The sequence below is a fragment of the Kribbella sp. NPDC023855 genome, assembly GCF_040639475.1.
Taxonomy (GTDB): Bacteria; Actinomycetota; Actinomycetes; order Propionibacteriales; family Kribbellaceae; genus Kribbella.
In genome coordinates this window covers 1-55,917 of the sequence record NZ_JBFAAA010000019.1, presented here as the reverse complement: position 1 = coordinate 55,917, position 55,917 = coordinate 1, and the positions used below count along the sequence as shown (strand labels likewise).

Here is a 55,917-nt window from a genome sequence, read left to right as displayed (position 1 = left end):
TACTGGTGGCGCGGGATGAGGCGCGGCTCAACGAGGTCGCGACCGAGATCACCCGGCTGCACGGCGTCGCCTGTGAGGTGCTCGCGGCGGACCTGACCGTGCCGGAGCAGCTGGCGACCGTCGAGGAGCGGTTCCGGACCGGGCCGATCGAAGTACTGGTGAACAACGCCGGCTTCGGCGAGAAGAAGCCGTTCTGGGCCAACCCGATCGAGGTCGAGGAGAAGCAGTTCGACCTGTTGGTCCGGGTCGTCCTGCGGCTCACCCACGCGGCCGTGCTGCCGATGATCGAGCGGGGTTCCGGCGCGGTCGTCAACGTCTCGTCGGTGGCGGGCTTCCTGCAGCGCGGCAGCTACAGCGCGCACAAGTCCTGGGTGACGAACTTCTCGGCCGGTCTGGCGATCGAGCTGCATTCCAAGGGCGTCGCGGTGATGGCGCTCTGCCCCGGTTTCGTACACACCGAGTTCCACAGCCGGATGGGGATGGACAAGACGATCATCCCGTCCTTCCTGTGGCTGGACGCCACCGATCTGGTCGACGCCGCCTGGACCGACCTGATGCGCGGCAAGGCGATCTCGATCCCGTCGATGCGCTACAAACTCGTCGTCGCCGCGGCGCGCTACACTCCGCGGACCCTGATCGCCCGGCTGTCCACCGTCGGCCTGGACGGCCGCCGCCGCGCCTGACCCGGGAAATCCCCCGGCAACCAATCGGTTCTCGCTAGCGTCCACTGCAGCAGGACGTCACATCGCGAGAAGGTTGGCCCGAAATGACCGCACGGGGATGGAAGCACGCACACCTGGCCGCCGCTGGGATGGCGACGATGGGTCTGCTGTTAGTGGCTTGCGGCAACGACACGAAGCCGTCCGGCAACGGCGCCCCAGCCGGTACGCCGACAGTCGCGCCCACCACCGGCGTACCGAGCACTTCTGGCACGCCAAGCGCTTCTGGGCAACCGAGTGCTCCTGGGGAACCGACCGCGACGCTGACCGGCAAGCCCACGCCGGGCCCGAGCGCCACGCCCACTCCGACCCCAGCGCCAGGCAAGCCGGTCAAGCTGACCACCGCGATGCTGCTCACCGGCGCCGAACTCGCCAAGGCCGACCCGAAGCGCGGCTGGGTCTCCACCACCGGTTCCGCCAGTACGCCGATCTGCGGCCGCGGCTCGACCCGCGGCGACAACCCACTCGGCACCCTGAGCCGCAACTTCACCACCGACCTCGACGCCTCCGGCGGCCAATGGCTCACGCGGTACTCCGATGCGAAGGCCGCGCGGGCGGCGTACGACAAGATCATCAAGACGGTGAAGTCCTGCAAGGCCGCCGTCCCCGCGTCCACCCACGCCCGGAAGATCACCGAGAACCGCGCCCTGTCACTCGGCGACGCGACTCAGATCCTGCGTTGGTACGACTACCCGCTACCGACCGACCCCGGCAGCGAGGACGGCGGCTTCCCCTACGCCATCACCCTGAAAGGCAAGATCGTCAGCGTCCTAGCCTTCCGCGAAATGGGCCCCGGCATCAAACCCCCCAACTTCGAACGCATCACCCGCACCGCCGCCGCCCACCTCGGCTGACGGCCTCGACGGGAGGGCGACGCCTTAACCTGGCTGCATGCGGATCCAAGGATCCACCGCCCCGCAGTCAGGTGTCGCCCACCTGCTGAAGCATTTCCGCCTGCGCGCCGGCCTCACCCAGGAAGGGCTGGCCGCTCGCTCCGGCCTGAGCGTCGAGGGAATCCGCGCACTGGAAGGCGGGCGTCGCCGCTACCCCCGCGCAGCGACGATCGACCAGCTTGCGCTCGCGCTCGAACTGTCGCTGCGTGAACGACGTCAGTTGACCGAAGCAGCCGATCGCTCGCGTCTGGATTCAGCTTTCCCGCAGCAGTTGCCACCGGCTCCGAGCGACTTCACCGGGCGTGACCGGGAGCTGGACGACCTGGTGCGAGTCCTGCGGATGACCGACCCGCACGCGGACAGCCGTGCCGTGGTCATCTCCGCGGTCGGTGGCATGGGCGGCGTCGGCAAAACCGCCCTCGCCATCCAGGCCGGGCATCTGGTGGCTCCTGATTACCCGGATGGCCAGATCTACCTCAACCTGGGTGGCGGTGGCCAGGAGCCGGTCAGTACTGCGGACGCACTGGCCGCAGTACTGCGAAGTCTCGGTGTCCCGCCCGCGGAGGATCCTGGCGATGTCGAGCAGGCGGCCGGCAGATACCGTACGGCGCTCGCGCATCGGCGAGTTCTGTTGGTGCTGGACGACGCGGCCGGCGTGGACCAGGTGCTGCCGTTGATCCCCGGGACCCGCGGGTCGGCAGTCCTCATCACGAGTCGCAAGCAACTCACGGCGCTTCCCGGCGTACGGTATCTGGGCCTGCAGGTCCTGACCGAGGACGAGGCGTTGCACCTGCTCGGCGAGATCGCTGGGACGGACCGGCTGGCGGCCGAGCCGGAGGCTGCGGTGGAGTTGGTCCGGCGTTGTGGATTGCTGCCGTTGGCCGTACGGATCGCCGGCGCTCACCCGGCTGCCCAGACTGCCGGAGGGGTGGCCGCCTTGGTCGGCCTCCTGGCTGATGACGGCAGCAGGCTCGATGCGTTGAGCGGCGATGCCGGCAATGGAATCCGGGCGACCGTCACGTCGTCATTACGGATGCTGGCCGCGGCAGATCTTCCGGGGGACCGGAAGTGTGCGGAGGTGTTTCCACTGCTGACTTTGCTGGAGGGGGACCATTTCCCGCTCCGGGCCGCGGCGAAAGTGCTGGAACTACCGCTGGATGCGACCGAGGATCTGCTCGAGCGGCTGGTGGACGTCCATCTGCTGGAGACGCCCGTCCCCCAGCGGTATCGAATGCACGATCTCGTTCGTGATGTCGGGCGGGAGTCGGTGATTCCTGCCGCGCGTGCGGAGGCTTCGCAGCGGGAACTGCGTTGCTACCTGGGCGTCCTGTGGCGGCTCAGTGAGCTCCACGATCTCCGGTACCCGAAGGACGCCGAGGACTGGTCGGCCGGCGCCGAGGATCTCGGCGATCGCGAGGAGGTGGCGCGCTGGCTGGAGTCCGAGGTCGGCAACGTGCTCCGGCTCATCGGCAAGGCGGCGGCCGGAGGACGAGAGGACCGGCTGACCGCCGCGCGGATGGGGCTGGGGATGTTCCAGTTCGCGAAGGTGCGGTTGCGGTTCGCGGAGGCGCGCGATGCGCTGGCCTCCGTCGCCGGCATCCTCGATGAAGCGGACAGCGAACTCGAGGACTGGTTGTGGCTTTCGTTGGGACAGGTGTACACGGCGCTCGAGCAGCCACGGTCGGCGACCGAGTGTCTTCGTGTCGCCTTACCGCTGGCGCGCGCCCGGGGCGATCTCAAGCAGGTGGTGAGTTGCTTGATCGAGCTCGCCTATGCGTTGGTGAAAACCGGTGAACCGGCCGAAGCGAAGGCGGCGATCGACGAACTCCTGGTGCTGGCGCCGCAGGAGGACCGGGCCCGGATGGAGGCGGCGATCCAGGTAGTCGCCGGCGCGGCGGCAGGCGCGCTCGGTGATCTGGCCGGGCAGCGCGCGGCCTTCGATCGCGCAATCGCCATTCATCGTGAACGGGGCAGCAGCAGACCCGGAATGATCCATTGGGCGCAGATGGGGATGTCGCTGGTGGAAAGCGGCCAGTACGACGAGGGCTGGCCGATGCTGACCGAGGTACTCTGCCAGGCCCGTGCCGACGGCCTTCCGGTGATCGAGTTCGACCTGCTGACTGACCTCGGGAAAGGCTGGTCGCTCCGCGGTGATCACCAGCAGGCACTTGAGTACTTCGAACAGGCGCTGGAGATCGCGATCCGCTTTCCCGCGGAGAACCAGGAGGGCCGAACCCGGGATCGTCTCGGCCGGACCCTGCTTGCGCTCGGCCGGCCCGAGGAGGCCCGCATGCACTGGCAGCGAGCCGTCGTCCTGTACCAGCAGCTTGCTGACCCGGCCGCCGATGAGGTGCAGGAACTCCTCGATGCCCTCCCGTCGACGGACTAGCCCAGCTGGGTTGCGATTGTTGTGGCGATGGGGGTGGTGGGGCGGCCGATCAGGTTTGAGAGGGTGCCGGGGGTTCCGTTGAGGGTGCCGGTGCTGATTTGGGTGTCGACGTCGGCCAGGACGGTGGCGAAGGCCTCGGGGATGCCGGCGGCGGTCAGGCCGGCCAGGTTCTCGTCGTGGGACAGGGAGCGGTGCACTACGGGCTTGCTGGTCTGGCGGGTTACCTCGGCGGCGTACTCGCCGTAGGTCCAGGCCTCGTCACCGCTCAGCTCGTAAGCCTGGTTGAGGTGGCCTTCGGTCCGCAGTACTGCGGACGCCGCGGCCGCGAAGTCCTGGCGGCTGGCCGTGGCCAGTCGGCCGTCCGGGCTGACGCCGTTCACGATCACGCCGCTCTCGACGGCGGCGGGCAGGTCGAAAACGCCCATCTCGGAGTACCAGTTGTTGCGCAGGAGGGTGTACGGGAGGCCGGACTCGAGGATGAGCTTCTCGGTCGCCTTGTGGTCGGCGGCGAGCAACATCGTGTTGCCGGGGGCACCGAAGACGCTGGTGTAGGCGAGCTGGGCGACGCCGGCCTTCTTCGCCGCGTCGAGGACAGCCGCGTGCTGGCCGACCCGGCGGCCGAAGTCGGTACCGGAAACCAGGAGGACCCGGTCGCCGGCGCTGAAGACCTCGTCGAAGGTCGACGGCTCGTCGTAGTCCGCGATCGCGACCTTGACGCCCTGAGCCGCGAGGTCAGCGGCCTTTTCCTTGCTCCGGGCAACGGCTGTGATGCCGTCGGCGGGAACGCCCGCGGCCAGCAGGTCGGCGATGACGAGGCGGCCGAGCTGGCCGGTGGAGCCGGTGATGACGATGTTCATATCAAGTGCTTTCCGTAGAGTTTCGTGGGTGATGGCACTAACTCTAGGGTGGGTACTATCTTCTCAACAGTACCCACTTTGAGGTAAGGTACTGATCTTCAGGTAAGCGGAGGTGAACAGATGACCGAGGCGCTCATTCCGGACGTGGTCCGGTCCGACTGCCCAGAGCGGCGAATCCTCGAACACGTCACCAGCCGCTGGGGCACCCTGGTGCTGATCGTCCTGCTCGAGCGCTCGTACCGCTTCAGCGAGCTGCGCCGCCGGGTCGGTGGGGTCAGCGAAAAGATGCTCGCCCAAACCCTGCAAACCCTGGAACGCGACGGCTTCGTGGTCCGCGACGCCAAGCCCGTCATCCCACCCCGAGTCGACTACTCGCTCACCCCCCTCGGCGAGGAAGTAGCCACCCAGATCCGAACCCTGGCCTTCTGGGTAGAAGCCAAGGTCCCCACCGTCATGCAAGCCCGCGAAGCCTACGACGAGGCCCACTAGCCAGCTGGGTGACCTGGCGCGCCAGCGGACAGTGTTCGGCAGGGCACTTGAGCTGCTGTCGGAGCTTACGCCTCGCAGTGATGCCTATGGCCGGATGCTGATCGGTACTTCTCTTCGGGAAAGCGGTCAGTACGCGGCTTCGCTGGATGCCCTGACCGGTGCACTCGAACAGGCCCGCACCACGAAGGCCGAGGTGCTCGAGGCGTCGATACTCATCGAGATCGGATCGACCTGCCTTCCGATCGATGACCATGAGAGCGCAGCCGAGGTGTTGACCGAAGGCGTGGCCATTGCGGCCCGGTACCCGAAGGAGCAGCAGGAGGCGGTGGGGCGACAGTTGCTGGGGAGGGCGTTGGCCGGGCTGGGAATGGTTGCGGAGGCACGTGCGGAGTGGGCGAAGGCAATCGCACTGTATGACCGGGTGGCGGATCCGCGGGCCGGTGAGGTGCGGGGGTTGTTACGGGGTGAGGGGTAGGGCTGCTGCGGTTTTGCGGAAGGTCTCGATTGTTGCTTTTAGCAAGGGGTTTTGGGCTTGGCCGGTGCGGATGGCGGCGTAGACGCGGCGGGTGGGGGTGGGGGGTTTGAGCGGGCGGAGTACGGCGGTGCCGGGGTTGGGTAGGGCCAACTGGGGGACCAGGGAGACGCCGGCACCGGCTGCGGCCAGGGCTGCTACGGCTGTGTAGTCGTCGGAGTGGTGGGCGATGCGCGGGGCGAAGCCGGCCTGTTCGCAGGCCAGGAGGACGACGTCGCGGATGGGGTTGCCGGTCGACGTCATGATCCAGTCGTCGGTGGCGAGAGTGGTGAGGTCGATCTGCGCTGCGCTCGCCGCCGGGTGGTCGGCGGGGAGGATGGCGGCGAAAGGCTCGGCGTACAAGGGGATTCGGGTCAGGCGCTGGTCGTCGGGGCTGGGGGAGCCGCGGTGTTCTACGGCGATGGCCAGTTCGACTTCGCCGTCGAGGAGCTGGGTGATCGCCTGGTGGCCTTCGGCGTCTCGTACTGCGAGGCGGAGCCCGGGTGTGGTGGTCCGCAAGGCGGCGAGGGAAGGGGCGACGAGGAGACTGATGGCGGTGGCGAAGGCGGCTACCCGGATTTCGCCGGTGGCGCCTTCGGCGTGCAGGCGCATGGCTTCTTCGGCGCGTTCGACTTCGGTGAGGATGGCGTCGGTGTGGTCGAGCAGGAGGCGGCCGGCCGAGGTGATGGCGACTCGGCGGCCGCGGCGTTCCAGGAGCTCCTGGCCGACCTCGGATTCGAGCGCGGCGAGTTGCTGGGAGACGGCCGACGGGGTCAGGTGCAGGACCTCGGCGGCCGCCGTCACGGTGCCGTGGTCAGCAAGCGCCCGCAGGACCCGCAATCGGCGTACTTCGATCACGAGGCTCAGCTTTGCACAGTGTCGCCTGGTGCCGGCTCTGCTGCCAGCGGCGGAGGAGCGAGGGCCGCTCGGGAACCAGTGGGGCGTTGGCCATGCCGGAGCGGGATTCCTTGGCGACCTTGTCGACGATGATGACGGAGAACGGGTGCATGCTTCGAAGTTACGGAGCGCTCACTGATACGTCCAATGACAATCGAGTGCGCAGTTAATGCGCCTGGTGCATGATGTGGGCATGGATCTTCGCCTGCTGGAGTCGTTCGTCGTGGTCGCCGAGGAGCTGAACGTCGGGCGGGCGGCGTTGCGGCTGCACCTGACCCAGCCGTCGCTGAGCCGGCAGATCGCGTCGCTGGAGCGGGAGCTCGCGGTCGAGCTGTTCGCCCGGGTGAAGAAGCGCTTCGTGCTCACGGCGGCGGGGGAGAGTTTCCTGGCTGACAGCAGGACGCTGCTCAAGCAGGCCGACCTGGCGGTACGCGATGCTCAGCGGGTCCATCGCGGCGAGCTCGGGACGCTGCGGCTGCGATTCGTGCAGTCCGCGACCTTCGACGCGTTGCCGCGGCTGCTCGGCGCCTTCCGGGAGGCCCAGCCGGACGTCGTCCTCGATCTGGAGACGATGACCACGATCAACCAGACCAAAGCCTTGCTGGACGGGCGAATCGATGTCGGTCTCTTCCGGCCGCTGACGAAGCCGGTCGACGGCCTGGCGACCCGGGTGATCTCGCGGGATCCGCTGGTCGCCGCCTTGTCCGCGAAGCATCCCCTGGCCGGGCGCCGGCGGATCAGGCTGGCCGAGCTGGCCGGCGACGACTTCGTGCTCTACACCCGAGCGAGCGGGCCGTCAGTCCACGACGCGATCGTCGGGCACTGCCAGGACGCCGGGTTCACGCCGCGGATCGTGCAGGAGGGCGCCGACGTACAGACGATCGTGTCGCTGGTCGCGGCCGGGCTCGGGGTGTCGTTGCTGATCGCCCCGACGCCCCCGATCGATCCGGACGCCGTCGTCTATCGCAAGTTGTCCGACGACCTACCACTGTCAGAACTCTGCGTGGCCTGGTCGCCGGCCAACAACTCACCCGTACTACGCCGCTTCCTGCAACTCGTCTAAGCGGTGCTCACCCGAAGGTGTCGGGATCGCCACCGGTGCGGACGCCGGTCTCCAGATCGGCGATCGCGGCCATGTCGTCGTTGTCCAGCGCGAAGTCGAACACGGCGATGTTCTCCGCGATCCGGCTCGGCGTCTTCGACTTCGGCAGCACCACGTTGCCCAGCTGCAGGTGCCAGCGGATCGCCACCTGCGCGGGCGACTTCCCGTACTTCGCGCCGATCGCCTTCAGCGTCGGGTTGTCCACCAGCCCACCCGAGGCCAGCGGGCTCCACGCCTGCGTGACGATGTCGTTCTCCGCGTTGAACGCGCGCAGCTCGTCCTGCGGCAGCTCCGGGTGCAGCTCGATCTGGTTCACCGCCGGCCGCAGCTCGGTCTCCTCGAACAGTCGCCGCAGCGCCGGGATGTGGAAGTTGGAGACGCCGATCGCGCGCACCCGCTTGTCGGCGTACAGCTGCTCGAACGCCTTCCAGGTCTCGACGTACTTGTCCTTCTTCAGCGCCTGCCAGTGGATCAGGTAGAGGTCCACGGACTCCAGGCCCAGCCGGTCGAGGCTGGCGTCGAAGGCCTTCAGGGTCGAGTCGTAGCCCTGGTCGCTGTTCCACAGCTTGGTGGTGATGAACAGTTCGTCGCGGGGCAGGCCGGAGGCGGCGATGGCGCGGCCGACCCCTGCCTCGTTGCCGTAGATGGCGGCCGTGTCGACGTGCCGGTAGCCGGCCTCGAACGCCGCCTCGACGACACCGGTGACGATCTCGTCCTCGACCTGCCACACCCCCAGGCCCAGCTGTGGGATCTCGACGCCGTTGTCCAGAGTGATCATGGGGACTGTGCTCATCTGTCTATTCCACTGGGCCGAGGGCCTCAGGCCCAGTCATCTGATGTGTGACAACAACCTCATCAACTGGCCGTAACCACTTCATAGGTCTTCGCATCGGGCTCCAGGAAGCGCAGCAGCGCCTCACCTTCGCGCTCCAGCTCCGCCGCCGTCTTCTTGGTCGTCCGGCCGAACGGGGTGAGGGTGAGAGTTGCCACACCGCGCTTCTTCTCCGCTGTCCACAGTCCGGCGACCAGCCCGTCGACCAGGTACGTCGACTTCACCCGCAGATTCTTCGTGAAGACCGCCTGCCGGTGTTCGCCGGCGATGATCCGCTCACGTTTCGCGTGGGCGAGCAGCAGGTTGTCGAACTCCGGCAGGAACCGGACCGGCGCCTCGCTGTCCGCATCGGGCCGCGGCGCGCCCGGTACGTCGTACAGGTTCTTGCCGTGCTCGTCGGTGAAGACCTCGAGCTCCAGCGAATCGAACAACGCCTTCGCTTTCTGCAATCCGGACCAGGTCTGGAAGTCCGCCGGGGTGGCCGGCCCGAACGCCTCCAGGTACCGGACGACCAGCTCCTTCGGTACTGCGGACCGCCGGAGCTTGCCGCCGATCCACTGCTCGGCCGGGGTGAACCGTGCGTTGGCGGTCCAGCCCCAGCGGGTCTCGGACGGCGAGATGACCAGCGGCACGAGCATCCGGGTGCAGAATCCGAGCGCCCGGTCGTTGACGTCGGGGAACTGCTGCTGCAAGGCGTCCCGGACCTCGGTGAAGGTCAGCGGCTCCACGGCGAGGAGTTGCCGCGCCGCGGCGGCGACCTTGTCGGGCTCCAGCCCCGCGGCCCGGTCCCCGAGCAGTTTCAGACCCGCCTCGAGAACCGGGCTCAGCGTCGTACGGAATCGCAGGTAGTCGTCGGCGGTGACCAGATGCAGGGTGCCACGGAAGAGCGTCGCCCGGACCACCTTGCGGTCCTCGATCGCCGCGATCAGATCACCCTCGCCGAACCAGGCCAGCCGGGACCACAACCCGACGAACGGATGCTTGGGCTCCTGCCCTTGCATCCCCACGAGCTGCCCGACGGCTTCCGTGGCGGACAGGTCACTGCGTTCCAGCAGCAACTGCCGGGCAAGGGTGGCGCGGTTGATGGCCCGCGGGCTGAGGGTGGTCACAAGGACATTGTCAGGCCAACGCGGCTCGCGCCTCGACGAAGGCCGCCACAGCGCGCTCCACGTCCTCGGTGGAGTGGGCGGCTGAGAGCTGGGTGCGGATGCGGGCCTTGCCGTGCGGGACGACCGGGTACGAGAAGCCGATCACGTAGACGCCGAGTTCGAGCAGCTTCTCGGCCAGCCGGCCCGCCTCCGCGGCGTCGCCGATCATCACCGGGGCGATCGGGTGGTCGCCGGGGAGGATGTCGAAGCCGGCCTCGGTCATCTTGGTGCGGAACAGCTTCGTGTTCGCGGTCAGCTTGTCGCGCAGGTCCGACGAGCCGCCGATCAGCTGCAGAGCCTTCAAGGAGGCCGCGGTGACGGACGGGGCGAGTGAGTTGGAGAACAGGTACGGGCGGGAGCGCTGGCGCAGTACCTCGACGATCTCGCGGCGCGCCGACACGTAACCACCCGACGCGCCGCCCAGGGCCTTGCCGAGCGTGCCGGTCAGTACGTCGATGCGGTCCTGGACGCCGAACAGGGACGGCGTACCGGCGCCGTCCGGGCCGACGAAGCCGACCGCGTGCGAGTCGTCGACCATCACCAGCGCGTCGTACCGCTCGGCCAGGTCGCAGATCTCGTCCAGCGGGGCGACGTACCCGTCCATCGAGAAGACGCCGTCGGTGGCGATCAGCCGGTACCGCGCGTCCGCCGCGTCCTTCAGCTGGGTCTCCAGGTCGGCCATGTCGCGGTTCTTGTAGCGGTACCGCTTGGCCTTCGACAGCCGGATGCCGTCGATGATGCTGGCGTGGTTCAGCTCGTCGGAGATGACCGCGTCCTCGGCGCCGAGCAGCGTCTCGAACAGCCCGCCGTTCGCGTCGAAGCAGGAGCTGTAGAGGATGGTGTCCTCCTGGCCGAGGAAGTTGCTCAGGGCATCTTCCAGGTCCTTGTGGATCTGCTGGGTGCCGCAGATGAAGCGCACCGACGCCATCCCGAAACCCCACCGGTCCAAGGCGTTCCGGGCGGCCGCGATCACCTCGGGGTGGTCGGCCAGGCCGAGGTAGTTGTTGGCGCAGAAGTTCAGCACCTCCTTGCCAGAGGCAACAGAGATGGCGGCGTTCTGCGGCGAGCTGATCACCCGCTCGGACTTGTACAGCCCGGCGTCGCGGATCTCGCCGATGGTGGTGGTCAGGTCGTCGCGCATCCGGCCGAACATCAGTGCGTCTCCTCCAGGTTGGTCCAGTCCAGGATCACTTTGCCGCAGTCGCCCTGGCGGGCGACGTCGAAGGCCTGCTCGAAGTCGGCGTAGCCGAACCGGTGGGTGATCACCGGGCCGAGGTCCAGGCCGCGTTCCAGCATCACCGACATCGAGTACCAGGTCTCGAACATCTCCCGGCCGTAGATGCCCTTGATGGTCAGCATGTTGAGCACCACCGTGCCCCAGTCGATCGCGATCTCGTCGGCAGGCAGGCCGAGCATCGCGATCTTGCCGCCGTGGTTCATGTTCGCGAGCATGTCGCGCAGCGCGGCCGGCTGGCCGGACATCTCCATCCCGACGTCGAACCCCTCACGCATGCCCAGGCCGTGCTGGGCGTCGGCGATGCTCTGCTCACGCACGTTGACCGCGTGCGTCACGCCGATCTTGCGGGCCAGGTCGAGCCGGTAGTCGGACAGGTCGGTGATCACCACGTTGCGCGCGCCGGCGTGCAGCGCGACGGCCGCGGCCATGATGCCGATCGGGCCGGCGCCGGTGATCAGCACGTCCTCGCCGACGACGGGGAACGACAACGCGGTGTGCACGGCGTTGCCGAACGGGTCGAAGATCGCGGCCACGTCCAGATCGACCGGATCGCGGTGCACCCAGACGTTCGTGGCCGGCAGTTTCACGTACTCCGCGAACGCGCCCGCCACGTGGACACCGAGGCCGCGCGTCTTGATGCAGAGGTGGCGACGGCCGGCCCGGCAGTTGCGGCAGCGGCCGCAGACCAGGTGCCCCTCGCCGCTGACCACGTCACCGACCGCGACGTCGCGGACACCGGCGCCGATCTCGACGACTTCGCCGCAGAACTCGTGCCCGGTGACCATCGGGACCGGAACGTTCTTCTGGGCCCACGAGTCCCAGCTCTGGATGTGCAGATCGGTCCCGCACAGACCGGTGCGCAGTACCTTGATCAGTACTTCGTCTGCCTCGATCTGGGGCTCAGGAACGTCCTGCAACCACAGTCCTGGCCTGCTCTCGGCCTTGACCAGCGCCTTCACCCGCGACCTCCTCGATTTCCTTGCCCTTCACATCGTTATCCCGCGCAACCACACCCGTCCATCGACACGTCGTACACAGCCTGTTCAGTTCCTCTGCATACCAAGGGCATGTCGCCCGACCCCACGGCTACTGCGCGGCACTCGGCACGGCACCGAGCACCTGCTCGCTACGGCGTGGGATCGGGCGACATACCCTGTCCGCATGGCACGGGGCGTCGTACGGGGACTGGGGGTCGTCCTGCTGGTGGCCGGGCTTGGGTTGCTCGGATGGGTGGGGTGGCAGTACTTCGGTACCGGGATCACCTCGAACCACGCGATGGACGACCTCAAGCGCGACCTGCACGACAACTGGGAGCCCTCGGCCCCGAAACCCCGCGCTGCCGCGGAAGCACCACCCGGTACGCCGATCGTGCTGCTGCGGATCCCGAAGTTCGGCAAGGACTGGGAGAAGCCTGTCGTGGAAGGTGTCGGCAAGAGCGAGCTGACTCGCGGGATCGGGCACTACCCGCAGACCCAGCTTCCCGGTGAGCCGGGCAATTTCGCGGTCGCCGGGCACCGGGTCACGCACGGTTCGCCGTTCCGCAAACTGCTCGAGCTGGCCAAGGGCGACCAGGTGATCGTGGAGACCGCCGACACCGTCTACACCTACGAACTGGACGGCTCACCCCGCGACCTGACCGTCAAACCGGCCGACAACTGGGTCCTCGAACCCGTCCCGGGCAAACCCCGCGAGACGCCGACCAGGTCGATCATCACGCTGACCACTTGCCAGGACCTGTTCCACTCCCCGGACCGCTCGGTCGCCTTCGGCCACCTGGTGAAAGCCGACAAGAAGTAAGCTGCGGCTTCATGAGCTTTGATCGCGCTGCGCTGCTGGACCAGGTCAAGACCAAGGCGATCGTGCGTGGGCGGGTGACGCTGGCCTCGGGCAAGGAAGCCGACTACTACGTCGACCTGCGCCGGATCACGCTGGACGCCGAGGCGGCGCCGCTGATCGGGCCCGCGCTGCTGGAGCTGACCGCGGATCTCGAGTACGACGCCGTCGGCGGGCTCACCCTCGGTGCGGACCCGGTGGCGCTGTCGATGTTGCACGCGGCCGCCCAGCAAGGCCGCAAGCTGGACGCGTTCGTCGTCCGCAAGGCCGAGAAGACGCACGGGCTGCAGCGCCGGATCGAGGGTCCGGACGTGAAGGGCCGCCGGGTGCTCGCGGTCGAGGACACCTCGACCACCGGCGGATCGGTACTGACCGCCGTCGAGGCGTTGCGGGAGGCCGGGGCCGAGGTGGTCGCCGTCGCGGTGATCGTCGACCGGGCCACCGGCGCGCAGGAGAAGGTCGAGTCGGAAGGGCTGGAGTACCGCTCGGTGTTCGGCCTCGAGGAGCTTGGCCTCGACTCGTGACCTCGAGCATGGCGGTGATGATCGTCGTCGGTCTGCTGGTCGTCGGGGTGTTGTCCTACGTCAGCCACGTGATGGCGAAGAAGCGCCGGGAGGCGTTCGCGGCCTTCGCCGCCCAGCAGGGTTTCAGCTACCAGCCGCAGAACCACGCGCTGGCCGGTCAATGGGCCGGTACGCCGTTCCAGACCGGCGACAACCGGCGGGTCCGCAATGTGCTCGCCGGTGCGTACCAAGGCCGGCAGATCGTTGCCTTCGACTACAGCTACCAGACCCACTCGAGCAACGGGAAGGGCGGCCGGCGGACCACGACGCACAAGTTCGGCGTCGTCGTGATGCAGCTGCCGGGCGCGCTGCCGAGGCTCGAAGTCACCCATGAGGGCATTTTCGGCGGCGCGGTGATGAACGCGCTGGGCTTTCCCGACCTGCAGTTCGAGAGCGAGCAGTTCAACCGGACCTTCCGGGTGGAGGCCGACGACCAGCGTTTCGGGCACGCCGTGATCCATCCGCAGATGATGGAGATGCTGCTCAGCCGCGGCGAGATCGGCTGGCGGTTCGAGGGCAACTCGCTGATCGGCTGGGACGCCGGCGCGCACTCACCCGTCGAGGTGATGAACCGGCTGCAGCTGCTGCAACTGGTCAGCGACCACATCCCGCCGTACGTGTGGCGCGACTATGCCGGGGTCGACCCTCGCGTCTCCGGCTGACAGCCGTCGGACCCGCACGGCGTTAGAGTCACTTCCGAGCCTTACCCAACACTCGGGAGCAGGGAAATGACCCTCGTCATCGTCATCATCGTCGCGGTCGTCGTGATTCTGGCCATCGCGCTGATGGTCTCGTACAACCGGTTCGTCAAGCAGCGGAACCTGATCCAGGAGTCCTGGCGGCAGATCGACGTCGAGCTGCACCGCCGCTACGACCTGATCCCGAACCTGGTCGAGACCGTGCGGGCCTACGCCGCGCACGAGCGGCACGTGTTCGAGGAGGTCGCCCGGCTGCGCACCCAGGCGGTGAACGTGCAGGGTGCGACCCCGGAGCAGCGGGCCGCGGCCGAGGGTGAGCTGTCCGGCGCGCTGCGCCAGATGATGATCTCGGTCGAGGCGTACCCGCAGCTGCAGTCGAACCAGAACTTCCTCAACCTGCAGCGCGAGCTGACCGACACCGAGGACCGGATCGCGGCCGGCCGGCGCTTCTACAACGCCAACGTCGGTGACTACAACACCCGGATCGAGGCGTTCCCGTCGAACCTGATCGCGAACAGCTTCAAGTTCGAGAAGGCCGGCTACTTCGAGGTCAAGGACGAGCAGGTCCGCTCGGTCCCGCAGGTGTCGTTCGGCACCATCGGCTCGGTCGAGGGCGAGCAGCCGCAGCCGCAGATGCAGCCGGGCATCCAGTCGTCCGGCCAGATCCAGCCGCAGATGCCGGGCCAGCAGCAGGGTGGCTACTCCCAGCAGCCGCAGCAGCAGTTCCCGCCGACCGGTGGCCAGCCCCCCGTCGGCGGACCGCCTGCGGGAGCCCCCGGTCCGCAGGACGGCCAGCCGCCCTTCACCGGCTAGCAACAACCGGTGGTCAGTAGGGCACCGAGCGTTCCCCCCGGCCGTCGCCCCCACGGCCAGCGCTCAGTGCCCTAAAGTCCCTCAAATTCAGGCCCGGGCGTGACGACGGTCATTTCGTCACTCCCGGGCCTGCCCTCCCCCCGGTACCGGGCCCTACGATGCCCGGCGCGGATACATCGCGCGTACATCGCGACGTACATCGCAGCCGCCGAACCTTTCCGGCAGGCGGGCTGGGATGCCACCATGGGGCGGGCCAACAGTTGAGAGGGCAGGCAAGTGGACAGTCTGAGGTACGAGATCCTCGGACCTCTGCGCCTCGCTCAGGTCCCCGGCCAGCCGCTACGGGCCAGTAAACCGCGTCAGCTGCTCGCCACCCTCCTCCTGCACCCCAACCGGTTCGTCTCAACGGACCTGATCGCCGACGCGCTCTGGGAGGGCAACCCGCCCCGCTCGGCGACGGCCAACATCCGCACCTACGTGCGGGCTCTGCGGGGCGTCCTGCAGGAGGCCGGCCTGGCCGCGCCGATCGACACCTCGGCAGCTGGCTACAGCATCGGGGTAGGCGTCGACGAGCTCGATGCGAGCCTGTTCGAGTCCCTGCTCGCCGAGGGCGGTCACCTGCGCGACGCGGGGGACAAGCGGGAGGCCATGCGCGTTCTGTCCCGCGCCTACTCGCTCTGGCGCGGCCACCCGCTCGAGGACCTGACCATCCCGTCCGCCTGGGAAGGCTCGATCGCCTGCCTCGACGCGCAGTACCGGGGGCTGGTCGACACACTGCTCGACCTGCGGCTCGAGTACGGCGACGCCAGCGGTGCCGCAGTACTGCTCAGCGGACGCCTCACCGAGGACCCGTACGACGAACAGCTCTGGCGGCGACTCGTAGACGCCCTGCTGGCCGCCGGCCGGGTGGGCGAGGCCAGAGCCGCGTACCAGAAGGCCGTGCAGACTCTCGCCGACGAGCTGGACGTCAAGCCCGGCCCAGAGCTCCAAGCCGCCGGTGCACGCGCAGAGCACGGCCGGTCGGCCAACTGGCCAGACCCAGGCATCCCCGCAGCAACCCGTACGCCGGTACGCGCGGCACCCGAGCCCACCGGCCCAATGACGTCGCCAGTACTCACCGAGCCGCACCGGCCGCCCAGCCAGCTCCCACTCGACCTGTCCGACTTCAGTGGCCGGCAGCAGCAGTTGGAGCAGTTGCGTGACCTGGTCTGCGGACGCGACCCGATCCGGCCGCCGATCGCCGTGATCTCCGGTGCACCCGGTACGGGCAAGACGTCGCTGGCGGTCCGGTTGGGGCATCTGGTGCGGGAGTCCTTCCCGGACGGCCAGATCTACCTGGACATGCGAGGCGCCACCGATCCCCGCGATCCGGCGGCCGCGCTCACCGATCTGTTGCTGAGCCTCAACATGTCGGACTCCGCAGTACCGGCCGATCCTGAGCGGCGGTCGGCGGCGCTGCGGTCCGAGCTGGCCAGCCGGCGAGTGCTGATCATCCTCGACGACGTCGCGTCCGCCAGCCAGATCGCGCCGCTGATGCCGGGTACCGGCGCGTCCGCCGTCGTGATCACCAGCCGCAACCGGCTGATGGACCTGGCCGGCGCGGACAGTACGCCGCTCGACACCTTCGACGACGGTGAGGCGGCCGAGCTGCTGCGCCGGATCGCCGGAGCCGGCCGGGTCGACACCAGCTCACCCGCGGCCAACGAGATCCTCGCCGCCTGCGGCAACCTGCCGCTCGCGATCCGGATCGTCGCCAGCCGGCTGGCTCAGCGCCCGGACCTCAGCCCCACCGAGCTGGCCCGGCGGCTGCGCGACGAGACCCATCGGCTGGACGAGCTGAGCATCGGCGAGCTCGCCGTCCGGACCAGCGCGGATCTCAGCTACGACGCGCTGAGCGCCGAGGAGGCCCGGCTCTACCGGTTGATCGGGCGCTTCGCGGTCGGCGAGTTCTCCGCCCGGATCCTCGAGTCGATCTCCACGCCGGCCTCGGTCCGCCGCAGCATGGACCGGCTGATCGAGGTCAACCTCGTCCAGATCAACTCGGTCGATGCGAACGGCACCGCGCGGTACCGGGTGCACGACCTGCTGCGGTTGCACGCGATCGGAGTCGGCGACGACGCGCAGAAGGCGCAGGCGGTCAAGGATCTGCGGATCGTCTTCGAATCCCTGCTGCACAAGGTGCGCCGGGCGAGTGCGGCGTTGCCGTTCGAGTACTTCGGCGTCCTGGAACACACCGGTCCGTTGCTCACCCCGGATCCGCAGCCGTTCACCCCGTCGGATGCGATCGCCTGGTTCGACGCCGAGAGGTCCACCTTCGCCCCCGCGATCCGGGCCGCCGCGCAGAACGGCCTGCACGACTACGCCTGGCGGATCGCCGCGGCCTGGGGGCCGTACCTCGACATGCGCGCGTACTTCGACGACTGGAACGAGTCGCACCAGCCCGGTCTGACCAGCGCGATCGCCTGCGGGGACCGGCAGGGCGAGGCGATCCTGCACCGGAACCTGGGCCAGCTCGCGCTCTACCAGGACAACTGGGACGCTGCCTGGCACCACTTGACCGAGGCGGCCGCGATCTTCGAGGAGGTCGGGCACAACCAGGGCACCGGCATCGCCGCTGTTGGCCTCGGGACCTGGTTGCGCGAACGCGGCCGGCCAGACGACGCTCTGGCGCAGTACGAGCGTGCTGTGCGGGCGCTGGTCGAGGTGGGCGACAAGAACGGCGAAGCGGTGGCCCGGAGCGCGGCCGCCGCGATCTTGCTGAGCCGCAACGACACGATCACTGCCGGGCGTTACCTGGCGGAGGCGTTCCTGCTCGGTGTGCGGCTCGGCGACTCGCATCGGGAGGCGAAGGTCCGGCGCCGGATCGCCGCGTTGCGGATGCAGCAGGGTCGCACCGACCAGGCAGTTCGCCAGTTGCGGGCGTCGCTGGCGATCTTCACCAGTCTGGGGGACGACCACTGCGCGGCGTACGGGCGGGCTGAGCTGGGGCGGGCGTTGATCGCCCTCGGCGACGTCGCAGCGGCTCGGCGGATGCTGCTGGACGCGATCACCATCGGTCAGCGGCTGGGGGATCGCAGTGTCGAGGGGCAGGCGGCGTACGACCTCGGGCAGCTTTACGCGAGCACCGGGAACGTGGATTTCGCCCGCCGGTACCTGGATCGGGCGGCCCGGGTGTGGCAGCTCGTCGCCAACGACACCAAGGTCACCCAGGCCCGTTCCGCGCTGGCGGCCGTGACCAGCGATCTGGCCGTCGGCTGATTGCCCTTCAGTTCAAGGGGTTTCGTCGCCCTGTGTAGTTGACCTTTGCAATGTACGGCGCGTGTATGTGGACGGACGAGGATCGTTCGCACCACGGCAAGGGCCGGAGGATGGGGGAAGCACGGCCATGGGGGAGATTGTTGTGGAGCGCCAGACACCGGCGGCGGAGCGTGAGTGGGCCGCGAACCCACGCGACACCGAAGCCGCACTGGGCTGGCAACTGGAACGGGTGGGATCGACCGCCTGGCAGGACTGGTCGCTGAAGTTCCAGCGGATGGCCTTCGGCTACGCCCAGGACTCCGGCTGGCACGATCCCGCCGACGCGTTGCGATGGCTCGACCACCACGCCCTGCTGCACGAGGGTGAGGCGCCACGGGGGGCGCTGGTCTGGTACCAGGCGGCGGACCGGGTCCGGGTGGCTTGCTCACTCGGCTCCGGCCAAGTGGTCGGCCCATTGCCACGCGGTGAGGTGGCCACTGCCGCCCTGGCCGAACTCAGCACCGACTACGTCTGGTCCGGACCGCACTTCCCGTTCGGGCACTGACCTCCTGCAGACCTCATGGCTGGGCCTACCGCAGGCCTAGCGCGGATCGGGGGCGGCGGTGGTCTCCTCGAGCTGGGCTTCGATGCCCTCGACGACCTTGCCGTGGCCGCGGCGCTTGGCCAGCACGAACTCGACCAGCATCGGGATCAGCGAGACCAGGACCAGCAGCAGCAGGGCCGACTCGAGGTGGTCGTGGATGAACTTGACCCGGCCGAGCGCGTGGCCCAGCAGGGTGACGCCGGTGGCCCACAGCACGGCGCCGATACCGGTCCAGAGGAAGAACTTGCGCGGGCTCATCTTGCCGGCGCCGGCCACCACCGTGATGAAGGTGCGCACGATCGGGACGAACCGGGCCAGCACCAGCGCCCGCGGCCCGTACCGCTCGAAGAACTCGTGGGTCTGCTCGATGTACTTCGGCTTCAGGAACCGGGCGTTCGGGTTCTTGAACAGCGTCGTGCCTAGCCCGCGGCCGATGTAGTAGCCGGACACGTTGCCCAGGAACGCGGAGACGGTCAGCACCACGCAGGCCAGCCAGAGCGGGACGTCGATGGTGCCGTGCGCGATGAACAGCCCGACCGCGAACAACAGCGAGTCACCGGGCAGGATCGGGAACAGCAGCCCGCACTCGATGAAGACGACCGCGGCCGTGCCCCACAGTGACCAGTCACCCAGCCAGTTCAGCAGGTATTCCGGGTCCATCCAGTTCGGCATCAGCATCGCCATCATCGAGATCACTGCGACAGGGTAGCGTCCCGATCCATGCAGGAAGCCAATCGAGAGCGTGACTCCGGAACGCCCGCGGACCTGGTCGGAGCCGATCTGGTCGGTCCGGCCGAGGTCGGGGTGGGACCGTGGCCGGGCGAACCACCCACGGATCCACGGCTCGACCCCGAGCTGCTCGCGGCCGGTGACCGCCGCAACGTGGTGGACCGGTACCGCTACTGGCGGCTGGAGGCGATCGTCGAGGACCTCGACACCCGCCGGAACCCGTTCCACGTCGCGATCGAGAACTGGCAGCACGATCTGAACATCGGCTCGGTCGTCCGGACTGCGAACGCCTTCCTGGCCCGCGAGGTGCACATCGTCGGCAACCGCAAGTGGAACCGCCGCGGCGCGATGGTGACGGACCGCTACCAACACGTCCGCCACCATCCCCAGCTCGCCGACCTCGCGGCGTACGCCGAAGAACACGCACTCGCGGTGATCGGGATCGACAACCTGCCCGGTTCCGTACCGCTGGAGACCTACGAACTCCCGACCGACTGCATTCTGCTGTTCGGCCAGGAAGGCCCGGGCCTGACCGAGGCGGCGCACGCCATCTGTACCGACGTACTGTCGATCGCCCAGTTCGGCTCCACCCGCTCGATCAACGCCAGCGCGGCGGCGGCCATCGCCATGCACGCCTGGATCCGCCGCCACACCTTCCACCAGAAGCCTTAAGCGCGAAAGCACCACCCAGTACTTCGATCGTCACCGCGCCGCCGAGGATGCGGGCCAGCCGCCGGCGGCGTACCAACTTGTTGCCATAGGCAATGCTTCCGGCAAGCAGTGGTTCGAGCGCGCACCGGCAACTCGGCCAGTGCGGCGAACAGGGTCAGCCGCAACGCGGTGTCCTCGCCGTACCGGCCGCCTTCCGGTACTTCGGAAGTGGGTCGCGCCAGCCGGGTCTTGCGCTGGGAGGTGCTGAGAAATGTTGCTGGGAAAGTTGTTGGCTCAGGGGGCGTAACCCGGGGGTGGCGAGGGGCGTTGAAACAGGAGTCAGTCCCAACTCGGAGGGGGACTGCGCTTGCTTCGGCATGCGCTGTTCGGGGTTCAGGTACGGCATTTGGGGGACACCATGAGTTCTAATCTGCACGTCCGGCGGGCCAAGGATCTCGGTGAGATCGCACAGGTGCCACCGGTCCGAACGGTCGACGCCCAGCACCAACTCGAAGAAATCTGGGGCGTCCTGATCCACGAGGTAGCCACCGTCCACGCGATCTCCACCGCCGCGGTAGAAGCCCGCACCGACGAGTCCCGCCAGGCCCTCCTCAAGCTCCTGGAAGCCGAAACAGCCGAGGTAGTAGCCCTCGTCCACGAAGTAGGCCGAGAACTCCCAGTCCCAACCCCCGAAGCAAGCTAACAACCGCCCACGCCTGTACCTCGGGGGTAAGCACCCCCGGCGCCCGGTGCGAGTCGTTTGGTCAGGGCTAGCGGGCCGCCGCGCTTGTACCTCGGGGGCAGCAACCCCGCACCCACAGTTATGGGCAGCGGCCTGCACCCGACAGCTATGCCAGCACTCGGTGCGAGTGGTGGGGGACTGCGCGGTGGGCGGTCCTCGGCCGCAGGGGACGCACTACTGTGGTGCCGTCGTGTGGGAGGAGTGTTGATGGTGCCGTGGGCCGACCACGCTATTTGGTGGCACGTGTATCCGTTGGGCTTCGTCGGGGCTGAGGCCGCAGCGCTCCCGGCCGGCTTCCGGACCTCCAGGCTCGGGCGGTTGGAGAACTGGCTCGACTACGCGATCGAGCTCGGCTGCTCCGGCCTGCTGCTCGGCCCGGTCTTCGAATCGGAGACGCACGGGTACGACACCGTCGACCACTTCCGGATCGACGCGCGGCTGGGCGACTACGAGGATTTCGACTCGCTCGTCGCCGCAGCGAAGCAGCGGGGCCTGCGCATTGTGCTCGACGGCGTCTTCAACCACGTCGCCCGGAGTTTCGCCGCGCCGCCGGAGTGGTTCAAGCGCCGGCCGGACGGCTCGCTCGACACCTTCGAGGGCCACGAGCACCTGGTCGTGCTCAACCACGACGAGCCTGCCGTGCGCGACTACGTCGTCGAGGTGATGTGCCATTGGCTCGATCGCGGCGTCGACGGCTGGCGCCTCGACGCGGCGTACGCGGTGGCGCCCGAGTTCTGGCAGGGGGTGTTGTCGCAGGTTCGCGAGCGGTTCCCTGAGTCCTGGTTCGTCGGTGAGCTGATCCACGGCGACTACGCCGGTTATGCCGCCACGAGCACGCTGGACTCGGTGACGCAGTACGAGCTGTGGAAGGCGATCTGGAGCTCGCTGAACGATCGCAACTTCTTCGAGCTGGCCTACGCGCTCGAACGGCACCAGCAGTTCGTCGATCCGCTGGTACCGCAGACGTTCGTCGGCAACCACGACGTCACCCGGATTGCCAGCAAACTGGACGATTCACGGCATCTGGGCCACGCGCTGGCGGTGCTGTTCGCGGTGGCCGGGGTGCCGAGCATCTATGCCGGTGACGAGCAGGCCATGCGGGGCATCAAAGAGGAAAGGGTCGGCGGCGACGATGCCGTCCGGCCGGAGTTCCCGGACAAGCCGAGCGAACTGGTCGACCCCGACTGGGCGACGTACCGGCTGCACCAGCAGCTGATCGGCGTACGGCGTCGCAACGCGTGGCTGACGCGGGCGCGCACCAAGGTCGCCCACCTGACCAACCAGGCGCTCGCACTGCGCTCCGGCGACGCGCGAGGCCAGTTGCTCCTGCTGCTGAACATAGGCGACGAGGCCTACCGCTTCCCGGTGGAAGTGGCAGGCCTCGTCATCGCCGCTCAGTCGGATCCCGGACATCTCCCAGAAGACCCGTTGCTGGTGCCACCACACAGCTGGCTGGTGCTGGCTACCGGCTGAGTCAGTCGGTCTGGGTGACCTTGCGCAGGCCGCGCGGGGCGTCGGGGTCGAGGCCGAGCTTGCGGGCCAGGGCCTCGATCGCGCGCTGGGCCGGGATGACCAGGGCCAGCGGAGCGAGGGTTTCCGGCAGGTCGGGACCGGCCAGGTTGACGTCGCAGAGGGCGGCGAACTTCGCGTCACCGCCGATGCCGAGGATCTTGCTGCCCTTCTCGCGGACGATCGAGGCGAGCTCGGTCATCCCCGGCAGCGCGGGTCCGTCGGCGGCGGCCACCAGGATGGTGACCAGGTCCGCGTCGACGACCGCGATCGGGCCGTGCTTCAGGTCGGCGTACGAGAGGCCGCGGACCGGCTGGAGGCAGGTCTCCTCGAGCTTGAGGGCGACCTCCAGCGTCGTACCGAAGGTGAGGCCGCGGCCGCTGGACAGCACGTCGTGGGCGCCCGCCAGCAGTTCGGCGGCGGCGTCGACCGAGCCCTCCAGCATCTTCGAGGCGGCGTCCGGGACGCGGGCGATGTCGGCGTCGAGCGTGCCCGGCTTCTGCGCCAGCGCGTCAACTGCGACGGTGATCGCGGCCAGCTGGGTCGTGTAGGTCTTGGTCGCCGGGACGGCCAGCTCCTTGCCGGCCTGGGTGATCAGGGCGACGTCGGCGGTCGAGGCCAGCGGGCTGTCGCCGTCGTTGGTGATGCCGACGACCGCGGCGCCGTTGCGCTTGGCCCACTCGGCGGTGTCGACGATCTCCTGGGTCGCGCCGGACTGGCTGACCGCGACGACCAGCGAGTTCGACAGGTCGAGGTTGGCGCCGTACAGGGTGGCCACCGAGGGCGCGGCCAGCGACGCCTGGCGGCCGGCGTGGATCTCGGTCAGGTAGCGGCCGTAGACGCCGGCGTTGTCGGAGGAACCGCGGGCGACGAAGATCACGTGCCGCCGGCCGGCCGCCAGCCGGGTGATCTCGTGGCGCAGCGGGAGTACGTGCTCGAAGGTCGCGGCCAGCGCTGCCGGCTGTTCGGCGATCTCGCGGGCCATCTGGGTGGTGGGAGCGGGGACGGGCGTTGACACCACGACGATCACTGGTCCTATCTGGTCTTAACAGGTATGCTGCGCACGATAGCAGTGAGCGGCGTACCGGGGCACCCCCCGCGTTCCCGCCCAGGTCTGGAGGATCGAGATTCGATGGTGGCGACCAAGCGGGCCCAGGTCCGATCGGTACTGGAACGGCTGATCGACGTCGAGCTTCACCCAGGTGATCCGATCCCGTCGGAACGCGCACTGGTGGACAAACTGAACGTGTCCCGGGTGACCGTCCGGCAGGCGATCAGCGACCTGGTCGAGTCGGGCGCGCTGGAACGCGTGCACGGCAAGGGGACCTTCGTCACCGGTCCACAGGTCGACTCCCAGCTGCACCTGACCTCGTTCTCGCGGGAGATGCGCGCCCGCGGTCTGGAGCCCGGCACGGTCGTGTTGTCGGCGACCGAGATCGAGGCGTCCGACGAGACCGCGAAGGGGCTGCGGGTGCCGAAGGGCACGAAGGTGATCCGGGTCGAACGGCTGCGCACCGCCGACGCCTCACCGATGGCCTACGAGGTCGGCTACTACCCGTCCGCGCTGTTCCCCGGCCTGCTCGGCCGCGAGCTCGGCACCCTGTACGACGTCTTCGCCAGCGAGTACGACGTCGTCGTCACCTCGGGTGAGCAGACCGTCCGGGCGGACAACGCCGACGGTCATGTCGCCCGGGTGCTCGGCGTGGCCCGGCGGGCACCCCTGCTGGTCCTCGAACGCACCACCTTCGCCGGCCGCAAGGTGGTCGAACTGTCCTGGTCGGCGTACCGTGCCGACCGTTATCGCCTGCACATGGCCCTGACACCCCGGGGGCCGCGCTCCGGGTCGGCTTGAAGTAGCCGACCCGACTCAGCCGCTTGACCGGCCGGTCCAGGAACCAAACTGGATCGGTCCTGTTCACCAACTGGTCTGTTCTCCTGCTGTTCGCTCCCCGGTCACCTGGCCGGCTCAGCAGGCGGGCCGCCGGGTACGACGAAGTGCCCGGCGGCGATACTGGAGCTCGAACCCCATGGAACTTTGCTGTGAGGAGTACCGCGAGACATGCCTATTGCCACCCCTGAGGTCTACGCCGAGATGCTGGACAAGGCGAAGCAGAACGCCTTCGCCTACCCGGCCATCAACGTCAGCTCCTCGCAGACGCTGATCGCCGCGATCCGTGGTTTCGCCGAGGCGGGCTCGGACGGCATCGTCCAGGTCTCCACCGGCGGCGCGGAGTACCTGTCCGGCTCGACCGTGAAGGACATGGTCACCGGTTCGGTCGCGCTGGCGGCGTACGCGCACGAGGTCGCGAAGAACTACAACGTGAACATCGCGCTGCACACCGACCACTGCCCCAAGGACAAGCTGGACGGTTTCGTCCGGCCGCTGCTGGAGATCTCCGCCGAGCGCGTCGCCCGCGGCGAGAACCCGCTGTTCCAGTCGCACATGTGGGACGGTTCCGCGGTGCCGCTGGACGAGAACCTCGAGATCGCCAAGGAGCTGCTGGCCAAGGCCGCGGCGGCGAAGATCGTGCTGGAGATCGAGGTGGGGGTCGTCGGCGGTGAGGAGGACGGCGTCGCCAACGAGATCAACGACAAGCTCTACACCACCGTCGAGGACGGCCTGGCCACGGTCGAGGCACTCGGCACCGGCGAGCACGGCCGCTACCTGACCGCGCTCACCTTCGGCAACGTGCACGGCGTGTACAAGCCGGGCTCGGTCAAGCTGCGCCCGGAGATCCTGAAGGAGATCCAGGACGCGGTCGGCGCCAAGGTCGGCAAGGAGCGCCCGTTCGACCTGGTCTTCCACGGCGGCTCGGGCTCCACCCTCGAGGAGATCCGCGCGGCGGTCGACCACGGCGTCATCAAGATGAACGTCGACACCGACACGCAGTACGCGTTCAGCCGCCCGGTCGCGGCGCACATGTTCGCCAACTACGACGGTGTGCTCAAGGTGGACGGCGAGGTCGGCAACAAGAAGGCCTACGACCCGCGGGCCTGGGGCAAGGCGGCCGAGGCCGGCATGGCCCAGCGAGTAGCCGAAGCCTGCGAAAACCTCCGCTCCACCGGCACCTCCCTCCTAGCCTGACCCAAGCACCACCAGTACGACGGCGCTCGGAGTACTTCCAGCGCACAGCATCACGAGCACCCCGGCCGCAGTCGCCTGCGCCGGGGTGTTCGCGTACTACGACCCCACGCCGGCGCCAGCGCCCGCTCCTCCGTCGCTCACTTGGCGCCGGCTCCCGCCCACCCTCCGGCGCGGGCTCCTCCGTCGCCCGCTTGGGTGAGAGCGGAGCGGTGGGGGAGGTTCGCCCGGTCGCGAGGTGCTCGTCCACGCCAGCGCCTCCGCTCGCTCCTTCGTCGCTCACACGGCGCTGGCTCCCACCCGCCCTGGGACGCGGGCTCCTCCGTCGCCCGCTTGAGTGAGAGCGGAACGGTTGGCGAAGGGGCACCCGATCGGGGGTTGGCCCTGGGGTGGGCGCGTTGCGGGTGACGTGGATGGGCTGGATGCGGCCCGTCGCAGGCGGCCAGTAAGTCCGGCTCTAGCGTGCATGCCCACGCTGGCGCCGGTGTTTGCTTCTTCGTCGCTCACCTGGCGCGGCTCTCACCCACCCTGGGGCGCGGCTCCAGCGTCGTCCGCCTGGGTGAAGCGAGCGGGTGGCGAAGGGTCGCTCGATCGCGGGTTGGTCGTGGGGCGGCCGCGTTGCAAGGGGATGCGGGCAGGCCGATCGGGGGTTGGCCGCGTTGCAACTGCCGTGGATGGGCTGGGGGTGGTGCTCGGTCCGCGTCGGCGGCTCGCTTGCTTCTTTGATGCAAGGGATGTGGATGGGGCTGGGTGCTCGCCCACGCTGGTGCGTTCGCTGGGGGGCCGAGCTGGCTGGGACGGCCGAGCGGCTACAAGGAGCTTGACTATCGATATGTCCGATCTACTTGATCGGGGATGATCGCTATTCATGATGCCTTTGGTTGGCTAGCGTCCTCTGTATGACGACTTTTCGGTCTGCGGTTTGGGTGCCGTTGTTTGATGAGTTGGCTGATGCTCGGGTGGTGGCTGAGCTCGCCTCGCTGGCTGAGGAGAGTGGGTGGGATGGGCTGTTTGTGTGGGATCACATTCGGTGGCGGTCGCCGGTGCGTGGGGTGGCTGATCCGTGGGTGAGTCTTGCTGCTGCGGCGATGGTGACTGAGCGGCTGCAGTTGGGGCCGATGGTTACGCCGTTGGCTCGGCGGCGGCCGGCTGTGGTTGCTCGGCAGGCGGTGACGCTGGATCGGCTCAGTGGTGGGCGGTTGACGGTTGGCGTGGGGATCGGGAGTGATCGGTTTGGGGAGGAGTTTTCGCGGTTCGGGGATGAGGTTGGTGATCGCCGGCGGGCTGAGATGACTGATGAGGCTCTCGACATTCTGCGAGCCGCATGGTCCGGTGAGACTGTCGATCATCACGGCACGCACTACACGGTGGATCAGGTTGAGTTCCTGCCTCGGCCGGTCGACCCGCGGGGCATCCCGATCTGGATTGCCGGCTTTCCCGGGAAGGTCCGTCCGCGTCGGCGTGCTGCTCGTCATGAAGGGTTCTTCCCGGTCAACCTCACCCACCCCGACGAGCTGGCCGAGGCCGTCGACGCCGTCACCGCCCTCCGCGCCGCCGAGTTGCAAAACCCCGAGACACCAGCAAACCCCGGCACGGCAGCAAACCCCGGGACATCGGCGACTTCCGGAACGGCGGCAGCCGTCGCGACCCAGGCAGAGGACGCTTACGACGTGGCAGTTGCTTTGGAGCCTGGGGTCGATCCGGCCGGGTTTGTGCGGGCTGGCGCGACGTGGTGTCTCACTGAGACGGATCCGGAGAAGCTTCGGTTGGTGGATATTCGGGCGATGGTTGCCGACGGCCCCTTTCGGTAGGGGCTCACGGGCGGTTGTGTCTTCGGCGGTGGGGGTTGAAAGGGCGGACGCCTGTCCGGCGGTCCGCTCGCGCGAAGGCCCGGCGGACTTCCTCGACCACAGCGGAGGGATCGTCGAGGTCGGCCCACGAGATCCAGCAGTACTCCAATGGTTCTGGGGCATCCGGTGCGTAGGCCGGGGAGCGGGCGAAGGCCTGTTCTACCTCTTCCAGGTAGCCCTCGAGATCCTCGGTCCAGAAGGCCGCGCGCGGTTCGAACTCCACTACGGTTCGTTGATCGGGGAACCACAGACAACCATCCGATACCTCTGCCGAATCAGTCGAGGGCGGTGGCACGGAGGCAGGGACCGGCAGATCCGCCTCCGTGAGGATCAAGCGCAGGCGAGCCTGCGCCACCGACGCGGCCTGCCCACTGACCACTGCGAGCACCTGCTGGGCCCGAGCACGGCCAACAGTCAGTTGATTGGCGGAACGCTTCAAATCCGACGCGGTCACCAACCCGGCGTACAAGGCGGCCTCGGCAAGAACCACAGCCGGAGCGGTCGGTGAGGTGGCGGCGACTTCCGCGACGGCGCGGGCTGGGGTGACCAGACGCAGCTTGTTCCACACCGTCACGCCAGGGCCGACAGGATCGCGGACGTGCCGATGGATGCCGCCGGCATGCAGGCCGGCCCGGCCGCTCCGGGTTGTGACGTGGAGGTTGGTCAGATCGAGTCCCCACAGTGGCAGCGCATGCAGGGCGGCCGCCGATTGGTGGCTGGCGATCAGGCCGGGCTCACCGCGGCGTAGTACGTGGAAGAGGCGGCGGAGATGGAGCGTCTCGTCGTCGACGACGGTGAGGGTCTGGTGCGGGGCGTAGGTGCCCGGCCGGATCCGGCGCCAGCCGCCGGTGTCCAGGAGGGAGTCGATGTCAGGGTCGGGGTAGCCACACGCGCGCGCATCGGCCCGCGTGAACACGCCCCCGCGGATGTGCGTCATCACGCTGAGTTGTGGGTTCACACCACAGAAGATGCACCGATCGACCGGCCTGCTCCGCCGTCAGTTCACAGCTGTGGAAAGAAGGCATGAAAAAAGCCCGTCATGTCTGTATGACGAGCTCGGCGCGGGTTGGTACCCAGGGTTGCCACAGGAGCGGCATGTTGGCCTCGGACGGCGTCCGGTTGCCTTTGCGCTCGTTGCACGAGGCATGGGCGGCGACCGCGTTCAGCCATTCCGTCCGGCCGCCCCGGGATCTCGGTTGAACGTGATCCATCGTGTCGGCGTTCGGCAGGCCGCAGTACGCGCAATGGAACTTGTCCCGCCGCAGCACGCCGTGTTTGCTGTACTTCATCCGGCCGGCCGCGTAGCGCCAGTGGGTCACCACGTAGCGGACCAGTCGCAGTACGCGGGGCACCGGAAAGGGGCCGATGGTCCGCTCTCCGTGCGCCTCCTCGACCACGGCGACCTCGCGGACCAGCATCCGGATGGCGTGCTGGATCGACACGGTGTGCAGCGGCTCGTAGGACGCGTTCAGGACGATCACGCTCATCGGGTGCCTCCTTTCCGGCCGTAGCTGGGAACCACGGCGGCCTCGACGCAGGGTCTCAAGCATCCGTGGCCGCCCGGTGAACGGTCAACGGATTTCGCCTACCGGTCACGTGTCGCGTCGGCTGCGTGATCGGCGAAGATGTGCTTTATGGAATTGAACAATCTGCTGTCAGGTCCACCCGAGACACTACTCCCCGTCGACCCGGCCGCGGCGGAACTCGCCGCCGGGGCCGCCGCGGTCGACATCGCGGCCAAGTATCCGACCTCCTCGCTGGCCTGGTCGGTGCTCGCCGAGACGGCGCTGGCCGACGGTCACACGATCGAGGCCTACGCCTATGCCCGGACCGGCTACCACCGTGGTCTGGACCTGCTGCGCCGCAACGGCTGGAAGGGCCACGGGCCGATCCCGTGGGAGCACGAGCCGAACCGCGGCTTCCTCCGCTGCCTGGCCGTGCTCGGCAAGGCCGCCGCGATCATCGAAGAGAAGGACGAAGCCGAGCGCTGTACGACGTTCCTCCGTGACTCGTCCGCCACCGCGGCCGACGTACTGGCCTGACGCACCACGGCCTGAAGAACGAAAGCTGGTTGTAGAGGTCGGCACCGGCGGGACATGATCCGTCGGTGACCAGCCCCTATGCACAGCAAGGATTCCGCGTCGGCTTCGACTGGGGGCCTGTCGGCGCTACTGCCGTCCCTGGCAGCCTGGTGGCGGTGGTGGACGTCTTGTCCTTCACCACTGCCGTCACTGTGGCCGTCGACTGCGGCATCGACGTGTACCCCTACCGCTGGCGTGACGAGACAGCAGTCGCGTACGCCGAACAGCTAGGCGCGACCCTGGCGGTAGGCCGCTCGCAAGAGGGCATCACTCTCTCGCCGGCCTCGATCCGGCAGGCGCAGGGCATCAAGCGACTGGTCCTCCCGTCGCCCAACGGCTCCACCATCTCGCAGTTGCTCAGCGACAGCGGCTCGACAGTCATGGCCGTCTCCCTGCGCAACCGGTCGGCCGCAGCTGACTGGGCTGCCAGCAAGCTGGCCGAAGACTCCTCACTGACAGCCGTGGCGATTGCCGCGGGGGAGAGGTGGCCAGACGGCTCGCTCCGACCAGCTGTGGAGGACCTTTGGGGTGCCGGCGGATTCCTGGCCGCACTGGCAGACCGGGGAGTCGGCCCAGTCTCCCCGGAGGCCTGGGCAGCCATAGCGGCGTACAGCGCGGTGGCTCCCCAACTGCCTGAGCTGCTGCACGAGTGTGCCGGCGGCCGCGAGCTGGCGCAGTACGGGTTCCCGCAGGATGTGGCTGTGGCGGCAGAGGTCGACAGCAGTGGAGTGGTGCCGGTCATGCGGGGTGCTGCTTTCGAACCTGTAGACTGACCCAGTCATCGAAACCCCAGAGGTTCTGCCCGGTGATAGAGCCGGTAGGCGGCGTGCGTCCCCGTTTCCTACCGAAAATGGACGGTTGTAGGCGGCACAGACGGACCGGCGAAGCAGGACGCCCACGGTCAGGTCACCGCCCCGCCGGGCAGCGGAAGGTACTACCGTGCCGGCACTCACCGGACGGATCCGCACGCCCCAAACCCCCAAGAACCAGCAACCGCGACCACAACAGCAGACCCCCAGCGGCTATCGCCTGGCCCTGCGCACCCCGGGAGCGCTGAAGTTCTACCTGGCCGCGGCACCAGCGCGGATCGGCATCGCCATGACCGGCCTCGGCATCGTCTGGCTGGTCCATGGATCAACCGGCTCGTACGCCGTCGCCGGCGCGGTGACCGGTGGTTTCGCCGTCGCCGAGGCCGTCGGTGGACCCCAGGTTGCCCGGCTGATCGACCGTTTCGGGCAACCGCGCATGTTGCCGATCACCTTGCTGTTGCATGCGGCATCGATGGGCCTGCTGATCGCACTGACTCTCTCAACGGCCTCTCTCTGGATGCTGGTGCTCGCCGGCGTACTGGCCGGCGGTTCGCTCCCGCAGATTGGTGCGCAGACTGCGGCCCGTTGGTCTTACGCGTTGCGAGGAGACCCAGTCCTCTCGTCGGCCTTCGCGCTGGAGTCACTCAGCACCGGCCTGTCCTTCCTGGTCGGCCCGGCCCTGGTCGGCTCCGTCAGCGCCTTGGTCTCGCCAGTAGCAGGCTCCTTGCTGGCAACAGCATTCGTGCTGGCAGGAGGCTTCTCGCTAGCAGCACAACGCAGTACTGCGCCGCCTCCTACCGCAGGTGTGCGCTCGGAAGGCTCAGATCGCCTACTGCATAAGGGATTCCTCGCTCTGGTCGGCACCAATGTAGGGGTCGGACTGTTCTTCGGCAGCATGCAGGTGTCGGTCACAGCCTTCGCTGTCAGCCGGGACTCGGCCTCCCTGGCCGGACCCCTCTACAGCATCACCAGCTTGATCAGCCTGGTCGCCGGAATCGCCTACGGAGCAAGGCGTTGGCGTACGCCGGCCAGAACGCAGTTCGTCCTCGCCATGGCCATCCTGTTCGTGAGCACGCTTCCACTGCTCGTGGTGAACACGCCGCTAGCCCTCGCTCTCGCGCTGGCTGCTCCCGGTCTGGCACTGGCGCCGATCCAGGTGCTGTCGTCGGTGCTGGCCGAGTCGGAGGTTGAGCCCGCAGTACTGACTCAGGCCTTCACCTGGTTGAACTCTGGGAGTGCTGCCGGCATCGCGATGGGTGCGGCCGTGGCTGGGCGAGCAGTGGATGCGCAGGGCCCGCAGTTGGGGTTCGCGCTGGCGATCGCGGCGACTCTGGTCGCGACGGCGATGGCGGTCGTTGTCAGGCGGCGCTAGCAGCGTGGGTGTCCGATTGTGGCCAAGGCCGGAGGCCCACTGAACCGTTGCCTGGCGGCGGGGACGCCGTGATACTCAGTCTCGCCATCGAATGGGAAGCGCTTTCCGGCGGGTGGCGAGACCGAGTCCACTGCCCGTCCCAGGAGCTCGCCGATGACCTCACTCGTCCCGCGCCGACCCCGCAAACTAGTCACCGCGCTGGTCCCGCTGATACTGGCCGGCGCGCTGATCCAGCCCGTCACCGCGCAGGCCGCGCCAGCTGCGCAGGCCGCGCCGGCCGCGGACTCGCCGTACCGGTTCGACTTCGGGACGGGCAGCAGTCCGGTCGCCGAGGGGTACACGGCGGTGGGTGCGGTCGGCTACAACGCCGAGCGTGGCTACGGCTTCGCCGATCCGTCGAAGGTGACGGAGGTGGACCGAGCCACCGGTGACGCGCTGCGCGGTGACTTCGTCGCTGTCGCCGGTACGTCGTTCCTGATCGACCTGCCCAACGGCGACTACACCGTGTCGCTGGTGGCCGGCGATGCGGCCGAGGCCAGCGAGATCGCGATCACCGCCGAGAAGATGGCCAAGGTCCAGGTGACCGCGAAGCCCGCCGGTGAGTACCTGGCGATGACGTTCCCGATCTCGCTCGTCGACGGTCAGCTGAACCTCGACTTCGCTGGTGCCGCGGCCAAGCTCAACTCGTTCGTGATCACCCGGCAGCCCGGCCGGACCGCGGGCGCCAAGCCCACCGCCTTCCTGGCCGGCGACTCGACCGTGCAGACCTATGACCCCGGCTTCGCGCCTCAGGCCGGCTGGGGACAGATGCTGGGCCGCTTCCTCACCGACGACGTCCTGGTCGCCAACAAGGCGATCGGTGGCCGCAGCTCGAAGAACTTCATCACCCAGGGCCGGCTCGACGAGATCCTCCGGTCGATCCGGCCGGCCGACTACCTGTTCATCCAGTTCGGCCACAACGACGCCACCCAAGGAGTCGACGACCGGTACGCCTCTCCGGCCGACTACAAGGAATACCTGCGCACCTACGTCCAGGGGACGCGGCAGCGCGGCGCAGTACCGGTCCTGGTGACGCCGGTCTCGCGGCGGAGCTTCGACGCGGCCACTGGCAAGTTCAACGTGAGCTTCCCCGAGTACGTCGCCAAGATGATCGAGCTGGCGACGGAGGAGAAGGTCGCTCTGGTCGACCTGTCCGCCGTGAGCCGGGCCTACCTCGACACGATCGGACCGGAGGCCGCGAAGGCGGTCTTCCTGCATGTGGATCCAGGCGTCTACCCGGGCCGGCCGAACGGGACAGTGGATGACACGCACTTCCAGGAGTACGGCGCGATCCAGATGGCCCGGCTTGTCGCTGCTGAGGTCGCCAAGCTCCAGGTGCCGCTTGCAGCCGAGGTAGTCGAGGTAGAGCCGCCTGCAGCAGTCCCGGCCGCACCCACCGGCTTGCTGGCGAGCAGTGTCTCCAACGCCGGTGCCGTACTGCGCTGGGCCCCGTCCCCGGGCGCGGATATCTACCGGGTCTACCGGAAGACCGCGTCAGCCCCGGATACGTCGTACGCGTTGGTCGGTACTACGACCGCCACCACCTCGGTTGTGCAAGGACTGGCCGAGGGGGAGACCTACTCGTACCGGATCGGTGCGGTCAACGGTCGTGGTGAATCGGAGCCCTCTGCCGCGACGACGTTCACCACCAAGCGAGCGAAGTACAAGTTCGACTTCCAGCCGGCCGGTGCACCCGTTGCTCCCGGCTACACAGAGGTCAACCGCACCATGACCTACACGCAGGAGCGTGGCTTCGGCTTCACCCAGGCACCGGACGCACTGGCCGATCGGGACCGGGGCAGTACTGCGGGAGTGCCGAACGACCTGCAGCGCGACTTCGTGCTCTCCGCAACGCCCTTCGAGTTCAAGCTGGACGTCCCGAACGGCTCCTACATGGTGAAGACCTACAGCGGCGACTTCATCGGCAGCAGCCGGACCGACTTCGCCATCGAAGGCAAGAGCGCGGGCAACGGCAACGCAGGCAGGGCTGCCGTCACCGAGCGGCTGAACGGTCCCGTGTCGGTCCTGGACGGACAGCTGAACATTGTTGTCAGCGGCACCGGCGCGCGGCTGAACGGCATCGAGGTAACACCACTTCTAGTGGCGCCTAGTGGTGTGGCGATCCAGGCGCAGACGAGCCCTGCGGCCGCAGCTGTCACTTGGGCGGCGTCGGAGGACGCCGTGGGCTACCGCGTCTACCGCCAGGGGCCGGGGGACGCCAAGCCAGTCAAGGTGGCGGAACCAAACACACCTGCCTTCACCGACGACACCGTGACCGCAGGCCTCTCCTACGCGTACTCCGTCACTGCGGTGGACAACACCGGGCTCGAGTCCGTGCCGTCCGACCCTGTCACCGTGGCGGTGGTGGACCCGGCCGTCGCAGTACCGGCGGCGCCGACGAGGTTCAGGCTGCGCGACATCAACAAGTCCGACCTGACCCTGCAGTGGAAGAGGAGCAGGACGGCCTCCGCGTACCTGATCAGCCGGGCGGAGTCCGAGAGCGGACCCTACGAGGTGGTGGGTCAGGTCGCCGCGACGACGTTCACGGACACCGGAGTGCTCACCACGATCAAGTACTACTACCGGGTGGCCGCGGTGAACGCGGGCGGCATCTCGGTGCAGTCGCCGACGCTGGTCACTCCGGCGGTCACGGTGCTGAAGCGCCAGGCGGAGTACCTGGATCGGGCGCCGTCCGCAGTACCGACCGCTGACGGCAAGGTGCTCGTCAGTTGGCGGCTACTGGGCACAGACCCCAAGGAGATCCGCTTCAACGTCTACCGGGACGGCAAGAAGCTGAACCCCCAGTTGCTGGACAACACAACCAGCTTCCTGGACGCCGGCGGGACCAGCAGCTCGCAGTACTACGTGACGTCGGTCCTCAAGCGGCAGGAGAGCCGGGTCACCAGTGACTTCGGTACGTGGGACAAGAGCTACTTCTCCGTGCACCTCGACAAGCCGGCGGACGACTACACCAAGGACGGGCAGCCCTACAGCTACAGCGCGGGCGACGCGAGTGTCGGCGACCTGGACGGCGACGGGACCTACGAGATCGTTCAGCTCTGGTCGCCGTCCAACAGCAAGGACAACTCCCAGGGTGGCTACACCGGGACGGTGTACATCGACGCCTACAAGCTCGACGGCACCAAGCTCTGGCGGATCAACCTGGGACCGAACATCAGAGCCGGCGCGCACTACACCCAGGTACAGGTGTTCGACCTGGACGGCGACGGCCGGGCCGAGGTGACCCTCAAAACCGCGGACGGTACGACGGATGCCGCCGGCCAGGTGATCGGCGACCCGAACGCCGACCATCGCAACAGCTCCGGCTACGTGCTGACCGGGCCCGAGTTCCTCACCGTCTTCGAGGGAGCGAGCGGCAAGATCCTCGACACCGTCGACTACACGCCGCCGCGCGGTGACGTCGGTGCCTGGGGTGACACCTACGGCAACCGGGTGGATCGCTTCCTGGCCGGCGTGGCCTACCTGGACGGAGAACACCCGAGCGTCGTGTTCAGTCGCGGCTACTACACCCGGGCAGTCCTTGCCTCCTACGACCTGGTGGCCGGAAAGCTCAAGCAGCGCTGGGTTTTCGACTCCAACGACAAGGCCAGCGCCGGTGGCTACGGGATGGGCAACCACAACTTCGCCGTCGCCGATGTCGATGCCGACGGCAAGGATGAGATCGTCTTCGGTTCGATGACCGTCGATGATGACGGCTCGCTGCTGTACAGCACCGGCCTCGGCCACGGGGACGCGCTGCACGTGAGCGACTTGGTGCCAGCTCGTCCGGGGCTGGAGGTGTTCGCCGCGCACGAAGACATGGGGAGCAGCGGCAACCGCGGCGCGACGATGCGGGACGCCCGCACCGGCGAGATCCTGTGGGACATCCCGGCCACCCGGGACACCGGCCGGGCCGCGGCCGGTGACATCGACCCGCGGCATCCCGGGGCCGAGGGCTGGGCCGTCGGTGGGGACGCCGCCTGGAACTCGCGGGTCGGCCAGCTGAAGTCGTCCACCGGCGAGCTGGTGTCCACCACCATCCCGGCCGCCAACTTCCTGGCCTGGTGGGACGGCGATCCGCTGCGCGAGATCGTCGACCACGACTGGAACACCACGACCCTGACCGGGACACCGACGATCGGCAAGTGGAACTGGGAGACGAACACGGTCGGCGTCCTGCTCAGGGATCCGGGGGCGCGCTCGAACAACAGCACCAAGGGCAACCCGGCGATCCAGGCCGACCTGTTCGGCGACTGGCGGGAGGAGATCGCGTGGCGCAGCGCGGACAGTTCGGAGCTGCGCATCTACAGCACGCCGTACCCGACCGACCGTCGGCTGCCCACCCTGATGCACGACCCGGTCTACCGGCTGGGAGTCGCCTGGCAGAACACGGCGTACAACCAGCCGCCGCACGTGAGCTACTTCATCGGGCAGGACATGGCCGACCCGTCGCCGCCGAGCATCGTCTACGCCGGGAGGTCTACCGATAGGTGATTTGGGACTCCGCAGCGGCGGCGGCCCGAGCGGCGTACTCGGCCGGCGTGAGGCCGATCTGCTCCTTGAACTCGTGGGAGAAGTGGGCCTGGTCGAAATAGCCGAGGGCGGCGGAGAGGTCGGCCAGTTCGCCGACCTCTCCCCGCGCCAGCAGGTCGGCGCCGTCGTGCAGGCGGTAGCGGCGCAGTACCCACTTGGGGCCGACGCCGACGTAGCGGCGGAACAGCCGCTGCAGGGTGCGGACGGAGATGTCGAACCGCTCGGTGACCTGGTCCACCCGGGTCACCGAGCGGTCCTCTGCCATCGCCTCGACGATCTCCCGGACCAGCTCGTACTGCGGGTCGGCCGCCACCAGGTGGTCGGCGAGGAACGCCTCGAACACGGCCCGGCGGCGGAGGTCGGACTCCTCGGCGAAGATCAGGTCCGCGAGCCGGTCGGCGTCGGCGAAGAACTCACCCAGCGGCCGCACCTGGTCGCGGAAGGACGCCACGTCCAGCCCGGTCACCGCGCCGAAACCGCCGGCCCAGAACTTCACCCCGAAGACCCGGCCGCGACCGGTCAGCTCGCGCTGGAACTTCTGCGTGTAGACGCCGTTCACGAACGCGCCGCCGGGCTGCTCGAAGGTGACGTTGACGCTCGGATAGGGCAGCACCTCCGCGAAGTACGGCTCGCTCAGGTCCCACTCGACGATCCAGTACCACTCCACGAACCGGCCGATCTCCGGTCCGGCGGCGAGCCGGCTCAGCGTTCGGTGCCGGGCCTGCTCCCGCGGGTGCAGGATGCCCTTTTCGCTGTCCGTGGGATGAGTCAAGTGGCTGTCGCTTTCTTACAAGACCGGGCGGTACGGCGTACCGAAGACTGGGCGCATGACGACGAACACGGCGCAAAACACTGTAAAGCCCATCCCCGACGGTTATCACTCGCTCACCCCGTACCTGGCCGTGTCCGACGGGCCGAAGGCGATCGAGTTCTACACCCAGGTGTTCGGGGCCGAGGTGATCAGCCGGCAGGACATGCCGGACGGGCGGGTCGGACAGGCCGAGCTGCGGTTCGGCAACTCGATGCTGCAGCTGAGTGACGAGATGCCGCAGATCGGGTTGCAGGCCCCGAACGGCGAATGGGTGCACTCCTCGCTGGTGCACTACGTGCCGGACGTGGACGCCACCTTCGCGAAGGCGATCGAGGCCGGCGCGCGGCAGGTGGCGGCGGTCGAGACCTTCATGACCGGGGACCGGTACGGCACGGTGATCGACCCGTTCGGGCACCGCTGGGCGATCCTGACCAAGGTCGAGGACGTCTCGCGGGAAGAGGCCGATCGCCGGGTCAAGGAGTGGCTGGCCAGCAACCCGGAAGAGCTCAACGGGTAAGCCCGTTGCCCTTGGCCACAAGCCCTTTAGGCCCAAGCCAGTGGGTCCTTTGGGCATAAGGAAGCGGCCCTGGGGCACAAGGAAGCGGCCCGCCGGAACCGTCCCCTGCGGCAGTTTCGGCGGGCCGCTGACTAAGAGTGTGCACGCGATCACGAAAATTGGCAACCCGTGGTGATGAATTGCGCGCTCGGTGTCACGTGCTGCCTGCGATGGGCATCACGAGCGTGCTAATGCGCAGTTCCGGTAGGCTTTGGCCGCAAGAGCCTGGAAGCGGTCGCCGATGAACATTCGGTGACTGTTGCCGGGCTTCACCCGTTCTGAAGAGGAACAGCCAGCGGCCGGCTGCGCCAGGGCGACAGCCCTGGGTCCAGCCGACGCGTGAAGAGGAGGGCTGAGATGCCCGCAATCGTGCTCGTCGGCGCCCAGTGGGGCGATGAGGGCAAAGGCAAGGCCACCGATCTGCTCGGCAACACCGGAGCCGAGATCGACTATGTCGTGAAGTTCAACGGCGGCAACAACGCCGGTCACACGGTCGTGATCGGGGACGAGAAGTACGCCCTGCACCTGCTCCCCAGCGGCATCCTGACCCCGGGCGTGACCCCGGTGATCGGCAACGGGGTGGTGGTCGACCTGAGCGTCCTGTTCGAGGAGCTCGACGCGCTGCAGACCCGTGGCGTGGACACCTCCCGGCTGGTGGTCAGCGCGAACGCGCACCTGATCCCGCCGTACAACCGGACCCTGGACCGGGTCGCCGAGCGGTTCCTCGGCAGCCGGAAGATCGGCACCACGGGACGCGGCATCGGCCCGACGTACGCGGACAAGATGAACCGGATCGGGATCCGGGTCCAGGACCTGTACGACGAGAAGATCCTGGAGCAGAAGGTCAGCGGCGCGCTGGAGCAGAAGAACCAGTTGCTGGTGAAGGTCTACAACCGGCGCGCGGTGGAGATCGCCGAGGTGATGGACGAACTGCTCGGGTACGCCGAACGCCTGCGCCCGATGGTTGCCGACACCCCGCTGCTGCTCGGCCGGGCCTTGGACGAGGGCAAGACGGTCCTGATGGAGGCGGGCCAGGCGACGCTGCTGGACGTCGACCACGGCACCTACCCCTTCGTCACCTCCTCCAACGCGATCTCTGCCGGCGCCTGCACGGGCTCCGGCATCCCGCCGACCCGGATCGACCGGGTGATGGCGGTCGTGAAGGCCTACACAACTCGGGTCGGCGAGGGCCCGTTCCCGACCGAGCTGCTCGACGCCGACGGCGAGTGGCTGCGCCAGCAGGGCTTCGAGTTCGGTACTACGACGGGTCGGCCGCGGCGCTGCGGCTGGTACGACGCGGTGATCGCCCGGTACGCCGCGCGGATCAACGGCGTCACCGACTTCGTGCTGACCAAGCTGGACACGCTCACCGGGCGGGAGAAGATCCCGGTGTGTGTCGCGTACGAGGTCAACGGCGTACGGCATGACGAGATGCCGATGACCCAGACCGACTTCCACCATGCGTTGCCGGTCTACGAGGAGTTCGACGGCTGGAGCGAGGACATCACCGGCTGCCGGACCTTCGAGGACCTGCCGAAGAACGCGCAGACCTATGTGAAGGCGGTCGAGGCGCTCAGCGGCGCGCCGATCTCCGCGGTCGGCGTCGGTCCGGAGCGGTCCCAGATGGTCATCCTGGACAACCGGTTCTGATCAGCCACGAAGCCTGAGCAGCCGCCGGGTCGCCGGCGGCTGCTTCGGTTGCCGCCGGTTCAGGGACGGCCGGGTCAGTTGCTGCCGATGATGGGGAGCTCGCTGATGATCGGCCAGTGCCGGATGTCCCCGAGGCCGGGGCGGTTCGGCAGCTCGGGCTTGCTGATCGGTTCGCGGGCCCAGTCGGCACCGCCGCCGTTCGCCGCGCTGTAGAAGGCGAGGGCGGCGACTGCCAGCAGAAAGGCCGCGACCAGCAGGCTCAGCCAGGAGGGCCGGAAGACCTTGCGCAGGGTGATCTTGGTGCCGCGGCGCAAGGAGGTGCCGCCGGGACCCCACCAGGCGACGAAGAGGCCGACGGCGCCGCCGACTCCGAAGCCGATCGCGGACAGCGGCGGCCAGTCGAGGCCGTTGGCGTTGGCGGCGCCGAGGCTGACGAATCCGCCGACGATGAAGCCGACGATGACCGGCAGGATCAGGCAGAAGAGTGTGATCAGGCTGGCGGCGATCAGGTGCACCGGGCTCGCGGCCACCGCGACCAGGCCGTCGGACTTGCCGCGGCCGCCGCGGACCTGACGCCGGCGCATGATCGCAGTACTGCCGCGGTCGACGGTGCGGGCGAGGATGATCAGCAGCGCGGCGACGAGCACGCCGACGCCGGGCGTGTAGGCCATCAGACCGGCGAGTGCGGCCAGGAGCCCGACGACGAGGAACGACCGCGCCGCCTGCTGGTCCGCCGAGGGCGCCGTGTTCGCCCGAGCCACCGGCTCATGACTCTGCCGGCGCGCCACTTCCTACCCCTGGTACTGCGGCGGCTGGAACTGAGGCTGGTACTGCGGCTCCGGGTGGTACTGCGGCTGCACAGGCACCGGGTACGGCGGCTGATACCCGCCTTGCTGATACCCCTGGTAATTCAAAGGCATCGCAGCAGGCGCAGCCGCAGTAGGCACAGGGCTGTAGGTCGCCGGATGAACGGCGACGGCCTTCTTTGCCTTCTGTTGGGCGGCCACGTCGCGGAGTTTGTCTCGGACGGGGGCGAAGGCGGAGAGCGGTGGGATGACCGGCGGGACCAGCTGGGCGACCTCGGCGGGGTCATGCAGGGCTGCGCCCGCAGCAGCGGCTACTGGCTTGTCTTCTGGCATGACTCGGGTCATTACCGCGGTGGGTGGGTTGAGGAGAGCTGTCTCGGGGTGGTCCTCGGGGGTGGGGTCCGGGTTTGGGATGAGGGCGTCGCGGCCTTCGGCGTAGCGGTTGAGGGCGGCCATGATTTCGACCTGGGTCGGGCGGTCCCGCCGGTCGGGGGCGAGGGCCGCCACAAGGAGGGGCTTCAACCGTGGGTCCAGGCCTTCCAGGTCGGCCTGACCGGTGTGCACCCGATGCAGCACGACCTCGAACGGCCCCTTGCCAAACGGCCGTCGCCCAGTCGCCGCATAAGCCACCGTCGCCGCCCAGCCCCACCAGTCGGCCGACTCGGAGACCATCTCGCCTTCGATGAGTTCCGGCGCGAGGTAGCCCGGCGTACCGATCACCAGGCCGGTCTGGGTGAGGCGGAGGTCGTCAGCTGCCTGGGCGATGCCGAAGTCGATCAGTACCGGCTTGCCGTTGAGCATCATCACGTTGCCGGGCTTCAGGTCGCGGTGCACGACCCCTGCTTGGTGGATCGCCTGCAGCGACTCCGCCAGACAGCCGGCCAGCGGCAACCAGCGCTGCGGCGTCAGCGGCCCGCGCTCGTCCACCTGCTCGTCCAGCGGCCGCCCCGGAACGAACCGGGTGACCAGGTACGGCCGGTCGCTGTGCAGGTCGTGGTCGAGGATGCCTGCCACACCAGGGTGGTTCACCTTCTGCAAGGTGGTCGCCTCGCGCTGCAACCGGGCGCGGGCGGTCGGATCGTGGGCCACGTGCGGCCGCAGTACCTTGAGCGCTACCTCTTTGTGCTCGGGCCCTTCCGCCAGGTACACGACGCCCATGCCGCCCTGCCCGAGCCGCCGGATCAACCGGTACGGCCCGATCCGTTCCTCCAGCACCTCGGTCGGTGCCGTAGGTCGTCCCCCTGTTGCTGACATGGCATCCACCGTACGTCGGGACCAGCCCACCCGCGGAGCCTCGACCCGAGTCCTTTCCCATGACCTCGGACGTAATCGTTCTTCCGCACGTTCCATCGCAAGCTGGTCTCATCCCAAGGAACGAGAGGCATCCACATGACGCACTACGCCATCGCCAACCTGCGCAACGTTCGCCTGAACGCGGGGATCGTCGAGTACCTGGAGCGGATCGACGCGACCCTGGCACCCTTCGACGGCCACTTCATCGTGCACGGCGGCGTGCCGGAGTCCGTGGAGGGGGAGTGGGAGGGCAGCCTGATCATGATCGAGTTCCCCAGCTACGAGCACGCCCGCGGCTGGTACGACTCCCCGGAGTACCAGAAGATCCTGCCGTTGCGGACGGACAACTCCGACGGCGTCGCGATGCTGGTGGCCGGCGTCGACCGGGACCACGTAGCGACCGACGTACTCCGGTGAAGGTCAGTCGGGCGCGGCCGGTGCCTCGGGGCGGTGGGCGCCGGCCGCGCCTGGTACCTAGGTGGCGGGAGGGGTGATGGGCACAGTGAAGGCCAGCAGTCCGGTGCCAGTGGCGTTGGTGATCCAGGGCCCCGCACCGATGTGGCCGTGGTACGTCAGGGCAGTCGCACCCGCTGCGGGACCGGACAGAGTGAGCACGAGCTTGCCGCCGGGCTGATAGGCCACAGACGACACCGTCACCGCCACACCCTCCACCCGGAAGTCAGCAGCAGCCCCAGCATCAACAGTCAGCGGATCAGTCGACCGCAGCTGTACTACGAGCTGCGACCCACTAGCACTCACACTGGCCGGGTTGGGCGGAGCCACACCGGCCGACGGCCCGCCGTACAGGTCTCGAGCCAGTACTGCGAACGTGTGGTCGCCCATTTCGCGATAGCCACCCAGATAGCCGTAGTGGCACCCGTCATGACCTGACAGCCCAGTGGTGGAGAGCACCGTGACGCCTGCCGAGTCGCCGAGCTGACGCTGGGCCTCCCGCAGACTCATGGCAGTCGTGTTGCCACAGGGCGCCGTGCGGATCTGGTAGACGTAGTACCGGCTTCCACCGGGGATGTCGCGGCCGAAGTCGGTTCGCCAATCCTGCAGCAACGAGGTGAAGCCGGCGATGTGTACTGGGGCGTTGTCGTTGTCGGACTCGCCTTGGTACCACAGCACGCCCCGGACCTGGCTGATCACTCCGGCGGCCGCCAGACGCTGCCGAAGCCTTCCGTAGTTGGTGTCGAGGTCGTCGGGGTTCGTGTCGTTGCGCTGGAAGAAGCTGATCGCTCGGCCGCCGTGTGCTCCGTTGATGAGCGCCACCGGCACCTGGTAGGTCTCCACGATCCGCCGGCCCATCCGGATCGCCCACTGCCCGACAGAGCCGGACTGGCTGGTGACATCACCGGTCGCGTAGTGCCAAACCCGGTCTGCGCCGGAGATAGCGCCGTCGGGACTCGGAGAGCCGAAGCTCCGCAGGTACGGCGACTCCTCGCCGTTCGCGGCACCGTTGTACTTCGCAGCCTCCGCGTTGGACTGCCCCTGGACCACATAGACGTCACCGGAGACGACTCCGTCCCTGGACGCCACTACTCGATCGAATCCCGGCCCGCTGGCGCGCAGCTCGAACGTGTACTCCTGTAGCCCGGCCCTGATGCGCGGTGTGAAGCGGAAGGACCGCGCTGACGACGTGTACGTGTCGGTCTTCCCGTTGCTGCTCACCCGCAACTGCACCCGTCGTACCCGGCTGTCGGTGATCCGCCCGGCCACTGGCACCGTCGAGCCGCCCGACGCGTCGCGGGGGAACAGTTGCCGGTCCTGGGGCGACTCGGTCAGCGCGACGACCGCAGTACGGACGTAGGCGGTGAACCGGCGTTGGGAGTAGCGGCTCGCGTTGTTGGCGAACGTCCAGTCGGGCTGGCCGCTGAGGTTCGTGCCGATCCCGAGTGACAGCGTGCTGGTCTCGGTCTCGGTAAACGTGTTGATCGCGAAGACCTGCTTGGCGGCCAGCGTCGACGGCCGGCTAGCGCCGATCTGGGCGACCTGGAACGCGCCGTACCCGAGTGGCGCGGTCGGACTGTCGTCGGCGTCGAACGTGATCGGCGAGGCGTTCGCGACCTGGGTCGACGCCCTCTCCTGGTACTGGTTCGGCCACATCTCGAGGTAGCCGGTCTGGCCGGTGCCATTCGTCACGCCGGCGACGTTCGACCGCACGTCCAGCTCGCCGACCCGCTGCCGGACGATCTCACCGGGCCGCGTCGGCAGGCCGATCCGCCTTGCATCGCTGGTGAAGGGCTCCATGGCCGTCCACACCCACTGCGGTCCGTCGGGCCCGTTCAGCTCGACGCAGTACCCCACCCGGTCGAAGTTCGGCCCGATCTCGGCGGTGCGGTCGAGGCTGTACGGCGGGGTCTCGTTCAGGTACCCGGCCTTGTCGGGCAGGTCGAGTTGCAGGACCGGCGTGAAGCCGACGGCCGCGGAGTCACAGCCGGTCGAGGCGGTCTGCCCGGAGGAGGTCGCGGTGGCCGGTTCGACTACCGCCTGCAGGGTCGCGGCGGTGGCGATCAACGTGGTGGCGATGGTGACGATCGAGCCGGCGTTGACACGTCGAGGCATGGCGGACCTCCGGAGGGCGGGATGTCTCAACCATGGGTAGCGGGTCGATCACCCTTCGTGCGACCTCTCTGCGCCCAGCGGTCCGATCCCTGCGCCCAGCGGTTGTTGCCTCACTCTAATCCCGGCCAGGCACCGGTCGGTGGCTGGAATCTAGCCAACGATGTCTATCAAGCCACTGCTGCCCCGGTGCGGTCGCGACCAGAGTGATGCCATGCGAATCGAGATCCTGGTCTTCGACGGTGTGGACGAGATGGACGTGATGGGGCCGTTCGAGGTCTGGAGCCATGCGTCCCGGTGGCCGGAGTTCGAGCTGGCGCTGGTCGGACTCGACGGTCCGGTGGAGGTGACCGGCATGCACGGCCTGCAGTTCAGGGCACCCGAAGGTCTCGGCACGCCGGACGGCCTGTTCGTGCCCGGCGGCGGCTGGATGAACCGAGCCGAACGCGGCGCCTGGGCAGAGGCGCGACGCGGTGTCCTGCCGGCCCGGATCGCCGAGGTCGCGCAGCACACCCAGTGGGTCGGGTCGGTCTGCACAGGCTCGATGTTGCTGGCCGAGGCCGGCCTGGTGAAGGGCCGGCCGGCCACGACGAACCGCGGCGCCTGGCACGAACTCGAGACCTTCGGCGCCGAGGTCAAGCACAACCGGGTCGTCGACGACGGCGACCTGGTGACGGCCGGCGGAATCACCGCCGGCATCGACCTCGCCCTGCACATCGTCGAGCGGGAACTCTCCGTCGAGGTTGCCGACGGTATTGCTGCGGCGATGGAGTACGCCCGCGTGCGAGACGTCTACCGCTGATCAGCTCTGGAGCTGTGGGTAGACAGCGCTCAGGTCTCCGGCCACTGCGGCCTTGGCCCACTTCGCCGTGTCATCAGCCAGTACTTCGTACGCGCCGGCCTCGATGCCGTCGAGAGCCGCCTTGGCGATGCTGGCCGGGTTTTCCTTGGCTGCCTCGACCGCGCGGACCATGTCGGTGTCGACGTACCCCATGTGCAGACCGGTCACGCCGATGCCGCGGTCCCGCAGTTCGACCCGCAGCGCGTTGCTCTGCGACCAGAGCGCGGCCTTGGTGGCGGCGTACGCGCCGTGCCAGGAGACCCAGGTGAGGGCGGAGTGTGCGTTGAGGATGTGGCCGCCGCCGTTGCGCTCGATCACCGGGACGAACGCGCGGGTCAGGTTCAGCGGGCCGAAGAAGTTGATCTCGAAGACCTCCCGGATCGCCTCCAGCGGCACGTCGAGGTAGGTGTCCGGCGAGACGCTGCCGGCGTTGTTGATCAGTACCGTGACGTCGGGCGCCGCGGCGACCAGTGCGTCGATGGAGGCTTGGTCGGTGACCTCGAGCGGCAGCGTGACGACGCGGGGGTCGGTGCTCGGTTGCGGATTGCGGGCGGTGGCATAGACCTTGCGGACGCCGCGGGTGAGCAGGTCGTCGACGATCGCCTTGCCGATACCGCGGTTGCCGCCGGTGACGAGGACGACGGCGCCTTCGAGGGTGGTCATTTTGCGTTACTCCAGAGGGGAGAAGTGGATGGAAACCGATCTGTTTCCACAGCATAAACCGATCGGTTTCCAGAATCAAGCCGAGCCGGTACGCTCGATTCATGACCACCCAGGCGACACCCCGCGAGCGGCTGCTGGACGCGGCGGGCGAACTGTTCTACCGAGACGGCGTCAACATCGGCGTGGACGCGCTCTGCAAGGCGGCCGGCGTCTCGAAGAAGTCGATGTACCAGCTGTTCCGCTCCAAGGACGAGCTGATCGCCGAGAGCCTCGCCAGCGTGGGACCGGGGTACCAGCAGGCGCTGGAGCCGGGGATCGACGACGGCGCGACGCCGCGCGAGCGGATCCTGGCGGTCTTCGTGAAGCAGGATCAGCTGGCCGCCGGTGGTGAGTTCTTCGGCTGCCCGTTCGTCAGCACGGCGTTCGAGCTGAAGAACCCCGAGCACCCGGGCAGTGTGGTCGCGCGGCACTTCAAGCAGCGGCTGACCGACTTCTTCCTGGGCGAGCTGATCGCGGCAGGAGTCGACGACCCCGACACGCTGGCCGTCCAGCTGGCGATGACCTTCGACGGCGCGAGCGCCCGGGCCGTCGTACGGGCCCAGGCGCTCAACGGCGTCGGAATCCGGATGGCCGAGGCTCTGCTCGACGCGGCCGGCGTCCGTGCGCCCGAGCTGGCCGGCCAGGCGCGCCAGAACTAGAAGGCGGATGGGACAAAGCGGGGTTTTGTTCCAGTGTGAAGTTAGTGGTGCTGCGAGGTTGACGCCTTCACGCAGCGTCGTCACACTTCCGAAAAGACTCTGCGGTAATGGGGGATCGCAGCGTCATACCGCCCCCGCAAGCAAGGACCCCGCCCATGAGAAAGAAAGCAGTTCTACCGGCGCTCGCCGCCGCGTGTGCCGCCGCTTTGGTGGCCGGCGCGCTGACCAGTCCGGCGGGCGCCGCGACGAAGGTCGACGCCGCTCCGGCCGCAGTACAGGCTCCTTCCACGTTCACTCACCCCGGTGTGGGGGTGAGTCGCGCTCAGCTGGACTTCGTTCGCGCCAAGGTGCAGGCCGGTGCGCAGCCCTGGACGACCGCGTTCAACCAGGCGAAGAACAGCACCTACGGTTCTTTGAGTCGTACGCCGAAACCGCGCGCGGTGGTCGAGTGTGGGCCGTACTCCAACCCCGACTACGGCTGCCGGGACGAACGTGGCGACGCGATCGCGGCGTACACGGATGCCGTGCTCTGGTACATCACCCGCGACGATCGCTATGCGCAGAAGGCGATCCAGCTGATGGACGCCTGGTCCGCGACGATCCGCGACCACACCAACAGCAACGCGCCGCTGCAGACCGCCTGGGCCGGATCTTCGTGGCCGAAAGCCGCCGAGATCATCAAGCACGTCTACGGCAACTGGCCTAACTCGGGCCGGTTCGGCACCATGCTGCGCACCGTCTACCTGCCTGAGATCATCAACGGCTCGAACTCCAACGGCAACTGGGAGTTGAGCATGACCGAGGCGATCCAGGGCATCGGCGTGTTCCTGGAGGACGCGGCGGTCTACGACAAGGCGATCGCGCTGTACCGGGTCCGGGTACCCGCCTTCGTCTACCTGGAGTCCGACGGTTCGCTGCCGAAGACCAAGCCGAGCCAGAACCTCGACACCCGCGACAAGATCGTCGCCTACTGGCAAGGCCAGAGCACTTTCGTCTCAGGTTTGACGCAGGAGACCTGCCGCGACTTCGTCCACACCGGCTACGGCATCTCGGCGATCAGCCACGTGCTGGAGACATCCCGCATCCAGGGCATCGACCTGTACCCCGAGTTCGGCGAGCGGCTGCGTCAGGCGCTGGGCTTCCAGTCCCGCTGGGAGCGCAACCTCGAACCGGTCCCGTCCTGGCTCTGCAAGGGCACTCTCAAGCGCGGCCTCGGCCCGATCACCGAAGTCGGCTACAACGCCCTGCACACCCGCCTGGGCATCACGATGACCAACACCCAAGCCCTCACCGAATCCCGCCGCCCAGCCGGCACCAACGACCTCTTCGTCGCCTGGGAAACCCTCACCCACGCCGAAAACCCGAGCTGACCAAGCGGTACTCCGGAGGGCCTCGGCCGGCTCTCCGGAGTACGGATCAGACCTGGGGTTCGCCGCGTTTCCAGTAGCCCTGGAAGGAGATGGCGGGTTTCGGGAGGCCTACTGCGTTGACCAGGTGGCGGCGGACGTGCTTGATCATGCTGGACTCGCCGGCCACCCAGGCGTAGTCCACGTCGAACGGCAGCTTCGCCGCTTTGAGGGCCTCGAGCAACGACTTCGGGCCGTCCGCGGGACCGCCGGTGTGTGGGATCCAGGTGATGTCCACCCGGCCCTCGCTCGGCAGCGCGCGGATGTCCCGGATGTCCGGCACCTCGACGAAAACAGCGGCCCGTACTGCGGCGGGCAGCTGCTCCAGGATCCCGGCGAGGGCGGGCAACGCGGTCTCGTCGGCGACCAGCACCCGGCTCAGACTCGTTGCCGGAGGCACGTAATCCACGCCGGACATCAACAGGCCCTTGGTGCTCGTGGTGTCGACGGCGAACGGCAGGATGAGCCCGATCTCCGCGCCGATCTCGACCTCGGTGACCCATGCCGACGCAGGACCGTTCACCCCGTGCAGGACGAACTCGATGTCGAGCTCGGCCACCTCCGGCCGCAGCGCGCGCACGGTGTACGTCCGCATGATGAACCGCTCCTCGACCGGCTGGGCGCACCACTCGGCGTACCAGTCGTCGCCCGCGGGCAGTCGGAGTTCGCTGCCGTCCGGCGGGGAGAGCAGCACCTTGATGCGCTGGTCGGGGCCGGCCGTGACCACGTCGGCGATTCGCGGGGCCACGAACGTCACCCGGCGCAGGTGCGGGCTGAGGTCGTCGACCGCCGCCACGGTGGCGTGCAGCGCGGCGAAGTCGATCGGGCGCTCGAGCACTGTCGTCATGCCAGTGTCTCCGTCAGGGGAAAGTAGTGACAAAGCAGGGGTTCAGGTGCAACACGACTACGGAGCGGGTTAAGGTGAAGCATCTAGAGGTTAGCCTTACCTAAGAGGATCCCAAAGTCCAATGCCCCCGCCCTCCGTCACCGACACGGTTCCCGCCGGCCGTGCGGCACCTGGCTCCGCCCGGGACCAGCGGCGCCCGCGGACCCGGCGTACGACGCTCGTGGTGGGGCTGGTCGTCTGTGTCGCGCTGCTGGTGGGTGTGTCGTTGCTCAGTGTCGCGATCGGCTCGAAGCAGATCCCGCTGTCCACGGTGCTCGACGCGTTGCGCCACTACAACGAGGCGAACACTGATCACGTGATCGTCCGCTCCCTGCGCGTGCCCCGAACGGTGATCGGCCTGCTGGTTGGCGCGGCCCTCGGTCTGTCGGGCGCGCTGATGCAGGGCGTCACCCGCAACCCGCTCGCCGACCCGGGCATCCTCGGAGTCAACGGCGGTGCCGCGCTCTTTGTCGTCGCGGGCATCTACTGGTTCGGGCTGACCTCGCTGACGGCGTACGTCTGGCTGGCCTTCGCCGGCGCGGCCGCGGCCTCCGTGGCGGTCTACCTGCTCGGTTCGCTCGGGCGTGACGGCGCGACCCCGGTGAAACTCGCGCTGGCCGGCGCGGCGATGACGGCGATGCTCGGCTCGCTGACCACCGCGCTGCTGATCGGTGACGTGGACACCTTCGACTCGTTCCGGTTCTGGGCGGTCGGATCGCTGGCCGGCCGGGGTTCGGACATCGCCACCCAGGTCGCGCCGTTCATTGCCGTCGGCATCGTGCTGGCGCTGATCTCCGGCCGGATCCTGAACGCGCTGTCGCTCGGCGACGACGTGGCCCGCTCGCTCGGCCAGCGGGTCGGGACGGCTCGGATCTTCACCGCGGTGACCGTGGTACTGCTCTGCGGCGCGGCCACCGCGGCCGCGGGACCGATCGGTTTCATCGGCCTCACCATCCCGCACGTCGCCCGGCTGGTGACCGGCCCGGACTACCGCTGGATCCTGCCGTACTCGATGCTGCTGGCACCGATCCTGCTGCTCGGCTCGGACGTGATCGGCCGCGTGGTGGCCCGGCCCGGCGAGCTTCAGGTCGGCATCGTCACCGCGGTGATCGGCGCCCCGTTCTTCATCGCGCTGGTACGCCGCCGGAAGCTGGCGGACCTGTGATGGCCGGTCTCGTTGCGGAGCACTCGCCCGCCCAGCTGATCGCCCGCGCCCGTACCGTCCGGCAAGCGCGCAACGTCGCGGTCGCCGTCGTCCTGGCCGTCATCGTGTTCGCCGTCTTCTGCGTCTCGCTGTCGCTCGGGGACTTCAAGATCCCGGTCCTCGACGTGGTGAAGACGCTGTTCGGCGGCGGTGACAAGGCGACCGAGTTCATCGTCAACCGGCTCCGGCTGCCCCGTGCGCTGACCGGCATCCTGGTCGGGGTCGCGCTCGGTATGTCCGGCGCGATCTTCCAGAGCGTCGCCCGCAACCCGCTCGCCAGCCCGGACATCATCGGCGTCACGTACGGCGCGAGCGCGTTCGCCGTCCTCGCGATCATCACCCTGGGCCTGACCGGTACGGCGGTGTCCGCGATGGCCGTCGCGGGTGCGTTGCTCACCGCCTTCACCATGTACTTGCTGGCCTGGCGTCGCGGTGTCTCCAGCTACCGGCTGATCCTGGTCGGGATCGGCATCGGTGCCATCGCGACCAGCCTCACGTCGTACCTGTTGACCAAGGCGCGGGTCGAGGTGGCCCAGCAGGCGCTGATCTGGCTGACCGGCAGTCTGAACGGGCGCGACTGGACGCACGTCCGCTCGATGGCGGTGATGCTGGTGGTGCTCATCCCGGTGTCGGTGCTGCTGGTGCACCGGTTGCGCGTGCTGCAGCTCGGCGACGAAACGGCGTACGGGCTGGGGTTGCGGGTGGAGAGCTCGCGGCTGGGGCTGATCGTGGTCGGCGTGCTGCTCGCCGCGGTCGCGACGGCCGCGGCCGGGCCGATCGGGTTCGTGGCGTTCGTCGCGCCGCCGATCGCGCGCCGGCTGACCCGTTCACCCGGGCCGGCGATGGTCGCGTCGGCCCTGATCGGCGCGCTCGTGGTGGCGCTGTCCGACCTGGTCGCGCAGCACGCGCTGGGTGAGACGCAACTGCCGGTCGGCGTCGTCACGGGAGTGATCGGCGCGCCGTACCTGATGTTCCTCTTGGCCCGGACCAACCGGATCGGAAGTGGTGGCTGACAGTGGAGTTGCAAAGGGAGGCAAACGTGGACCACAGTCTCTCGGCCGAGAAGCTTGCCGTCGGCTACGACCAGCGCGAGATCATCCACGACCTGTCGGTGCGGATCCCGACCGGCAAGATCACCGTGATCGTCGGCGCGAACGCGTGCGGCAAGTCGACCCTGCTGAAGACGATGGCCCGGTTGCTCAAGCCGAGTCGCGGGACGGTGCTGCTGGACGGCAAGAGCATCCAGTCGATCCCGACCCGGACGGTCGCGACCAAGCTCGGATTGTTGCCGCAGTCACCGACCGCGCCCGAGGGGATCACGGTGGCAGACCTGGTCGGCCGCGGCCGCTACCCGCGGCAGGGCTGGATCCGGCAGTGGACCAAGGCCGACGACGAGGCGATCGCCGACGCGATGATCTCGACCGACGTGCTGGAGATCGCGGACCGGCCGATCGACGAGCTGTCCGGTGGCCAGCGGCAACGAGTCTGGATCGCGATGGCGCTCGCCCAGGAGACCGACATCCTGCTGCTCGACGAGCCGACCACGTTCCTGGACCTGACCCACCAGTTCGAAGTACTGGACCTGCTGGTCGACCTGAACAAGCGTGACCAGCGGACCATCGTGCTGGTGCTGCACGATCTCAACCAGGCCTGCCGGTTCGGCGACCACCTGATCGCAATGAAGGACGGCGCGATCGTTGCCGAGGGCAACCCGCGGCAGGTGATCACCGAGGAGGTCGTCCAGGATGTCTTCGGGCTGGCGGTCAAGGTCATCCCCGACCCGGTCGCCGGTACGCCGATGGTCGTCCCGATCGGCCGCCACACCACCCGCACCGACACGGCGACGTCGGCCGCGGAAAGTCCGGTCACCAAGGCGCTCGCCGCATCGGCCGCAGCTCAGGGCATCTGCCGCCCCGCCGCCCGCTGACCAAAGTCTCAACGAGGTGGTTCAACGATACGGTTGAACCTCATGACCGACGAACTGATCACCATGGACGACCGGCGTCAGCTCGGGCTGTGGGCCGCTGACTGCGTCGAGCGAGCGTTGCCGCTTTTCGAGGCGAAGGTTCCCCACGACACCCGGCCGCGCGAGGCGCTCGAGTGCGTCCGCAGCTTCGGCAACGGCGGTGAGCGAACCAAACAGATCCGTACCGCGGCTTGGGCGGCCAACTCGGCTGCTCGTGAGACCAGCGACCCGGTCGCGGTGCTGGTCGCCCGCGCTGCGTTGTATGTGGCAGGAACGGCCTACATCCATTCATTGGAGTCACCGCATCAGGTGAACCACGTGTTCGGCCCAGCTGTCGCCGCGGCCCAGGCTCGCGAGCTCAACGCGGGTGGTGACACCCAGGCCGGCGACGACGAGATCCGCTGGGCGATCGAGCACGCGCCGCCTGCTGTCCGCGGGATCGTCCAGCGGTTGCCCGCAGGCAAGTTCACCGGTTCCCGCCGCGGCGTGCTGAGTCGGCAGCTCGACGAGGGACTCCGCGGCGGTTGAAACTTTCAGACGGCCAGGTGCAGGCCGTCGTACGCGACCTTCCAGTCGCTGAGGTCCGCCGCAGCCAGAGCCGTTGGCGACAGATGCGTGAGGACCAGGTCTCGGCAGGTGAAGCGCTCGCGCTGCCGTGAGAGCGTCTCGAGATCGAGATGCCAGCGGATCGGCGCCGGGCTGTAACCCTCGCAGAGGAACAGGCCCACGTCGTCGGACGCCGTCAACAGCGCATCGGTCCACTCGGTGTCCCCTGAGTAGGCCATCGAGCCGTGCGGTCCTTCGAGTCGCAGGGCATAGGCAGGCGCGCCCGAAGCATGCCGTACTTCGAACGGCGTCACGGTGAGCTCACCCAGTCGCCTCGCCTCGGCATCCACGTGCTCCAGGACGTGCACGTCGAAGCGGCGCTCGACCATGGACGAACCGGAGTACAGGGCCTCCATCGCGTCGGTCAGCCTGGCGCGAGTGCCGGCGGGCCCGACGATGGTGAGGTCGCGGGTGCGGCGGCGGAACTGGCCGTCGAGGATCAGGAACGGCAGGCCACCGAAGTGGTCGCCGTGCAGGTGGCTGATCACCACGGTGTCGATCTCGTTCGGATCGATCTGTTGCCGTCTGAGCGCTGTCAGGCTGGTGGCGCCGCAGTCGACGAGGACGCGAGGGATGTCCTCGATGGCGACGGCGATACAGGTCTGGAACCGGCCGCCCGAACCGAAGGCGTCACCGCTGCCCACCACCGTCACGTTCATGGCGTACGTCGTACCCGGTGGACGATCAGGCCGGCCAGCAAGGCGCCGAGCGTGCCGAGGGCCAGGTCGCCGAGCGTGTCGGTGTAGGCGGTCTGGAGTTCGGCGGAGTGCCGGACGAAGGCGACGTACTCGCCGAGTTCCCAGATCACCGCGGCGGTGGCGCCGAAGCCCAGGGCGACAAAGGCGGTCAGGCCGCGGGTGAGTCCGCGGGGGAGGAACGCGGTCAGCGCGCCTGCGGTGAGGAAGCCCCACAGGACGAAATGCATCGCGTCGTCCCACCAGGTGATGGTGTCGAACAGGTTGAGCCGGTTGCCGATCAGATCGCCCAGCCACGGCACCGTCAGCAACAGGTCGGCGTGCCACGGGAACGTCTGGTGCAGCTTGCTCTTCGCGCGCCCGTAGCCGAACCACCACAGCGGCAGGATCATCGCGCCGATCGGGTAGACGACCAGCCGCGCGGTCGACGCCTTGCCCTTGATCCCACTCAGGTCCGGCCAGATGAATGCCGTCAGCAACAACAGGAACAACACGACCTTCGCCAGCAGGGCGGCGTACTTCGTCCAGCCGGTCCGGCTCGTCGCCGGGGCGGTCGTGGTCACCATCGTCGTCATGCTCCCAAGTCAACCCGCTGGGGCAGCAGCGCGGATGCGTAGTACTACGGAAAAGCCCCCGGTCGCGTCATTGTGACGCAACCGGGGGCCTGTTGGTTGGAGGGAGGTCAGCTGACGCTGAGCAGGTCGACGACGAAGATCAGCGTCTCGCCCGGCTTGATCGCACTGCCGGCGCCCCGGTCGCCGTAGCCCAGGTGCGGCGGAATGACCAGCTTGCGCCGGCCGCCCACCTTCATGCCCTGGACGCCGGTGTCCCAGCCCTGGATGACCTGGCCGACGCCCAGCTGGAAGGCCAGCGGCGTGCCACGGTTGTAAGAGGCGTCGAACTCCTCGCCGGTGGAGTGCGCGACGCCCACGTAGTGGACGTTCACCCGCGAGCCGGCCTTGGCCTCGGCGCCGTCGCCCTCGGTGATGTCGGTGATCTCCAGATCCGCCGGCGGCGGGCCATCCGGAAAGTCGATCTCAGGCTTGTCAGTCATGTCTCCAGCTAACCAGATAGGCGGCGTCGCGACGATCAGCGGGCCAGCACGTCGCGCAGTTTCACCGCGAACTCGGCGGGCTTGCCGGGCATCCCGTACTCGTCGCCGAGGAACCCGCCGTGGTTGCTCGGGAACACCTCCGGAGTCAGCCCGAGCAGCTCGGCAATCGCCTTCCCACCCCGCCCCGCGAGCTGGTTGGCCGACTCCTCGCCGACCCCGACGACCACCTTGTCCGTCGACTTGGCCAGCGCGTCGAGGTCCGGCCGGTACGACGTACAGCCGCGCAGGTTCTGCCCGAGCAACGCGTCGTCGCGCGAACCGTCGTCCTCGGTGGGCAGCCCGAACATCGCCGGGTCCGGCGCCGGCTGGTCGGTGTAGTCGGCCGGGATCTCGCCCTCGAAGCTGACGATCGCGATGAACTTGGCCATCCCCGCGCCCTGGCCGTCACGCTGGTAGGTCTCGTAGATGTCCGCGCAGGCCTTGAGGGCGGCCTCGGCGTCGGGGAGGAGCGCGGCCAGCGGCGGCTCGTGCGCGACCAGCGTCTTGACCAGCTCGGGGCGCTGGGCGACGAGGGCCAGGGCGTTCACCGCACCACCACTGCTGGCGAACAGGTCGACCGGCCCGGCGTCGAGAGCCTCGATCAGGGCGGCCAGGTCGGCAGCGTGGTCGTCGGGCGTCAGCTCACCGGTGCCGTCGGTGCGCTGACTGCGCTCGACCCCGCGGGGGTCATAGGTCACCACGGTCCGGTCCTCGAAGTGCGACGCCAGCGTCGGGAAGCCGCTCGCGGCCATCGGCGACCCGATCATCAGCAGCACCGGCTGATTGCTCAGCTCGCCCCGGACGTCATAGGTCAGGACGGCGCCAGGCACGTCGAGGGTGTGAGTGACAGGTTCCGGCATGGTGCGCTCCTAGGATCAGCCTTTTTCTGGACCTTAAACCGGACCAGGGCCTACTGGACAGCATTACTCTCAGTATTCATGCGGAAGAAAATCGCAGTACTGGTCGCCGCAGTTCTGCTCACCGTGGGTCAGCCCGCCGTGGCAGCGCCGACGGAGAACTACGGGCAGTACTCGCTGATGTTCGAGAAGTCCGCCGGTCAGCACTGGGCGGGTGGCGTGGCAGCAGGCCAATGGGCGTGGACCCCGCTCAGCGACACCGCGTCGGACATCTCCTGGGGCGAGCCGAAGAACTGGCCGCCGAAGTCGGGGGAGCGCTTCGTCCGCGACGGCGACTGGATCCTCCTGGACGGCTACAACGACGGCGCCGGCCGCCCACTCACCCAGATCCAGCGAGTCACCACAGAGAAGATCGGCAGCGCCACCTGCACCGGCATGCAACCCCTCCCGCCGGCCCGGCGACCGGCAGCACTACGTGAAGTGGACCATCCCCACCACCGGCTACTGCCTGGACGCCACCGGCACCATCAAGTCTTCAACCGGCTCCACCACACTCACCTTCCGCCACCTCCAGAAATGGACCCCACCCCACCCCTGCTCCAACCCGTACTTCACCAACCAGATCTGCATAACCCAGTCCGAACAATGGTGGGACGACAACAAACACCCTTACGCCCTACAGCTCTCCCGCACTATGGAGTTGGCCCGCGGCAAGGGCCCAGCTTTCACCAACCACACCACCTTCCCCATCGCCTGGAACGCCAACGCCCGCTACTACTGGCGGTACTGACTCTCAGGCCGCAATACGACGACGACAGATTCCGGTTCGGCTGTGCATGAGGGCGAGCCGCACGCTGTCGGTGGGTGGACGATGGCTTTCACGCCCCGGCCGCCGCAGTGTCGCAGGCGCGACAGAGGAGCACACCCCACGCGGACCGCGCACACCCCGGCGCGGAGCGCATTCCCGCGCAGAGCGCGCACACCCCTGCGCGGAGCGCATTCCCGCGCTGGGCTTGCCCCCGGGTGGTGGACACCGGGTTATGCGGCTTTGGCCGCGTGGTGGTGTGTGAGTTCGTACTGTATTGGGCTGGTCATGCCAAGG

General features: G+C 68.3%; 54 protein-coding genes (1 of these 54 only partly in view). 33 read left to right on the top strand and 21 right to left on the bottom strand.

What is annotated here, in order from left to right:
- The 3 genes from AB0F51_RS37465 to AB0F51_RS37455 form a co-directional block, all read left to right on the top strand.
- Window positions 1-683, top strand: the 3' portion of a protein-coding gene (locus AB0F51_RS37465; RefSeq protein ID WP_360288196.1) for an SDR family oxidoreductase. Its footprint begins 85 nt before the window's first position; the window shows 683 of its 768 coding nt (coding positions 86-768); its start codon lies off the left edge, out of view; it ends in the stop codon at window positions 681-683.
- 83 nt (window positions 684-766) lie between these two features.
- Window positions 767-1,573, top strand: coding sequence for a hypothetical protein (locus AB0F51_RS37460; protein WP_360288195.1), 807 nt, complete (start codon window positions 767-769; stop codon window positions 1,571-1,573).
- Between the two features lie 37 nt (window positions 1,574-1,610).
- Window positions 1,611-4,001 (top strand): tetratricopeptide repeat protein, encoded by a 2,391-nt coding sequence (locus tag AB0F51_RS37455; protein ID WP_360288193.1) that lies wholly within the window; start codon window positions 1,611-1,613, stop codon window positions 3,999-4,001.
- Here AB0F51_RS37455 and AB0F51_RS37450 read toward each other — a convergent pair.
- The gene (locus tag AB0F51_RS37450; RefSeq protein ID WP_360288191.1) at window positions 3,998-4,858 is read right to left on the bottom strand and encodes an SDR family oxidoreductase; all 861 of its coding nucleotides are present in this window, start codon (window positions 4,856-4,858) and stop codon (window positions 3,998-4,000) included. The genes AB0F51_RS37455 and AB0F51_RS37450 overlap by 4 nt on opposite strands.
- A 120-nt stretch (window positions 4,859-4,978) precedes the next feature.
- Between AB0F51_RS37450 and AB0F51_RS37445 the strand changes: the two genes are divergently transcribed.
- The gene (locus AB0F51_RS37445) at window positions 4,979-5,347 is read left to right on the top strand and encodes a helix-turn-helix domain-containing protein (RefSeq protein WP_360288189.1); all 369 of its coding nucleotides are present in this window, start codon (window positions 4,979-4,981) and stop codon (window positions 5,345-5,347) included.
- Window positions 5,348-5,441: 94 nt separating this feature from the next.
- The gene (locus AB0F51_RS37440) at window positions 5,442-5,822 is read left to right on the top strand and encodes a hypothetical protein (protein ID WP_360288187.1); all 381 of its coding nucleotides are present in this window, start codon (window positions 5,442-5,444) and stop codon (window positions 5,820-5,822) included.
- On the opposite strand, the gene AB0F51_RS37435 is transcribed toward AB0F51_RS37440, so the two are convergent.
- Together AB0F51_RS37435 and AB0F51_RS37430 are read right to left on the bottom strand one after the other, a co-directional pair.
- Window positions 5,805-6,716 (bottom strand): LysR family transcriptional regulator, encoded by a 912-nt coding sequence (locus AB0F51_RS37435; RefSeq protein WP_360288185.1) that lies wholly within the window; start codon window positions 6,714-6,716, stop codon window positions 5,805-5,807. The two genes, AB0F51_RS37440 and AB0F51_RS37435, sit on opposite strands and share 18 nt — an antisense overlap.
- The gene (locus AB0F51_RS37430; protein WP_360288183.1) at window positions 6,673-6,867 is read right to left on the bottom strand and encodes a hypothetical protein; all 195 of its coding nucleotides are present in this window, start codon (window positions 6,865-6,867) and stop codon (window positions 6,673-6,675) included. The genes AB0F51_RS37435 and AB0F51_RS37430 overlap by 44 nt, the downstream gene beginning before the upstream one ends.
- 81 nt (window positions 6,868-6,948) lie before the next feature.
- On the opposite strand from AB0F51_RS37430, the gene AB0F51_RS37425 reads away from it, so the two are divergent.
- Window positions 6,949-7,818 (top strand): LysR family transcriptional regulator, encoded by an 870-nt coding sequence (locus tag AB0F51_RS37425; RefSeq protein ID WP_360288181.1) that lies wholly within the window; start codon window positions 6,949-6,951, stop codon window positions 7,816-7,818.
- A 7-nt stretch (window positions 7,819-7,825) separates the two neighbouring features.
- Here AB0F51_RS37425 and AB0F51_RS37420 read toward each other — a convergent pair whose 3' ends face one another.
- The 4 genes from AB0F51_RS37420 to tdh form a co-directional block, all read right to left on the bottom strand.
- Window positions 7,826-8,650, bottom strand: coding sequence for an aldo/keto reductase (locus AB0F51_RS37420; protein WP_360288179.1), 825 nt, complete (start codon window positions 8,648-8,650; stop codon window positions 7,826-7,828).
- A gap of 62 nt (window positions 8,651-8,712) precedes the next feature.
- Complete coding sequence (locus AB0F51_RS37415; RefSeq protein WP_360288177.1) at window positions 8,713-9,798, bottom strand: winged helix DNA-binding domain-containing protein; 1,086 nt, start codon at window positions 9,796-9,798, stop codon at window positions 8,713-8,715.
- 10 nt (window positions 9,799-9,808) lie between these two features.
- Entirely contained in the window at window positions 9,809-10,990 is a 1,182-nt protein-coding gene (locus AB0F51_RS37410; protein WP_360288175.1) for a glycine C-acetyltransferase, read from the bottom strand.
- Window positions 10,990-12,033: an L-threonine 3-dehydrogenase gene (tdh, locus tag AB0F51_RS37405; protein ID WP_360288173.1), complete on the bottom strand. Its 1,044-nt coding sequence runs from the start codon at window positions 12,031-12,033 to the stop codon at window positions 10,990-10,992. Before tdh ends, AB0F51_RS37410 begins: the two co-directional genes overlap by 1 nt.
- 202 nt (window positions 12,034-12,235) lie before the next feature.
- Here tdh and AB0F51_RS37400 point away from each other — a divergent pair, with 202 nt between their 5' ends.
- From AB0F51_RS37400 to AB0F51_RS37375, 6 genes are all read left to right on the top strand, one after another.
- Window positions 12,236-12,871: a class E sortase gene (locus tag AB0F51_RS37400; protein WP_360288171.1), complete on the top strand. Its 636-nt coding sequence runs from the start codon at window positions 12,236-12,238 to the stop codon at window positions 12,869-12,871.
- Window positions 12,872-12,882: 11 nt separating this feature from the next.
- A complete protein-coding gene (gene pyrE, locus AB0F51_RS37395) occupies window positions 12,883-13,431 on the top strand; it encodes an orotate phosphoribosyltransferase (protein ID WP_360288169.1) in 549 nt (182 codons plus the stop codon).
- Window positions 13,428-14,132, top strand: coding sequence for a hypothetical protein (locus AB0F51_RS37390; RefSeq protein ID WP_360288167.1), 705 nt, complete (start codon window positions 13,428-13,430; stop codon window positions 14,130-14,132). The genes pyrE and AB0F51_RS37390 overlap by 4 nt, the downstream gene beginning before the upstream one ends.
- A 66-nt stretch (window positions 14,133-14,198) precedes the next feature.
- The gene (locus tag AB0F51_RS37385) at window positions 14,199-14,981 is read left to right on the top strand and encodes a LemA family protein (protein WP_360288165.1); all 783 of its coding nucleotides are present in this window, start codon (window positions 14,199-14,201) and stop codon (window positions 14,979-14,981) included.
- Between the two features lie 276 nt (window positions 14,982-15,257).
- On the top strand, window positions 15,258-18,239 hold the full coding sequence (locus AB0F51_RS37380) for a BTAD domain-containing putative transcriptional regulator (RefSeq protein WP_360288163.1): 2,982 nt from the start codon (window positions 15,258-15,260) through the stop codon (window positions 18,237-18,239).
- 127 nt (window positions 18,240-18,366) lie between these two features.
- Window positions 18,367-18,783: a hypothetical protein gene (locus AB0F51_RS37375; protein ID WP_360288161.1), complete on the top strand. Its 417-nt coding sequence runs from the start codon at window positions 18,367-18,369 to the stop codon at window positions 18,781-18,783.
- A gap of 36 nt (window positions 18,784-18,819) precedes the next feature.
- Here the strand turns inward: AB0F51_RS37375 and AB0F51_RS37370 are convergent, their stop codons facing one another.
- Window positions 18,820-19,509 (bottom strand): DedA family protein, encoded by a 690-nt coding sequence (locus AB0F51_RS37370; RefSeq protein ID WP_360288286.1) that lies wholly within the window; start codon window positions 19,507-19,509, stop codon window positions 18,820-18,822.
- Window positions 19,510-19,542: 33 nt separating this feature from the next.
- Here AB0F51_RS37370 and AB0F51_RS37365 point away from each other — a divergent pair, with 33 nt between their 5' ends.
- The 3 genes from AB0F51_RS37365 to AB0F51_RS37355 all read left to right on the top strand — a co-directional run bounded on the left by AB0F51_RS37365 (window position 19,543) and on the right by AB0F51_RS37355 (window position 22,417).
- Entirely contained in the window at window positions 19,543-20,223 is a 681-nt protein-coding gene (locus tag AB0F51_RS37365; protein ID WP_360288159.1) for a TrmH family RNA methyltransferase, read from the top strand.
- A 397-nt stretch (window positions 20,224-20,620) separates the two neighbouring features.
- The gene (locus tag AB0F51_RS37360; protein ID WP_360288157.1) at window positions 20,621-20,905 is read left to right on the top strand and encodes a hypothetical protein; all 285 of its coding nucleotides are present in this window, start codon (window positions 20,621-20,623) and stop codon (window positions 20,903-20,905) included.
- 246 nt (window positions 20,906-21,151) lie between these two features.
- Window positions 21,152-22,417, top strand: coding sequence for an alpha-amylase family glycosyl hydrolase (locus AB0F51_RS37355; RefSeq protein WP_360288155.1), 1,266 nt, complete (start codon window positions 21,152-21,154; stop codon window positions 22,415-22,417).
- A gap of 1 nt (window position 22,418) precedes the next feature.
- Here AB0F51_RS37355 and AB0F51_RS37350 read toward each other — a convergent pair whose 3' ends face one another.
- Window positions 22,419-23,471 carry an SIS domain-containing protein gene (locus AB0F51_RS37350; RefSeq protein WP_360288153.1) on the bottom strand — a complete coding sequence of 351 codons (1,053 nt, stop codon included), beginning with the start codon at window positions 23,469-23,471 and terminating at the stop codon, window positions 22,419-22,421.
- Window positions 23,472-23,585: 114 nt separating this feature from the next.
- On the opposite strand from AB0F51_RS37350, the gene AB0F51_RS37345 reads away from it, so the two are divergent.
- The 3 genes from AB0F51_RS37345 (at window position 23,586) to AB0F51_RS37335 (ending at window position 27,346) form a co-directional block, all read left to right on the top strand.
- The gene (locus AB0F51_RS37345) at window positions 23,586-24,305 is read left to right on the top strand and encodes a GntR family transcriptional regulator (RefSeq protein WP_132215972.1); all 720 of its coding nucleotides are present in this window, start codon (window positions 23,586-23,588) and stop codon (window positions 24,303-24,305) included.
- Window positions 24,306-24,512: 207 nt separating this feature from the next.
- A complete protein-coding gene (gene fbaA / locus AB0F51_RS37340) occupies window positions 24,513-25,538 on the top strand; it encodes a class II fructose-bisphosphate aldolase (RefSeq protein WP_360288151.1) in 1,026 nt (341 codons plus the stop codon).
- An 896-nt stretch (window positions 25,539-26,434) separates the two neighbouring features.
- Window positions 26,435-27,346 carry an LLM class flavin-dependent oxidoreductase gene (locus tag AB0F51_RS37335; protein WP_360288148.1) on the top strand — a complete coding sequence of 304 codons (912 nt, stop codon included), beginning with the start codon at window positions 26,435-26,437 and terminating at the stop codon, window positions 27,344-27,346.
- A gap of 4 nt (window positions 27,347-27,350) precedes the next feature.
- Here the strand turns inward: AB0F51_RS37335 and AB0F51_RS37330 are convergent, their stop codons facing one another.
- Together AB0F51_RS37330 and AB0F51_RS37325 are read right to left on the bottom strand one after the other, a co-directional pair.
- Window positions 27,351-28,343, bottom strand: a complete 993-nt coding sequence (locus tag AB0F51_RS37330; protein WP_360288146.1) for a type IV toxin-antitoxin system AbiEi family antitoxin domain-containing protein — start codon at window positions 28,341-28,343, stop codon at window positions 27,351-27,353.
- Window positions 28,344-28,422: 79 nt separating this feature from the next.
- Window positions 28,423-28,872, bottom strand: a complete 450-nt coding sequence (locus AB0F51_RS37325; RefSeq protein WP_360288144.1) for an HNH endonuclease — start codon at window positions 28,870-28,872, stop codon at window positions 28,423-28,425.
- Between the two features lie 147 nt (window positions 28,873-29,019).
- Between AB0F51_RS37325 and AB0F51_RS37320 the strand changes: the two genes are divergently transcribed.
- From AB0F51_RS37320 to AB0F51_RS37305, 4 genes are all read left to right on the top strand, one after another.
- The gene (locus AB0F51_RS37320; RefSeq protein WP_360288143.1) at window positions 29,020-29,427 is read left to right on the top strand and encodes a DUF3151 domain-containing protein; all 408 of its coding nucleotides are present in this window, start codon (window positions 29,020-29,022) and stop codon (window positions 29,425-29,427) included.
- Window positions 29,428-29,492: 65 nt separating this feature from the next.
- Window positions 29,493-30,239: a 2-phosphosulfolactate phosphatase gene (locus AB0F51_RS37315; RefSeq protein ID WP_360288141.1), complete on the top strand. Its 747-nt coding sequence runs from the start codon at window positions 29,493-29,495 to the stop codon at window positions 30,237-30,239.
- A gap of 166 nt (window positions 30,240-30,405) precedes the next feature.
- Window positions 30,406-31,647 (top strand): MFS transporter, encoded by a 1,242-nt coding sequence (locus tag AB0F51_RS37310; protein WP_360288139.1) that lies wholly within the window; start codon window positions 30,406-30,408, stop codon window positions 31,645-31,647.
- A gap of 153 nt (window positions 31,648-31,800) precedes the next feature.
- The gene (locus AB0F51_RS37305) at window positions 31,801-36,180 is read left to right on the top strand and encodes a fibronectin type III domain-containing protein (RefSeq protein ID WP_360288137.1); all 4,380 of its coding nucleotides are present in this window, start codon (window positions 31,801-31,803) and stop codon (window positions 36,178-36,180) included.
- Here AB0F51_RS37305 and AB0F51_RS37300 read toward each other — a convergent pair.
- Window positions 36,167-36,991, bottom strand: coding sequence for a helix-turn-helix transcriptional regulator (locus AB0F51_RS37300; RefSeq protein WP_360288135.1), 825 nt, complete (start codon window positions 36,989-36,991; stop codon window positions 36,167-36,169). The two genes, AB0F51_RS37305 and AB0F51_RS37300, sit on opposite strands and share 14 nt — an antisense overlap.
- A gap of 55 nt (window positions 36,992-37,046) precedes the next feature.
- Here AB0F51_RS37300 and AB0F51_RS37295 point away from each other — a divergent pair, with 55 nt between their 5' ends.
- Both AB0F51_RS37295 and AB0F51_RS37290 read left to right on the top strand, forming a co-directional pair.
- The gene (locus AB0F51_RS37295) at window positions 37,047-37,547 is read left to right on the top strand and encodes a VOC family protein (protein WP_360288133.1); all 501 of its coding nucleotides are present in this window, start codon (window positions 37,047-37,049) and stop codon (window positions 37,545-37,547) included.
- A 396-nt stretch (window positions 37,548-37,943) separates the two neighbouring features.
- Window positions 37,944-39,236 (top strand): adenylosuccinate synthase, encoded by a 1,293-nt coding sequence (locus AB0F51_RS37290; RefSeq protein ID WP_360288131.1) that lies wholly within the window; start codon window positions 37,944-37,946, stop codon window positions 39,234-39,236.
- Window positions 39,237-39,310: 74 nt separating this feature from the next.
- Here the strand turns inward: AB0F51_RS37290 and AB0F51_RS37285 are convergent, their stop codons facing one another.
- Together AB0F51_RS37285 and AB0F51_RS37280 are read right to left on the bottom strand one after the other, a co-directional pair.
- Window positions 39,311-40,024: a hypothetical protein gene (locus tag AB0F51_RS37285; RefSeq protein ID WP_360288129.1), complete on the bottom strand. Its 714-nt coding sequence runs from the start codon at window positions 40,022-40,024 to the stop codon at window positions 39,311-39,313.
- Window positions 40,025-40,027: 3 nt separating this feature from the next.
- Window positions 40,028-41,296 carry a serine/threonine-protein kinase gene (locus AB0F51_RS37280; protein WP_360288127.1) on the bottom strand — a complete coding sequence of 423 codons (1,269 nt, stop codon included), beginning with the start codon at window positions 41,294-41,296 and terminating at the stop codon, window positions 40,028-40,030.
- Window positions 41,297-41,431: 135 nt separating this feature from the next.
- On the opposite strand from AB0F51_RS37280, the gene AB0F51_RS37275 reads away from it, so the two are divergent.
- On the top strand, window positions 41,432-41,752 hold the full coding sequence (locus AB0F51_RS37275) for a DUF1330 domain-containing protein (RefSeq protein ID WP_360288125.1): 321 nt from the start codon (window positions 41,432-41,434) through the stop codon (window positions 41,750-41,752).
- 57 nt (window positions 41,753-41,809) lie between these two features.
- On the opposite strand, the gene AB0F51_RS37270 is transcribed toward AB0F51_RS37275, so the two are convergent.
- Window positions 41,810-43,903, bottom strand: a complete 2,094-nt coding sequence (locus AB0F51_RS37270; RefSeq protein ID WP_360288123.1) for a sialate O-acetylesterase — start codon at window positions 43,901-43,903, stop codon at window positions 41,810-41,812.
- A 211-nt stretch (window positions 43,904-44,114) separates the two neighbouring features.
- Between AB0F51_RS37270 and AB0F51_RS37265 the strand changes: the two genes are divergently transcribed.
- Complete coding sequence (locus AB0F51_RS37265; RefSeq protein WP_360288121.1) at window positions 44,115-44,702, top strand: DJ-1/PfpI family protein; 588 nt, start codon at window positions 44,115-44,117, stop codon at window positions 44,700-44,702.
- Here AB0F51_RS37265 and AB0F51_RS37260 read toward each other — a convergent pair whose 3' ends face one another.
- Window positions 44,703-45,404, bottom strand: a complete 702-nt coding sequence (locus AB0F51_RS37260; protein ID WP_360288119.1) for an SDR family oxidoreductase — start codon at window positions 45,402-45,404, stop codon at window positions 44,703-44,705.
- Window positions 45,405-45,505: 101 nt separating this feature from the next.
- On the opposite strand from AB0F51_RS37260, the gene AB0F51_RS37255 reads away from it, so the two are divergent.
- On the top strand, window positions 45,506-46,102 hold the full coding sequence (locus AB0F51_RS37255) for a TetR/AcrR family transcriptional regulator (RefSeq protein WP_360288117.1): 597 nt from the start codon (window positions 45,506-45,508) through the stop codon (window positions 46,100-46,102).
- A gap of 155 nt (window positions 46,103-46,257) precedes the next feature.
- Entirely contained in the window at window positions 46,258-47,472 is a 1,215-nt protein-coding gene (locus AB0F51_RS37250; RefSeq protein ID WP_360288115.1) for an alginate lyase family protein, read from the top strand.
- 46 nt (window positions 47,473-47,518) lie between these two features.
- Here AB0F51_RS37250 and AB0F51_RS37245 read toward each other — a convergent pair whose 3' ends face one another.
- On the bottom strand, window positions 47,519-48,355 hold the full coding sequence (locus tag AB0F51_RS37245; RefSeq protein WP_360288113.1) for a siderophore-interacting protein: 837 nt from the start codon (window positions 48,353-48,355) through the stop codon (window positions 47,519-47,521).
- A 121-nt stretch (window positions 48,356-48,476) separates the two neighbouring features.
- Between AB0F51_RS37245 and AB0F51_RS37240 the strand changes: the two genes are divergently transcribed.
- The 4 genes from AB0F51_RS37240 to AB0F51_RS37225 are packed head-to-tail and all read left to right on the top strand — an operon-like array spanning window position 48,477 to window position 52,092.
- A complete protein-coding gene (locus tag AB0F51_RS37240; protein ID WP_360288111.1) occupies window positions 48,477-49,559 on the top strand; it encodes an iron ABC transporter permease in 1,083 nt (360 codons plus the stop codon).
- On the top strand, window positions 49,559-50,611 hold the full coding sequence (locus AB0F51_RS37235; RefSeq protein ID WP_360288109.1) for an iron chelate uptake ABC transporter family permease subunit: 1,053 nt from the start codon (window positions 49,559-49,561) through the stop codon (window positions 50,609-50,611). The genes AB0F51_RS37240 and AB0F51_RS37235 overlap by 1 nt, the downstream gene beginning before the upstream one ends.
- Window positions 50,612-50,637: 26 nt before the next feature.
- Window positions 50,638-51,525: an ABC transporter ATP-binding protein gene (locus AB0F51_RS37230; RefSeq protein WP_360288107.1), complete on the top strand. Its 888-nt coding sequence runs from the start codon at window positions 50,638-50,640 to the stop codon at window positions 51,523-51,525.
- A gap of 42 nt (window positions 51,526-51,567) precedes the next feature.
- Complete coding sequence (locus AB0F51_RS37225) at window positions 51,568-52,092, top strand: putative immunity protein (protein ID WP_360288105.1); 525 nt, start codon at window positions 51,568-51,570, stop codon at window positions 52,090-52,092.
- A 5-nt stretch (window positions 52,093-52,097) separates the two neighbouring features.
- Here the strand turns inward: AB0F51_RS37225 and AB0F51_RS37220 are convergent, their stop codons facing one another.
- The 4 genes from AB0F51_RS37220 to AB0F51_RS37205 form a co-directional block, all read right to left on the bottom strand.
- Entirely contained in the window at window positions 52,098-52,829 is a 732-nt protein-coding gene (locus AB0F51_RS37220; protein ID WP_360288103.1) for an MBL fold metallo-hydrolase, read from the bottom strand.
- Window positions 52,826-53,440 (bottom strand): hypothetical protein, encoded by a 615-nt coding sequence (locus AB0F51_RS37215; protein WP_360288101.1) that lies wholly within the window; start codon window positions 53,438-53,440, stop codon window positions 52,826-52,828. The genes AB0F51_RS37220 and AB0F51_RS37215 overlap by 4 nt, the downstream gene beginning before the upstream one ends.
- Before the next feature lie 107 nt (window positions 53,441-53,547).
- Window positions 53,548-53,919: an FKBP-type peptidyl-prolyl cis-trans isomerase gene (locus AB0F51_RS37210; protein WP_360288099.1), complete on the bottom strand. Its 372-nt coding sequence runs from the start codon at window positions 53,917-53,919 to the stop codon at window positions 53,548-53,550.
- A gap of 35 nt (window positions 53,920-53,954) precedes the next feature.
- Window positions 53,955-54,818 carry an alpha/beta hydrolase gene (locus AB0F51_RS37205; protein WP_360288097.1) on the bottom strand — a complete coding sequence of 288 codons (864 nt, stop codon included), beginning with the start codon at window positions 54,816-54,818 and terminating at the stop codon, window positions 53,955-53,957.
- A 472-nt stretch (window positions 54,819-55,290) separates the two neighbouring features.
- On the opposite strand from AB0F51_RS37205, the gene AB0F51_RS37200 reads away from it, so the two are divergent.
- Entirely contained in the window at window positions 55,291-55,605 is a 315-nt protein-coding gene (locus AB0F51_RS37200) for a hypothetical protein (protein WP_360288095.1), read from the top strand.
- Window positions 55,606-55,917: the final 312 nt, after the last annotated feature.

Bases quoted from the DNA above. Each gene is read 5' to 3' on its own strand.
- AB0F51_RS37460 (WP_360288195.1), top strand. From the start codon at position 767: ATGACCGCACGGGGATGGAAGCACGCACACCTGGCCGCCGCTGGGATG.
- AB0F51_RS37455 (WP_360288193.1), top strand. From the start codon at position 1,611: ATGCGGATCCAAGGATCCACCGCCCCGCAGTCAGGTGTCGCCCACCTG.
- AB0F51_RS37450 (WP_360288191.1), bottom strand. From the start codon at position 4,858: ATGAACATCGTCATCACCGGCTCCACCGGCCAGCTCGGCCGCCTCGTC.
- AB0F51_RS37445 (WP_360288189.1), top strand. From the start codon at position 4,979: ATGACCGAGGCGCTCATTCCGGACGTGGTCCGGTCCGACTGCCCAGAG.
- AB0F51_RS37440 (WP_360288187.1), top strand. From the start codon at position 5,442: ATGCTGATCGGTACTTCTCTTCGGGAAAGCGGTCAGTACGCGGCTTCG.
- AB0F51_RS37430 (WP_360288183.1), bottom strand. From the start codon at position 6,867: ATGCACCCGTTCTCCGTCATCATCGTCGACAAGGTCGCCAAGGAATCC.
- AB0F51_RS37425 (WP_360288181.1), top strand. From the start codon at position 6,949: ATGGATCTTCGCCTGCTGGAGTCGTTCGTCGTGGTCGCCGAGGAGCTG.
- AB0F51_RS37420 (WP_360288179.1), bottom strand. From the start codon at position 8,650: ATGAGCACAGTCCCCATGATCACTCTGGACAACGGCGTCGAGATCCCA.
- AB0F51_RS37410 (WP_360288175.1), bottom strand. From the start codon at position 10,990: ATGTTCGGCCGGATGCGCGACGACCTGACCACCACCATCGGCGAGATC.
- AB0F51_RS37400 (WP_360288171.1), top strand. From the start codon at position 12,236: ATGGCACGGGGCGTCGTACGGGGACTGGGGGTCGTCCTGCTGGTGGCC.
- pyrE (WP_360288169.1), top strand. From the start codon at position 12,883: ATGAGCTTTGATCGCGCTGCGCTGCTGGACCAGGTCAAGACCAAGGCG.
- AB0F51_RS37385 (WP_360288165.1), top strand. From the start codon at position 14,199: ATGACCCTCGTCATCGTCATCATCGTCGCGGTCGTCGTGATTCTGGCC.
- AB0F51_RS37375 (WP_360288161.1), top strand. From the start codon at position 18,367: ATGGGGGAGATTGTTGTGGAGCGCCAGACACCGGCGGCGGAGCGTGAG.
- AB0F51_RS37370 (WP_360288286.1), bottom strand. From the start codon at position 19,509: ATGATGGCGATGCTGATGCCGAACTGGATGGACCCGGAATACCTGCTG.
- AB0F51_RS37365 (WP_360288159.1), top strand. From the start codon at position 19,543: ATGCAGGAAGCCAATCGAGAGCGTGACTCCGGAACGCCCGCGGACCTG.
- AB0F51_RS37360 (WP_360288157.1), top strand. From the start codon at position 20,621: ATGAGTTCTAATCTGCACGTCCGGCGGGCCAAGGATCTCGGTGAGATC.
- AB0F51_RS37355 (WP_360288155.1), top strand. From the start codon at position 21,152: ATGGTGCCGTGGGCCGACCACGCTATTTGGTGGCACGTGTATCCGTTG.
- AB0F51_RS37345 (WP_132215972.1), top strand. From the start codon at position 23,586: ATGGTGGCGACCAAGCGGGCCCAGGTCCGATCGGTACTGGAACGGCTG.
- fbaA (WP_360288151.1), top strand. From the start codon at position 24,513: ATGCCTATTGCCACCCCTGAGGTCTACGCCGAGATGCTGGACAAGGCG.
- AB0F51_RS37335 (WP_360288148.1), top strand. From the start codon at position 26,435: ATGACGACTTTTCGGTCTGCGGTTTGGGTGCCGTTGTTTGATGAGTTG.
- AB0F51_RS37325 (WP_360288144.1), bottom strand. From the start codon at position 28,872: ATGAGCGTGATCGTCCTGAACGCGTCCTACGAGCCGCTGCACACCGTG.
- AB0F51_RS37320 (WP_360288143.1), top strand. From the start codon at position 29,020: ATGGAATTGAACAATCTGCTGTCAGGTCCACCCGAGACACTACTCCCC.
- AB0F51_RS37305 (WP_360288137.1), top strand. From the start codon at position 31,801: ATGACCTCACTCGTCCCGCGCCGACCCCGCAAACTAGTCACCGCGCTG.
- AB0F51_RS37295 (WP_360288133.1), top strand. From the start codon at position 37,047: ATGACGACGAACACGGCGCAAAACACTGTAAAGCCCATCCCCGACGGT.
- AB0F51_RS37290 (WP_360288131.1), top strand. From the start codon at position 37,944: ATGCCCGCAATCGTGCTCGTCGGCGCCCAGTGGGGCGATGAGGGCAAA.
- AB0F51_RS37280 (WP_360288127.1), bottom strand. From the start codon at position 41,296: ATGTCAGCAACAGGGGGACGACCTACGGCACCGACCGAGGTGCTGGAG.
- AB0F51_RS37275 (WP_360288125.1), top strand. From the start codon at position 41,432: ATGACGCACTACGCCATCGCCAACCTGCGCAACGTTCGCCTGAACGCG.
- AB0F51_RS37270 (WP_360288123.1), bottom strand. From the start codon at position 43,903: ATGCCTCGACGTGTCAACGCCGGCTCGATCGTCACCATCGCCACCACG.
- AB0F51_RS37265 (WP_360288121.1), top strand. From the start codon at position 44,115: ATGCGAATCGAGATCCTGGTCTTCGACGGTGTGGACGAGATGGACGTG.
- AB0F51_RS37260 (WP_360288119.1), bottom strand. From the start codon at position 45,404: ATGACCACCCTCGAAGGCGCCGTCGTCCTCGTCACCGGCGGCAACCGC.
- AB0F51_RS37255 (WP_360288117.1), top strand. From the start codon at position 45,506: ATGACCACCCAGGCGACACCCCGCGAGCGGCTGCTGGACGCGGCGGGC.
- AB0F51_RS37250 (WP_360288115.1), top strand. From the start codon at position 46,258: ATGAGAAAGAAAGCAGTTCTACCGGCGCTCGCCGCCGCGTGTGCCGCC.
- AB0F51_RS37245 (WP_360288113.1), bottom strand. From the start codon at position 48,355: ATGACGACAGTGCTCGAGCGCCCGATCGACTTCGCCGCGCTGCACGCC.
- AB0F51_RS37240 (WP_360288111.1), top strand. From the start codon at position 48,477: ATGCCCCCGCCCTCCGTCACCGACACGGTTCCCGCCGGCCGTGCGGCA.
- AB0F51_RS37235 (WP_360288109.1), top strand. From the start codon at position 49,559: ATGGCCGGTCTCGTTGCGGAGCACTCGCCCGCCCAGCTGATCGCCCGC.
- AB0F51_RS37225 (WP_360288105.1), top strand. From the start codon at position 51,568: ATGACCGACGAACTGATCACCATGGACGACCGGCGTCAGCTCGGGCTG.
- AB0F51_RS37220 (WP_360288103.1), bottom strand. From the start codon at position 52,829: ATGAACGTGACGGTGGTGGGCAGCGGTGACGCCTTCGGTTCGGGCGGC.
- AB0F51_RS37215 (WP_360288101.1), bottom strand. From the start codon at position 53,440: ATGACGACGATGGTGACCACGACCGCCCCGGCGACGAGCCGGACCGGC.
- AB0F51_RS37210 (WP_360288099.1), bottom strand. From the start codon at position 53,919: ATGACTGACAAGCCTGAGATCGACTTTCCGGATGGCCCGCCGCCGGCG.
- AB0F51_RS37205 (WP_360288097.1), bottom strand. From the start codon at position 54,818: ATGCCGGAACCTGTCACTCACACCCTCGACGTGCCTGGCGCCGTCCTG.